49 protein-coding genes and 8 pseudogenes (1 of these 57 running past the window's edge) are annotated in these 55,757 nt (G+C 68.9%); 25 read left to right on the top strand and 32 right to left on the bottom strand.

From position 1 onward, the window contains the following. Positions 1 to 90: 90 nt before the first annotated feature. The 3 genes from mqnP to ACZ4SA_RS25900 are packed head-to-tail and all read right to left on the bottom strand — an operon-like array spanning position 91 to position 2,926. Complete coding sequence (mqnP, locus tag ACZ4SA_RS25890) at positions 91 to 1,014, bottom strand: menaquinone biosynthesis prenyltransferase MqnP (protein ID WP_468278869.1); 924 nt, start codon at positions 1,012 to 1,014, stop codon at positions 91 to 93. Next, positions 1,011 to 1,478: a hypothetical protein gene (locus ACZ4SA_RS25895; RefSeq protein WP_468278871.1), complete on the bottom strand. Its 468-nt coding sequence runs from the start codon at positions 1,476 to 1,478 to the stop codon at positions 1,011 to 1,013. Before ACZ4SA_RS25895 ends, mqnP begins: the two co-directional genes overlap by 4 nt. After that, on the bottom strand, positions 1,475 to 2,926 hold the full coding sequence (locus ACZ4SA_RS25900) for a menaquinone biosynthesis decarboxylase (protein ID WP_468278873.1): 1,452 nt from the start codon (positions 2,924 to 2,926) through the stop codon (positions 1,475 to 1,477). Before ACZ4SA_RS25900 ends, ACZ4SA_RS25895 begins: the two co-directional genes overlap by 4 nt. A gap of 85 nt (positions 2,927 to 3,011) precedes the next feature. Here ACZ4SA_RS25900 and ACZ4SA_RS25905 point away from each other — a divergent pair, with 85 nt between their 5' ends. Both ACZ4SA_RS25905 and ACZ4SA_RS25910 read left to right on the top strand, forming a co-directional pair. Then, positions 3,012 to 3,374: a PLD nuclease N-terminal domain-containing protein gene (locus ACZ4SA_RS25905; protein ID WP_468278875.1), complete on the top strand. Its 363-nt coding sequence runs from the start codon at positions 3,012 to 3,014 to the stop codon at positions 3,372 to 3,374. A 97-nt stretch (positions 3,375 to 3,471) separates the two neighbouring features. Next, positions 3,472 to 3,549 (top strand): annotated as a pseudogene (locus ACZ4SA_RS25910) (LysR family transcriptional regulator); the annotation flags it as partial. Positions 3,550 to 3,596: 47 nt separating this feature from the next. Here the strand turns inward: ACZ4SA_RS25910 and ACZ4SA_RS25915 are convergent. After that, positions 3,597 to 3,817, bottom strand: a pseudogene (locus ACZ4SA_RS25915) (EamA family transporter); the annotation flags it as partial. 109 nt (positions 3,818 to 3,926) lie between these two features. On the opposite strand from ACZ4SA_RS25915, the gene ACZ4SA_RS25920 reads away from it, so the two are divergent. Further along, a complete protein-coding gene (locus ACZ4SA_RS25920; protein ID WP_468278877.1) occupies positions 3,927 to 4,376 on the top strand; it encodes a nucleoside deaminase in 450 nt (149 codons plus the stop codon). A gap of 10 nt (positions 4,377 to 4,386) precedes the next feature. Here the strand turns inward: ACZ4SA_RS25920 and ACZ4SA_RS25925 are convergent, their stop codons facing one another. The 8 genes from ACZ4SA_RS25925 to hemL form a co-directional block, all read right to left on the bottom strand. Continuing rightward, positions 4,387 to 4,899, bottom strand: coding sequence for an SRPBCC domain-containing protein (locus tag ACZ4SA_RS25925; RefSeq protein WP_468278880.1), 513 nt, complete (start codon positions 4,897 to 4,899; stop codon positions 4,387 to 4,389). A gap of 37 nt (positions 4,900 to 4,936) precedes the next feature. Continuing rightward, the gene (gene ccsB, locus ACZ4SA_RS25930; protein ID WP_468278882.1) at positions 4,937 to 6,028 is read right to left on the bottom strand and encodes a c-type cytochrome biogenesis protein CcsB; all 1,092 of its coding nucleotides are present in this window, start codon (positions 6,026 to 6,028) and stop codon (positions 4,937 to 4,939) included. After that, entirely contained in the window at positions 6,025 to 7,695 is a 1,671-nt protein-coding gene (resB, locus tag ACZ4SA_RS25935) for a cytochrome c biogenesis protein ResB (protein ID WP_468278884.1), read from the bottom strand. The genes ccsB and resB overlap by 4 nt, the downstream gene beginning before the upstream one ends. Positions 7,696 to 7,699: 4 nt before the next feature. Then, positions 7,700 to 8,437, bottom strand: a complete 738-nt coding sequence (locus ACZ4SA_RS25940; RefSeq protein ID WP_468278887.1) for a cytochrome c biogenesis CcdA family protein — start codon at positions 8,435 to 8,437, stop codon at positions 7,700 to 7,702. A gap of 31 nt (positions 8,438 to 8,468) precedes the next feature. Continuing rightward, positions 8,469 to 9,068 carry a TlpA family protein disulfide reductase gene (locus ACZ4SA_RS25945; protein ID WP_468278889.1) on the bottom strand — a complete coding sequence of 200 codons (600 nt, stop codon included), beginning with the start codon at positions 9,066 to 9,068 and terminating at the stop codon, positions 8,469 to 8,471. Positions 9,069 to 9,136: 68 nt separating this feature from the next. Then, entirely contained in the window at positions 9,137 to 10,387 is a 1,251-nt protein-coding gene (locus ACZ4SA_RS25950; RefSeq protein WP_468278892.1) for a polysaccharide deacetylase family protein, read from the bottom strand. A gap of 160 nt (positions 10,388 to 10,547) precedes the next feature. Continuing rightward, on the bottom strand, positions 10,548 to 11,195 hold the full coding sequence (locus ACZ4SA_RS25955; protein ID WP_468279046.1) for a histidine phosphatase family protein: 648 nt from the start codon (positions 11,193 to 11,195) through the stop codon (positions 10,548 to 10,550). Positions 11,196 to 11,335: 140 nt separating this feature from the next. Then, a complete protein-coding gene (gene hemL / locus ACZ4SA_RS25960; protein ID WP_468278895.1) occupies positions 11,336 to 12,652 on the bottom strand; it encodes a glutamate-1-semialdehyde 2,1-aminomutase in 1,317 nt (438 codons plus the stop codon). A 116-nt stretch (positions 12,653 to 12,768) separates the two neighbouring features. Here hemL and ACZ4SA_RS25965 point away from each other — a divergent pair, with 116 nt between their 5' ends. Continuing rightward, positions 12,769 to 13,323 carry a hypothetical protein gene (locus tag ACZ4SA_RS25965; protein WP_356637346.1) on the top strand — a complete coding sequence of 185 codons (555 nt, stop codon included), beginning with the start codon at positions 12,769 to 12,771 and terminating at the stop codon, positions 13,321 to 13,323. Between the two features lie 409 nt (positions 13,324 to 13,732). Here ACZ4SA_RS25965 and ACZ4SA_RS25970 read toward each other — a convergent pair whose 3' ends face one another. Then, positions 13,733 to 14,608: a glycosyltransferase family 2 protein gene (locus tag ACZ4SA_RS25970; RefSeq protein ID WP_468278898.1), complete on the bottom strand. Its 876-nt coding sequence runs from the start codon at positions 14,606 to 14,608 to the stop codon at positions 13,733 to 13,735. 148 nt (positions 14,609 to 14,756) lie between these two features. Further along, complete coding sequence (locus ACZ4SA_RS25975; RefSeq protein WP_468278900.1) at positions 14,757 to 15,338, bottom strand: TIGR03086 family metal-binding protein; 582 nt, start codon at positions 15,336 to 15,338, stop codon at positions 14,757 to 14,759. Between the two features lie 75 nt (positions 15,339 to 15,413). On the opposite strand from ACZ4SA_RS25975, the gene ACZ4SA_RS25980 reads away from it, so the two are divergent. The 3 genes from ACZ4SA_RS25980 to ACZ4SA_RS25990 all read left to right on the top strand — a co-directional run bounded on the left by ACZ4SA_RS25980 (position 15,414) and on the right by ACZ4SA_RS25990 (position 17,703). Then, positions 15,414 to 16,253 carry a DUF6597 domain-containing transcriptional factor gene (locus ACZ4SA_RS25980; RefSeq protein ID WP_468278903.1) on the top strand — a complete coding sequence of 280 codons (840 nt, stop codon included), beginning with the start codon at positions 15,414 to 15,416 and terminating at the stop codon, positions 16,251 to 16,253. 70 nt (positions 16,254 to 16,323) lie between these two features. Next, on the top strand, positions 16,324 to 16,866 hold the full coding sequence (locus ACZ4SA_RS25985) for a GNAT family N-acetyltransferase (RefSeq protein ID WP_468278905.1): 543 nt from the start codon (positions 16,324 to 16,326) through the stop codon (positions 16,864 to 16,866). Between the two features lie 111 nt (positions 16,867 to 16,977). Beyond that, complete coding sequence (locus ACZ4SA_RS25990) at positions 16,978 to 17,703, top strand: Mut7-C RNAse domain-containing protein (protein WP_468278908.1); 726 nt, start codon at positions 16,978 to 16,980, stop codon at positions 17,701 to 17,703. A 124-nt stretch (positions 17,704 to 17,827) separates the two neighbouring features. Here ACZ4SA_RS25990 and ACZ4SA_RS25995 read toward each other — a convergent pair whose 3' ends face one another. Continuing rightward, complete coding sequence (locus tag ACZ4SA_RS25995) at positions 17,828 to 18,403, bottom strand: TetR/AcrR family transcriptional regulator (protein ID WP_468278911.1); 576 nt, start codon at positions 18,401 to 18,403, stop codon at positions 17,828 to 17,830. Between the two features lie 126 nt (positions 18,404 to 18,529). Here ACZ4SA_RS25995 and ACZ4SA_RS26000 point away from each other — a divergent pair, with 126 nt between their 5' ends. After that, a complete protein-coding gene (locus ACZ4SA_RS26000; protein WP_468278914.1) occupies positions 18,530 to 20,044 on the top strand; it encodes an FAD-dependent monooxygenase in 1,515 nt (504 codons plus the stop codon). Positions 20,045 to 20,076: 32 nt separating this feature from the next. Here the strand turns inward: ACZ4SA_RS26000 and ACZ4SA_RS26005 are convergent, their stop codons facing one another. Continuing rightward, complete coding sequence (locus ACZ4SA_RS26005) at positions 20,077 to 20,562, bottom strand: hypothetical protein (protein WP_468278916.1); 486 nt, start codon at positions 20,560 to 20,562, stop codon at positions 20,077 to 20,079. A 120-nt stretch (positions 20,563 to 20,682) separates the two neighbouring features. Here ACZ4SA_RS26005 and ACZ4SA_RS26010 point away from each other — a divergent pair, with 120 nt between their 5' ends. The 6 genes from ACZ4SA_RS26010 (at position 20,683) to ACZ4SA_RS26035 (ending at position 26,442) form a co-directional block, all read left to right on the top strand. Then, positions 20,683 to 21,447 carry an SDR family NAD(P)-dependent oxidoreductase gene (locus ACZ4SA_RS26010; RefSeq protein ID WP_468278919.1) on the top strand — a complete coding sequence of 255 codons (765 nt, stop codon included), beginning with the start codon at positions 20,683 to 20,685 and terminating at the stop codon, positions 21,445 to 21,447. Next, a complete protein-coding gene (locus ACZ4SA_RS26015) occupies positions 21,447 to 21,662 on the top strand; it encodes a hypothetical protein (RefSeq protein WP_468278922.1) in 216 nt (71 codons plus the stop codon). Before ACZ4SA_RS26010 ends, ACZ4SA_RS26015 begins: the two co-directional genes overlap by 1 nt. Further along, positions 21,659 to 22,066 carry a DUF6153 family protein gene (locus ACZ4SA_RS26020; RefSeq protein ID WP_468278925.1) on the top strand — a complete coding sequence of 136 codons (408 nt, stop codon included), beginning with the start codon at positions 21,659 to 21,661 and terminating at the stop codon, positions 22,064 to 22,066. The genes ACZ4SA_RS26015 and ACZ4SA_RS26020 overlap by 4 nt, the downstream gene beginning before the upstream one ends. A gap of 122 nt (positions 22,067 to 22,188) precedes the next feature. Next, positions 22,189 to 22,824, top strand: a complete 636-nt coding sequence (locus ACZ4SA_RS26025; RefSeq protein WP_468278928.1) for a DUF305 domain-containing protein — start codon at positions 22,189 to 22,191, stop codon at positions 22,822 to 22,824. Positions 22,825 to 23,034: 210 nt separating this feature from the next. After that, positions 23,035 to 24,663, top strand: a complete 1,629-nt coding sequence (locus ACZ4SA_RS26030) for an alpha/beta hydrolase (protein WP_468278932.1) — start codon at positions 23,035 to 23,037, stop codon at positions 24,661 to 24,663. Positions 24,664 to 25,092: 429 nt separating this feature from the next. Continuing rightward, positions 25,093 to 26,442 (top strand): hypothetical protein, encoded by a 1,350-nt coding sequence (locus tag ACZ4SA_RS26035; RefSeq protein WP_468278935.1) that lies wholly within the window; start codon positions 25,093 to 25,095, stop codon positions 26,440 to 26,442. 103 nt (positions 26,443 to 26,545) lie between these two features. Here ACZ4SA_RS26035 and ACZ4SA_RS26040 read toward each other — a convergent pair whose 3' ends face one another. After that, positions 26,546 to 26,800, bottom strand: coding sequence for a three-helix bundle dimerization domain-containing protein (locus tag ACZ4SA_RS26040; protein ID WP_468278937.1), 255 nt, complete (start codon positions 26,798 to 26,800; stop codon positions 26,546 to 26,548). A 778-nt stretch (positions 26,801 to 27,578) separates the two neighbouring features. Between ACZ4SA_RS26040 and ACZ4SA_RS26045 the strand changes: the two genes are divergently transcribed. Together ACZ4SA_RS26045 and ACZ4SA_RS26050 are read left to right on the top strand one after the other, a co-directional pair. Continuing rightward, on the top strand, positions 27,579 to 27,905 hold the full coding sequence (locus ACZ4SA_RS26045) for a carboxymuconolactone decarboxylase family protein (protein WP_468278940.1): 327 nt from the start codon (positions 27,579 to 27,581) through the stop codon (positions 27,903 to 27,905). A 130-nt stretch (positions 27,906 to 28,035) separates the two neighbouring features. After that, the gene (locus tag ACZ4SA_RS26050) at positions 28,036 to 29,466 is read left to right on the top strand and encodes a DUF2252 domain-containing protein (protein WP_468278942.1); all 1,431 of its coding nucleotides are present in this window, start codon (positions 28,036 to 28,038) and stop codon (positions 29,464 to 29,466) included. 168 nt (positions 29,467 to 29,634) lie between these two features. Here the strand turns inward: ACZ4SA_RS26050 and ACZ4SA_RS26055 are convergent, their stop codons facing one another. After that, positions 29,635 to 30,123, bottom strand: a complete 489-nt coding sequence (locus ACZ4SA_RS26055; protein ID WP_468278945.1) for a hypothetical protein — start codon at positions 30,121 to 30,123, stop codon at positions 29,635 to 29,637. A 380-nt stretch (positions 30,124 to 30,503) separates the two neighbouring features. Further along, positions 30,504 to 31,760 carry an RtcB family protein gene (locus ACZ4SA_RS26060; protein ID WP_468278948.1) on the bottom strand — a complete coding sequence of 419 codons (1,257 nt, stop codon included), beginning with the start codon at positions 31,758 to 31,760 and terminating at the stop codon, positions 30,504 to 30,506. A gap of 208 nt (positions 31,761 to 31,968) precedes the next feature. Between ACZ4SA_RS26060 and ACZ4SA_RS26065 the strand changes: the two genes are divergently transcribed. The 6 genes and pseudogenes from ACZ4SA_RS26065 to ACZ4SA_RS26090 all read left to right on the top strand — a co-directional run bounded on the left by ACZ4SA_RS26065 (position 31,969) and on the right by ACZ4SA_RS26090 (position 37,168). Then, on the top strand, positions 31,969 to 32,859 hold the full coding sequence (locus ACZ4SA_RS26065) for a DUF3558 domain-containing protein (protein ID WP_468278951.1): 891 nt from the start codon (positions 31,969 to 31,971) through the stop codon (positions 32,857 to 32,859). Positions 32,860 to 33,078: 219 nt separating this feature from the next. Continuing rightward, positions 33,079 to 33,795, top strand: a complete 717-nt coding sequence (locus ACZ4SA_RS26070) for a DUF3558 family protein (RefSeq protein WP_468278953.1) — start codon at positions 33,079 to 33,081, stop codon at positions 33,793 to 33,795. Positions 33,796 to 34,018: 223 nt separating this feature from the next. After that, positions 34,019 to 35,260, top strand: a complete 1,242-nt coding sequence (locus tag ACZ4SA_RS26075) for a DUF2637 domain-containing protein (RefSeq protein WP_468278956.1) — start codon at positions 34,019 to 34,021, stop codon at positions 35,258 to 35,260. Between the two features lie 606 nt (positions 35,261 to 35,866). Continuing rightward, positions 35,867 to 36,200, top strand: a pseudogene (locus ACZ4SA_RS26080) (deoxyxylulose-5-phosphate synthase). A 259-nt stretch (positions 36,201 to 36,459) separates the two neighbouring features. Continuing rightward, complete coding sequence (locus ACZ4SA_RS26085; protein ID WP_453330440.1) at positions 36,460 to 36,816, top strand: type II toxin-antitoxin system RelE/ParE family toxin; 357 nt, start codon at positions 36,460 to 36,462, stop codon at positions 36,814 to 36,816. A 16-nt stretch (positions 36,817 to 36,832) separates the two neighbouring features. Further along, positions 36,833 to 37,168 (top strand): helix-turn-helix domain-containing protein, encoded by a 336-nt coding sequence (locus ACZ4SA_RS26090; RefSeq protein WP_453330439.1) that lies wholly within the window; start codon positions 36,833 to 36,835, stop codon positions 37,166 to 37,168. Between the two features lie 131 nt (positions 37,169 to 37,299). Here the strand turns inward: ACZ4SA_RS26090 and ACZ4SA_RS26095 are convergent. The 5 genes and pseudogenes from ACZ4SA_RS26095 to ACZ4SA_RS26115 all read right to left on the bottom strand — a co-directional run. Further along, a pseudogene (locus ACZ4SA_RS26095) lies at positions 37,300 to 37,365 on the bottom strand (hypothetical protein); the annotation flags it as partial. A 245-nt stretch (positions 37,366 to 37,610) separates the two neighbouring features. Next, positions 37,611 to 37,991, bottom strand: coding sequence for a hypothetical protein (locus ACZ4SA_RS26100; RefSeq protein WP_468278960.1), 381 nt, complete (start codon positions 37,989 to 37,991; stop codon positions 37,611 to 37,613). A 1-nt stretch (position 37,992) separates the two neighbouring features. Beyond that, a complete protein-coding gene (locus ACZ4SA_RS26105) occupies positions 37,993 to 38,292 on the bottom strand; it encodes a hypothetical protein (protein ID WP_468278963.1) in 300 nt (99 codons plus the stop codon). Between the two features lie 294 nt (positions 38,293 to 38,586). Continuing rightward, complete coding sequence (locus tag ACZ4SA_RS26110; RefSeq protein WP_468278965.1) at positions 38,587 to 39,207, bottom strand: IS630 family transposase; 621 nt, start codon at positions 39,205 to 39,207, stop codon at positions 38,587 to 38,589. Then, entirely contained in the window at positions 39,147 to 39,410 is a 264-nt protein-coding gene (locus tag ACZ4SA_RS26115) for a helix-turn-helix domain-containing protein (protein WP_468278967.1), read from the bottom strand. The genes ACZ4SA_RS26110 and ACZ4SA_RS26115 overlap by 61 nt, the downstream gene beginning before the upstream one ends. Here ACZ4SA_RS26115 and ACZ4SA_RS26120 point away from each other — a divergent pair. Further along, positions 39,352 to 40,059 (top strand): annotated as a pseudogene (locus ACZ4SA_RS26120) (tyrosine-type recombinase/integrase); the annotation flags it as partial. The gene ACZ4SA_RS26115 and the pseudogene ACZ4SA_RS26120 sit on opposite strands and share 59 nt — an antisense overlap. An 84-nt stretch (positions 40,060 to 40,143) precedes the next feature. On the opposite strand, the gene ACZ4SA_RS26125 reads toward ACZ4SA_RS26120, so the two are convergent. From ACZ4SA_RS26125 to ACZ4SA_RS26150, 6 genes and pseudogenes are all read right to left on the bottom strand, one after another. Then, on the bottom strand, positions 40,144 to 40,629 hold the full coding sequence (locus tag ACZ4SA_RS26125) for a hypothetical protein (protein WP_468278970.1): 486 nt from the start codon (positions 40,627 to 40,629) through the stop codon (positions 40,144 to 40,146). Between the two features lie 388 nt (positions 40,630 to 41,017). Next, positions 41,018 to 41,602, bottom strand: a pseudogene (locus tag ACZ4SA_RS26130) (polymorphic toxin-type HINT domain-containing protein); the annotation flags it as partial. Next, positions 41,578 to 41,697, bottom strand: a pseudogene (locus tag ACZ4SA_RS26135) (IS630 family transposase); the annotation flags it as partial. The pseudogenes ACZ4SA_RS26130 and ACZ4SA_RS26135, both read right to left, overlap by 25 nt. A 114-nt stretch (positions 41,698 to 41,811) precedes the next feature. After that, on the bottom strand, positions 41,812 to 42,099 hold the full coding sequence (locus ACZ4SA_RS26140) for a DUF7848 domain-containing protein (RefSeq protein ID WP_468278972.1): 288 nt from the start codon (positions 42,097 to 42,099) through the stop codon (positions 41,812 to 41,814). After that, positions 42,092 to 42,430, bottom strand: coding sequence for a hypothetical protein (locus ACZ4SA_RS26145; protein WP_468278975.1), 339 nt, complete (start codon positions 42,428 to 42,430; stop codon positions 42,092 to 42,094). Before ACZ4SA_RS26145 ends, ACZ4SA_RS26140 begins: the two co-directional genes overlap by 8 nt. Positions 42,431 to 42,587: 157 nt before the next feature. After that, complete coding sequence (locus ACZ4SA_RS26150) at positions 42,588 to 43,829, bottom strand: helix-turn-helix domain-containing protein (protein ID WP_468278977.1); 1,242 nt, start codon at positions 43,827 to 43,829, stop codon at positions 42,588 to 42,590. Between the two features lie 453 nt (positions 43,830 to 44,282). Here ACZ4SA_RS26150 and ACZ4SA_RS26155 point away from each other — a divergent pair. Then, a pseudogene (locus ACZ4SA_RS26155) lies at positions 44,283 to 44,426 on the top strand (site-specific integrase); the annotation flags it as partial. A 106-nt stretch (positions 44,427 to 44,532) separates the two neighbouring features. On the opposite strand, the gene ACZ4SA_RS26160 reads toward ACZ4SA_RS26155, so the two are convergent. After that, positions 44,533 to 45,042, bottom strand: a complete 510-nt coding sequence (locus tag ACZ4SA_RS26160) for an SMI1/KNR4 family protein (RefSeq protein ID WP_468278979.1) — start codon at positions 45,040 to 45,042, stop codon at positions 44,533 to 44,535. Positions 45,043 to 45,086: 44 nt separating this feature from the next. Continuing rightward, positions 45,087 to 53,096: a polymorphic toxin-type HINT domain-containing protein gene (locus ACZ4SA_RS26165; RefSeq protein ID WP_468278982.1), complete on the bottom strand. Its 8,010-nt coding sequence runs from the start codon at positions 53,094 to 53,096 to the stop codon at positions 45,087 to 45,089. A gap of 475 nt (positions 53,097 to 53,571) precedes the next feature. Here ACZ4SA_RS26165 and ACZ4SA_RS26170 point away from each other — a divergent pair, with 475 nt between their 5' ends. Continuing rightward, positions 53,572 to 55,757: the 5' portion of an FG-GAP-like repeat-containing protein gene (locus ACZ4SA_RS26170; RefSeq protein ID WP_468278984.1), read on the top strand. Its footprint extends 1,171 nt past the window's final position; the window shows 2,186 of its 3,357 coding nt (coding positions 1–2,186); it begins with the start codon at positions 53,572 to 53,574; its stop codon lies off the right edge, out of view.

A 55,757-nucleotide genomic window follows, 5' to 3' on the forward strand; every position in this document is an offset into this window, starting at 1 on the left:
CCGCGTACTGGATGTACTTGGGTGATGCGACAACGCAGCGAGGTGCCGTGCCGGGCGTCGCGAGCCGGTGAACCCTTTCCGGTCACAGCACTAGACCCTCAGGCCCCGCACGACGAGATCGGCCAGCGCGCAGACGAACAGCGAGATCCCGATGAAGCCGTTCGTCGTGAAGAACGCCCTGTTCAGACGGGACAGATCGTGCGGGCGCACGATCGTGTGCTCGTAGAGGAACGCCGCCGCCACGATCACCAGCCCCGCCCAGAACAGCACCCCCGCGTCCGTCGCCAGCGCGTACCAGACCAGCAGGGCCGTCGTCACGACGTGCGAGGCCCGGGCCCCGTGGAGCGCCGCCGGGATGCCGAAGCGGGCCGGGACCGACATGACGCCGTGGGCCCGGTCCGCCTGGACGTCCTGGCAGGCGAAGATCAGGTCGAAGCCGCCGATCCACACGCCGACCGCAAGCCCCAGGATCACCGCGTCCCACGACCATGCCCCGGTGACCGCGATCCACGCGCCGACCGGGCCCATGGCCTGGGCGAGGCCGAGGATGGCGTGCGGGAAGTCGGTGAACCGCTTGCCGTACGGATAGACCACCATCGGCACCACCGCGACCGGCGCCAGCGCCAGACACAGCGGATTGAGCAGCGCCGCCGCTCCGAGGAAGACGACGAGTGCGACGAGCGCGCCCGTCCACGCCGAGCGCACGGACAGCGCGCCGGTGACCAGCTCCCGTCCGGCCGTGCGCGGATTACGGGCGTCGATCTCGCGGTCGATGATCCGGTTGCAGGCCATCGCGAAGGTCCGCAGCCCCACCATCGCGACGGTGACGAGCAGCAGCTCGCCCCAGTGGACGGTCCCGTCCAGCTGGAACATCGCGGTGAGCGCGGCGATGTAGGCGAAGGGCAGCGCGAAGACCGAGTGCTCGATCATCACCAGCCGCAGGAAGGCCTTCACCTTCCCCGTCGGCTGCGGGGCGGGTTCCGAACCGACGACCCCGTCGGCGGTCGTCATCATGAAAGGCTCCCGAGGAACGCGTCGAGGTCGGCCAGCAGCCCGGCGACGGGCAGCGGACCCGTCTCAACGGTGAGCGGTGTCGCCGCGTCGTCGGGCGGGGTGAGGTGCGCCGTGAAGGCGTACATCTCCTCACCGGCCGGGGAGGCGTCCAGACGCAGCACGGCGCCGCCGTCGACGGTGAACGGCCCGGACGCGGCGGCGAGCTCGGCGCGCAGCCGCTCCGCGAAGCCGGCGGGCTCCACGTCGCGCACGCCGGGCAGCTCGAAGCCGTCGCCCCTGCCGGCTCGCTCGAAGAGGACCGCCCAGGTGTCGCCGGCGCCCGCGAACTCCTCGGGCGCGATGCCCGCCTCTTCGGCGGCCAGCCGGACGCCCGGATCGGCCGGATCGAGTTCGGGGCGCACGAGGGCGACGTAGTCGGTGTCGGTGCCGATGAACAGGGCGGGGCCGCCCACGGCCGGGCTCACAGCCCGTACTCCTTCCAGCGGCGGTCCACCAAGGCCGCCGTGTCCGGGTCCGACTCGACCATGTCCGGCCAGCCACCGTCCCGGGTGTACCCCTCCTCGGGGAGTTTCCTGGTGGCGTCGATACCCGCCTTGCCGCCCCAGAACTGCTGGTAGGAGGCGTGGTCGAGGTGGTCGACCGGTCCTTCGACGACGGTGAGGTCCCTCGCGTAGTCGGTGTTGCCGAGTGCGCGCCAGGAGACCTCGTGCAGGTCGTGGACGTCGCAGTCGGAGTCGACGACCACGATCAGCTTGGTCAGCGACATCATGTGCGCGCCCCAGATGGCGTGCATCACCTTCTGCGCGTGCTTCGGGTACTTCTTGTCGATCGAGACGATCGCGCAGTTGTGGAAACCGCCCGACTCGGGCAGGTGGTAGTCCACGATGTCCGGGACAATGATCTTGAGCAATGGGAGGAAGAACCTCTCCGTCGCCCGCCCCAGCGGACCGTCCTCGGTCGGCGGCCGGCCCACCACGATCGACTGCAGAAGAGGCCGCTTGCGCATCGTGACGCAGTCGATGGTCAGCGCCGGGAACGGCTCCTGCGGCGTGTAGAAGCCGGTGTGGTCTCCGAAGGGACCCTCGGGCAGCATCTCCCCCGGCTCCAGCCAGCCCTCCAGGACGACCTCCGCGTTCGCGGGGACCTGCAGCGGCACGGTCCTGCAGTCGACCATCTCGATCCGCTTGCCGGCGACGAAGCCCGCGAACAGGTACTCGTCGATGTCGCCGGGCAGGGGCGCGGTCGAGGCGTACGTCACGGCCGGCGGGCAGCCGAAGGCGATCGCGACCGGCAGCCGCTCACCGCGCCTGGCGGCCACCTGGTAGTGGTTGCGGCTGTCCTTGTGGATCTGCCAGTGCATGCCGATGGTGCGCCTGTCGTGACGCTGCAGCCGGTAGAGGCCGAGGTTGCGCACGCCCGACTCGGGGTCCTTGGTGTGTGTGAGCCCCAGGTTGAAGAACGAGCCGCCGTCCTCGGGCCACGTGAACAGCGCGGGCAGGGCGTCCAGGTCGACGTCGTCGCCGGTGAGGACGACCTCCTGCACCGGTGCGTCCTTCACCTTCTTCGGCGGGACGTGAACCATCGAGCCGAGCTTGCCGAACGCCTCGCGCACACCGACGAAACCGTGCGGCAGCTCCGGCTTGAGCAGCCCGCCGATCTTGTCGCTGATCTCCGCGTAGGACTTGAGGCCCAGGGCCTTGAGCAGCCTGCGGTCGGTACCGAAGACGTTCATCGCGAGAGGCATCGCGGAACCGCGCACGTTCTCGAAGAGCAGCGCCGGACCACCGGCCTTGTTCACTCGGTCGACGATCTCCCCGACCTCGAGATACGGGTCGACTTCGGCCTTGATGCGCTTGAGGTCGCCCTCGCGCTCCAGCGCCCGGAGCAGCGAGCGAAGATCGTCGTAAGCCATGGGGTCCAGTATCCGGTACGCACTAGGCTGGGGCTGTCACGGGGCCCGACCAGCGCGGCCCCGAGCTCTTCCCAGGGGGTCGGCCATGCCACGGTTGCTGCTGTTCCTGGTGCCGCTGGCGCTCAGCGTGTACGCCTTCATCGACTGCATCTCCACGGACGAGAAGCACATCAGGTACATCCCCAAGCCGCTGTGGGCGATCCTCGTGCTGCTCTTCCCGTTGGTGGGCTCGATCTCCTGGCTGATCGCGGGCAAGGACCGGCAGGCCCAGAACACTTCGACCGCCCGCAGTGGCTGGGTCGCCCCCGACGACAACCCCGACTTCCTCAACTCGCTGCGTGACGAGAAGCGGGACAAGGAGCCAGACAAGAAGCGGGACAAGGAGCGGGACGCGGGTCCGGACAGCGGTCCCGTGGACGGCGACGACCCCGACGGGCCGAAGTCCTGACGTGGAGATCCGGCTACTGGTCGCCTTCGAGAAAGTCGCGTCGTTCCTCAGCTTCACGCAGGCGGCGGCCGAGTTGAAGTAGGCGCAGTCCAGCGTCACCAGCCAGATCCGTTCCCTGGAAAGCTCGCTGGGAACCGAGCTGTTCGACCGGCTCGGCAGCCGTATCCGGCTGACGGAGGCGGGCGAGCGGCTGCTGCCGTACGCCCGCAGGATCATCGAGCCGCGCCCGGTGAAGTTGTGGTCGGTGAAGAATCGCGCACCAGGCTGTAGGTGCCGAGCGCGAGCGCGCCGAACAGGCAGCGGAAGAAGACGACGTTGAACGGGGAGGCGCCCGACTCGACGACGAAGATGCCGAGGGTGCCGGAGAGCACCATGGCGAGGGTGAGTTCGACGGTGCCACGCTTGGTGGAGTCCGCAGTGGCCTGCGTGGTCTGAGATGTCATGTCTGTGAAGCTACGAGCGGGAGGCGGGAGCGGTCCACGAGCCAGTGGGGCGTCCTGCCGATGGGCCCATCGGCGGATCCGATGGGCGCCGCGGGCGGAGAGGAAGCGCATGACGCACGGCGAGTACGAGGCGTGGCTGGCGACGGCCGTGGCGGAGGCGCGTGCCGGGCTCGCGGAGGGCGGGATCCCCGTGGGGGCGGCCCTGTACGGCGCGGACGGCACGCTGCTGGGCCGGGGCCGCAACCGCCGCGTCCAGGACGGCGATCCGTCGGTGCACGCGGAGACGGCTGCCTTCCGGGCGGCCGGACGGCAGCGCTCCTACCGGGGCACGACGATGGTGACGACGCTCTCGCCGTGCTGGTACTGCAGCGGTCTGGTGCGGCAGTTCGGCATCTCGCGGGTGGTGGTCGGGGAGGCGGAGACGTTCCACGGCGGCCACGACTGGCTGGCCGAGCACGGCGTCGAGATCGTGCTGCTGTACGACGCCGGGTGCAGGGCGATGATGCGTGACTTCGTCGCGGCCAGGCCCGGCCTGTGGCACGAGGACATCGGCGCCTGAGCTGTCGGGGCTACGCGGCGTACGAGTCCCGCAGCTGCTGCCAGCGGGTCGGTGTCCAGGTCTCCCAGTCGGTCACGGGCCGTCCCTCCAGGGCGTCCACGAGCAGCTCGAAGTGGTTGTGCCAGCCGGCCAGGCAGTCGAGGAGCACCTCGTCGTCGCACCGGAGTTCGTTAGTGAAGCGGAGCACGGTGCCGTTGTCGCCGTGCGGCTCGAGGTGGAAGCGGATCCGGCCGTGGACGGAGACCGTGTACTCGGCGACGCGCTCCGCGTCCCATGCGGTGACATGGCCTTCGGCGACCGTGTGACGGCCTTCCGCGTCCGCGTTGAGCCAGCGCAGCGTGACCGCGCCGCCGACTCTCGGTTCGAGAACGTCGGCGGCGCAGAGCCAGGTCGGCAGGCCCTCGGGCGTGGCGACGGCGGCCCACAACCGGATCACCGGATGCGGCAGGTACAGCTCGTACCGCAGCAGGTGGGTGCCGTCGTCCCGGGATTCGGTGGTGCCCTTGGGGATCACGTCACTCATGCATCCAGCGTCACCCTTCGGTGGCGCGGGCGCTACCTCACTCGACGCCCGCGTACGAGTGCAGGCTGTTCACGAACATGTTCACGCCGTAGTAGTTGAACAGCCAGCAGGCGAAGGCGATCAGCGCGAGGTAGGCCGCCTTGCGGCCCTTCCAGCCCGCGGTCGCGCGGGCGTGCAGGTAGGCCGCGTAGGCGACCCAGGTGATGAAGGACCAGACCTCCTTGGCGTCCCAGCCCCAGTAGCGGCCCCACGCGTCGCCGGCCCAGATCGCGCCCGCGATGATCGTGAACGTCCACAGCGGGAACACGGCCGCGTTGACGCGGTACGCGAACTTGTCGAGCGAGGCGGATGCGGGCAGCCGTTCCAGGACCGAGGTGGCGAACCGGCCGGGCTTGCCGCCTGCTCCCAGCTTGCTCTCGTAGGAGTCGCGGAAGAGGTAGAGCACGGTGCCGACGGCGCCGAGGTAGAAGACCGCGCCGCAGAAGATGGCGGTGGAGACGTGGATCCACAGCCAGTACGAGTCCAGGGCGGGGACCAGCTGATCGCTCTCGGTGTAGAGCCAGGTCACCGCGATACCGAGGTCGAGCAGCACGGTGGTGACCAGCGGCAGACCGGCCCACCGGACGTTCTTCTTCGCGAGGAGGAGTGCCAGGTACACACCCACGACGACGGTCGAGAAGGTCGTGGAGAACTCGTACATGTTGCCCCACGGCGCGCGCTGCACCGACAGGGCTCGGGCGGTGACTCCGGCCGCCTCCAGCAGGAAGGCGAGCGCGGTCAGCGAGACCGCGATCCGGCCGTACAGGTCACCCTGCTCGGTGCCGCCGTGCGCGCCGGGGCCGTCGGGGACGTCACGGGCGCCGTTCACGGCGCGGGTGACGACCTTCGGCCTCTCCAGGACGGCGGTGCCGCCGCCGGCCTTCTTGACCTGGACCTTCGGGCCCTCGGCCGCGGCGTCCTGTGCGGGGGCGGTCAGCGCGGCGGCCGTACGGGCCACCTTGCTGCGGCTGCCGAGCGTCCACTCGGCGATGTGCGCGAAGAAGGCCAGCGTGTAGACGGCCATCGACGAATAGATCAGGTAGTTGCTGATCTCCGCCAGGTTCGTGTTGGTTGCGGCGGCGAGAGTCACTTCTCAGCCCCTTCGGCAGGTGCTACGGGTTCAGACGCGGTCGGCGCCTGTGTGTGGAGGGTCAGGGCGAGCTCCGCCAGCTCCTCGGGGAGCTTCGCCGACTCAGCTCGGCCGAGACCGGCCATCTCTATGACGGTCACGCCGTCCTCACCGCGGACCGCCCGCACCCAGATGCGCCGGCGCTGGATGAACAGCGAGCCGACCAGACCGGTGATGGCCGCGATCGCGCCGGCCAGCGCCCAGCCGTTGCCGGGCTGCTGCGAGATCTGGAAGCTCGCCCACTCCCTGACGTCCTTCTCGAAGGTGATGGAGCCGGCACCGTCGGGCAGCTTCATGGTTTCGCCGGGCCGCAGACGCTGCTTCAGGATCTCGCCGTCGGGGCCCTTGAACTGCTTCATCTTGCTCGTGTCGAGCTGGTACACGTTCTGCGGCAGGCCGGCGTCGACCCCGAGGCTGCCGTGGTAGCCCGTGAGCGCGAGCACCGGGTACTCGAGCCCCGGGAACTGGGAGAACATGTCGCCCTGGCCCGCGCCCGCGAACGTCGGCACGAAGAAGGCCTGGAAGCCGAGCTGGCTCTTCTTGCCGGTCTTGTCCCGGTAGCCGTCCATCACCTTGATCGCACCGGTCGAGGTGACGTTGGAGTCGATCGGCAGCAGCGGCACCGGCTCGCTGCTGACGACGTTGCCCTTGCCGTCGCGGACGGTGACGACGGGGGCGTAACCGTGCGACAGCAGATAGACCTTCGTGCCGTCGATCTCGAGCGGCTTGTTGACCTCGATGACCGACGTGTGTTCGGGTCCGTCGCCCTTCGACCAGGTCACGGCCGCCTCGTAGGTGCGGGGGGTGCCGCGCTGCGGGCCGCTCTTCGCGTACGTGCCGGTGAAGCTGTTCAGGTTGAAGCTGAACGGCGCGAGCTCGTCGACACTGAACAGCGACCCGGACTTGAAGTCGTCGTACTGGGTGAGCGTGTTGGAGAAGCCGTCGCCCTCGACGATCAGCTTGCCGCCCTCGGACTTGAACAGCGTGCCCGCGGCGAACGCCACCAGCATCACGATCAGCGACACATGGAAGACCAGGTTGCCCGCCTCACGCAGGTAGCCCTTCTCCGCGGCGACCGCGTCGCCTGCCGCGTGGGCGCGGAAGCGGCGCTTCTTCAGCATCGCGAGCGCCGCCTCACGCACCTGCTCCGGCTCGCTCTCGGTGCGCCAGGTGGTGTAGGCGGGGAGGCGGGTGAGCCGCTTGGGCGCGCCCGGCGGCCGGCTGCGCAGCTGGCCGACGAACTGCCAGCTACGGGGCACGATGCAGCCGATGAGCGAGATGAACAGCAGGATGTAGATCGCGGAGAACCACACCGAGCTGTAGACGTCGAAGAACTGCAGCTTCTCGTAGACCGGCGTCAGGACGTCGTGCTTCTCCTTGAACGCCTGCACCTTGAGCTCGTCCACGTTGTTCTGCGGGATCAGCGAGCCCGGGATGGCGCCCAGCGACAGCAGGAACAGGAGGATCAGCGCGACCCGCATCGAGGTGAGCTGCCGCCAGAACCAGCGCAGCCATCCGAGGACCGACAGCGTCGGGCCCCCGATCGCCTGGTCCGCCGGGTTCTCCGTGGGGGCGGTGGACAGCTGCGCTCCGGCCTCGCCGAGGTCGCGCTCTTCGGTCTTGCTCATGAACTCAGATCCCCACCGTGAAGCCGTCGGACCATCCCTGCATCTCCTGCACCAGGGTGTCCCATGCACCTGTGAGCAGCAGCAGACCGGTCGCGATCATCATGATTCCGCCGATCCGCATCACCCAGGTGTAGTGCCGTTTGATCCAGCCGAAGGCTCCGAGTGCCTTGCGGAAGGCGACCGCGGCGGCGATGAACGGCAGGCCGAGCCCCAGGCAGTACGCGACCATCAGTATGGCCCCGCGGCCCGCGCTCGCCTGGTCGAGGGCGAGGATGTTGACCGAGGTGAGGGTCGGGCCGAAGCAGGGCGTCCAGCCCACGCCGAACAGCGCGCCCAGGAGCGGGGCACCGACCAGGCCCGCCGTCGGCCGCTTGTGGAAGCGGAACTCGCGCTGCGTGAGCCAGGGCATCAGACCCATGAAGAAGATTCCGAGCAGGACCATCAGCACGCCGAGGATCTTGGAGAGGATCTCCCGGTGGCCCAGCAGGGTGTTGCCGAAGTAGCCGAAGAGTGCGCCGCCGGAGACGAAGACGACGGTGAAGCCGAGGACGAAGAGGGAGGCTCCGATGACCATCCGGCCGCGCCGGGCCTCTGCCAGGTCGGTGCCGCTGATGCCGGTCACATAGGAGAGGTAGCCGGGGACGAGCGGCAGGACACACGGCGAGAAGAAGGAGACGAGTCCGCCGAGCACGGCGATGGGCAGCGCGAGCAGCAGCGCGCCCCCGAGTACCGTGTCGTTCATTTCGGACGCTGCGGCCAGAACCTCCACGAGATCACTTCTCCGCGATCAGCGGGTCGATCATCTTGCGGAGTCCCTTGTCGTCGAGCGCCTTGAGCGAGCGTGCGGCAATCTTCCCGTCCCGGTCGAGGACGATCGTGGTCGGAATGGCCTGCGGGTTCAAAGTGCCCTTGGGGAAACCGTTCACGATCAGTTTCCCGATCGGGTCGTACAGACTCGGGTACTCGACGCCGTAGTCCTTCTCGAAGTTGATCGCCTTCTGCTTCTTGGGGTCGCGGGTATTGATCCCCACGAACGCGACGCCCTGCGGCTCGGTCTCCTTGGCGACCTTCGCGAAATAGCGCGCTTCCGCACGGCACGGCCCGCACCATGATCCCCAGACGTTCAGTACGACGACCTTGCCCTTGAGGTCGGCGACGTCGAGCCGCTCGCCGTCGAGGGTTTCGCCCGCGAGCTTGGCGGGTGACTGGCGCTCGCCCTGGGGGACGGTGGAGATGCCACCGGTGTTGGTGACGAAGTTGGTGTCGCCGCCGCCACCGGACTTTCCACCGTCGCCGCAGGCGGACAGGGTGAGCGCACCTGCGGCGACCAGGGCGGTCAGCAGGGCGGCGCGGGGGGCACGGCTCAGACTCATGTGAAAAGTTTCGCACGACGCCTGCGCGGATCTTCCGCACCCCCGTGCATGCCCGATTGGGGCCGTTGTCAAGCCGCCTTAAGGAATGCGTTCCAACCACTGGCCGGCGCTTGGCCGACTTCGAGGCTACGCAGCTTGGCGAGCACCTGAGGGTCCTGCACATCGAGCCAGTCGCAGAACTGACGGAAGGACACCAGCCGTACGTCCTTCTTGCCGGCCATACCCTTGAGCGCTTCCTCCACGGCGTCCATGTAGATGCCGCCGTTCCACTGCTCGAAGTGGTTGCCTATGAAGAAGGGCGCACGATTGGACTCGTAAGCCCTGTTGAATCCCGCGAGATAGGCGTCCGTTGCCTGCTTCTTCCAGCCCGGATAGCGCGAAGGCATGCCGTTGGTCGAATTCTTCGACTGGTTGGCGAGCATGTTGTAGTCCATGGAGAGCACTTCGAAGGAGTGGCCGGGGAACGGCACCGCCTGCAGCGGCAGATCCCAGATGCCCTGCTTCTTGTCGGGCCACATCTGGCGCCCGCCGGGCGAGCTCGCGTCGTAGCGCCAGCCCAGCCGCTTGGCCGCCGGCAGCAGTTTCTCCTGACCGAGCAGACAAGGAGTGCGGGCTCCGACGAGTTCCCTGCGGTAGTCGAAGGGCAGCGGATCGATGTCGCGCCAGCCGCTGTTCGTGCGCCATTCGGTGACGAACTTCACAGCCTGGTCGATCTCGTTCTCCCAGTCCGCGGTGCTCCAGTTGCCGACGGATCCCGTACCGCCGCAGAAATGGCCGTTGAAGTGAGTGCCTATCTCATGGCCGTCGAGCCATGCCTGGCGTATGTACTTCAAGGTTTCCTTGATGTGGCCATCGGTCAGGTAACCGATGTCGGACGCGCCGATTTTGTTGCCGGGCGGCCGGTACAGCGACTTCTTCTGCTCCGGCAGCACATAAATCCCGGAGAGGAAGAAAGTCATCCCCGCGCCGTGATTCCTGGCGAGCTCGAGGAAGCGGGGGAAGAGGCCGTTGCCGACTTCACCCGCCCCGTCCCAGGAGAAGACGACGAATTGCGGAGGCGTCTGACCGGGTTCGAGCGGGACGGGCCGCGCCGGCTGATGCGGCTGCTTCCCCGTATCGACGGTGGAGCCGTCGCCGATCGGGCGGCCGGGGGGCTTGGAAGGGGAGGGCCTACCGCCGCCCTGACCCGGTTCGCCGCCCCCCACAGGGTCGTTATGTCCGTTTCTGCTTGAGCTGTTGGAGCCGCAGCCCGCCACCCCGATCACCGCTGCGGCTCCAAGTCCCGCCCCGAGCAGACCCCTTCGGCTGATGTCCCGCATATCGTCCCCATTCCGCGCTCTCTTGGTCCGGAGAGCCGTTGTTCAACCGGCTCAACAAACCGGCACAGGGTGAGATGCGCTGCGGAACACGAGGGTTCCGGGGACTTCTGCTTATTTTTCCTGAACGCCAGTGACCATCCACCGGACGATCACCGATCGGCTATGCGCCGAATGCCTTGCTCTTGCCTTTCACCGGCTTGGCGCCCGCCAGAAGATGCGGCGGAACAAGATCCCGGGCCGGTTCCGAGTAACCCACGGAGACAATCCTGTCGCCCTGAAATGTGAACGTGGTCAGCGAGGCGAGAGTGCACTGCCGGCGACGCGGGTCGTGCCACAGCCGGCGCTTCTCCACAAAGCTGCGCACGGTCCAGATCGGCAGCTGATGGCTGACGCAGACCGCCTCGTGCCCGCGGGCCGCGTCCCGAGCCGCTTCCAGTGCCGCCGTCATCCGTACGACCTGCTCCACGTACGGCTCGCCCCACGACGGGCGGAACGGGTTGGTCAGATGCTTCCAGTTGGCCGGCTTGCGCAGCGCGCCGTCGCCGACGCCGAACGCCTTGCCCTCGAAGACGTTGCCCGCCTCGATCAGCCGCTCGTCCGTGTCGAGGGTCAGGCCGTGCACCTTGGCGATGGGCACGGCCGTCTCCTGCGCACGCTCCAGCGGGGACGCGACGACGTGCGTGATGTCGCGGCCCGAGAGATGCTCGGCGACCCGGTCGGCCATCTGCCGCCCGAGCTCGGAGAGGTGGTAGCCGCTGCGGCGGCCGTACAGGACACCGTCCGGGTTGTGCACCTCACCGTGGCGCATCAGATGCACAACGGTGATCTCGTCGTCGTCGCGCTCGACGTCGGCGTTCTGCTCGGCGGCACGCTTCACGACTTCCTCCAGGGCACTGCGCTCGGCGCTCAGGGCCTCGGCCTCCGCGGCGATGCCGTGACTCCTGGCGCTCATGCGGTGGCCTCGGCAGCGGCACGCGCGGCGGCGGGCAGCGCGGCGGCGATCCGTTCCACGGCGCGCTCGTCGTGCGCAGTGGAGACGAACCACGACTCGAACGCCGACGGCGGCAGGTAGACGCCCCGGGACAGCATCGAGTGGAAGAACGCGTTGAAGCGGAACGCCTCCTGCTTCTTCGCGTCCTCGTAGTCCCGGACCTCGGTCGCCGTGAAGAAGACCGAGAACATGTTGCTCGCCGTCTGCAGGCGGTGCGCGACGCCCTCCTTGGAGAGCGCCTCGGTCACCAGCGCCTGGATCTCGCTCGAGACCGCGTTCACCTTCTCGTACGCGGCGTCGTCGAGCAGCCGCAACTGCGCGAGGCCCGCAGCGGTGGCAACGGGGTTTCCGGACAGCGTGCCCGCCTGGTAGACGGGACCGGCCGGTGCGAGGTGCGCCATGACGTCCTTGCGGCCGCCGAACGCCGCAGCCGGGAAGCCGCCGCCCATCACCTTGCCGAACGTCATCAGGTCGGGCGCGACACCGTCGACGCCGTACCAGCCCGCCTTCGAGGTACGGAAACCGGTCATCACCTCGTCGGAGATGTACAGCGCGCCGTTCTGGGCGCAGGCGGCCTTCAGCCCCTCATTGAAACCGGGCCGCGGAGGGACGACACCCATGTTTCCGGGCGACGCCTCGGTGATCACACAGGCAATCTGGCCGGCGTTGGCGTGGAACGCGGCGTGCACCGCCTCGAGGTCGTTGTAGGGCAGCACGATCGTGTCCCCGGCCTGGGCGCCCGTGACACCGGGCGTGTCGGGAAGACCGAACGTGGCGACACCCGACCCGGCCGCGGCCAGCAGGGCGTCCACGTGGCCGTGGTAGCAGCCGGCGAACTTGATGACCTTCGGCCGGCCGGTGAAGCCGCGGGCCAGCCGGATCGCGGACATCGTCGCTTCCGTACCGCTGGAAACCAGCCGAACCTGCTCGACGGGCTCGACACGGGCCACGATCTCCTCGGCGAGCGCGACCTCCCCCTCACCGGGCGTGCCGAACGAGGTGCCGCGCGCGACAGCCGCCTGCACCGCCTCGATCACGGCCGGGTGGGAGTGCCCGAGGATCATCGGTCCCCACGAGCACACGAGGTCGACATACTCGCGCCCGTCGGCATCGGTGAGGTACGGACCGGTGCCGGACACCATGAACCGGGGCGCACCGCCCACGGCGCGGAAAGCACGGACGGGAGAGTTCACGCCGCCGGGCGTCACGAGGGACGCGCGGTCGAAAAGCGTCTGCGAAACTGGGGCGTCATAGGGAAAGCTCACGGAATCCATGGTCTCAGAGGCTCCGACGTAACTGCGGACAGGTGTTTCACCGGACGTTCGTGGGGGAGGTCACTGTCACGATGATCGGGTTGCGCGGCGGGGGCTGCGAGTGGTCGGGTGGAGATATGCATCGCGGTGGCGGACTGGGCGAGGGGACCGACGACCTGGGTCCTGAGCCTGCTCGGCGTGGAAAGCACCGGCGGGGCGAAGCGGATGAGCCCGCGGGAGGCAGGAGCGGCCGAGTGGGGGTGACCTACAAGTATTTCGGCGCGCCCGACGGAGCCACTGCCGCGCGGGTGCCGATCTCCATGCGCCCCGAGGAGCTCGGGGGCGACGAGCTCGGCATGGGCGGGATGTTCACCAAGATCAAGCCGGAGACCATAGCCGCGATGGTGCTCACCGGCATCCAGGGCATGCCGCTGAACAAGGTTCCGCCGCTGGAGCTCGTGGTGCTGCATCCCGACTACGCGGTGGTGAAGCTGCCGATGACCGTGGTCGACCCGCTGCGGGGCATCGGCGAGGAGTCGGTGGGCGCGGCGGCCTTCATATGGTCGACGGTCCCGGACCGCGGGGGGCCGCGGGACGCGTTCAACGTGTACCAACTGCTCCACGAATGGCAGGATTTCAGCCACCGTCTGCACGAGGCGGGGCATCAGCCGTACTGCCTGGTCTGGCCCTGAGCCGGGGTTTTGTGGTGTTCGGGCGGGGCTTTCGGGGTCCGCCCCCTCGTCATGTGCCGGGAGGGCCGTCAGACGGCCAGGGCTCATTGAGGGCACAAGGGTTTCCCCGGGCTGTGCCCTGGGCGGCGGGCAGGTCGCCGTGGGCCTCCGAGAAGGCATCGTCGATCGCCTTGCGGGTGCGGGTCTCGCCGGACGACAGCAGGTGCCGGTCTCGCCGGACGACAGCAGGTGCCGGTCTCGCCGGACGACAGCAGGTGCCGGTCTCGCCGGACGACAGCGGGTGCGTGTACGTCCTCAGCGTGAAGCGGGTCCGAGTGTCGCCGAGCTAGGCGGAGAGCGGCCTTGATGCAGCAGCCTGCGGACCCCCGGGGCTGCCCAGGGCCCGCAGGACACCCCCGTGCGGGAGCGCTCAGACCACCGGCGGGCGGCCCAGACGCGCCATGAGCCAGACCGTGCTCCACCGCATTGGCCGCCGCTGACCGCACGGCGTACGGACACCCTCCGCGAACCCGCCGAACCACGCCCGCAGTCCCGGCGCCGACCGGGTGCGGGCCAGGGTGAGGGCCGTCCAGCAGCCCAGGTAGAGCGGCACGAGGACCGCCGGCAGATTCCGCTTCGCAAGCCATACGCGGTTGCGGGCGGTCATCCGGTAGTACACGCCGTGCCGGGTGGGAGGCGTGCGGGGATGCTGGAGCACGAGCTCGGGGACGTAGAGGATCCTCCAGCCGTCGTCGAGGGCGCGCCAGGCGAGGTCGGTCTCCTCGTGCGTGAAGAAGAAGTCCTCCGGCCACCCGCCCACCCGCTCCAGCATCCGCATCGACAGGGCGTGCCCGCCGCCGAGGAACGTGGTCACCTGACCTCCGCGCATCGGGTCGGTCCTGCCGATACGGGGCACATGCCGGCGCTGCGTGAAGCCGGTCTCGTCGGCGATCCGGAAACTGACGATGCCCAGCGCGGGATCGGCGTCGTACATGCCGGCGATGCGGCTGAACACGTCGGACTCGATGAGCAGACCGTCGTCGTCCAGGTCGACGAGGACGTCGACGTCCCCGAACTCCCGCAGCCGCTCCATGGCGACGTTGCGTCCGCCGGACACGCCCAGGTTCTCGGCAAGCTCGATCCCCGTGACACCGGGCGGCAGTTCGGGCAGGGGCGCGCCATTGGAGACGACGACCACGCGCGTGGCGGGATGGTCCTGCGCGGCCACGGAGTCGAGCAGCGCCCGCAGCTCGGTGGGGCGTGTGCCCATCGTCAGTACCGCCACACCCACACGCGCTCGGGTCACGTCCGCATCTCCATCCGCCACTCGCCGTCAGTGAACGGTGAGCTTAACCAGATGTGTCGTGCAGATGTACGGAGACGGGCCCGGGGGTCCCGCTGTGGCGGTGCCGCCCCGGCAGGGCTGCTCCGGCCGGGCCGCTGCGGCGTGACCGCTACGGCCGCCGCCACCCGGGGTCGCGGCCGGTCAGGGCCAGCAGTCGGTCGAGGTCCGACGCGCCGGTTCCACCGTCCGGCAGCTCGAACTCCTCACCGAAGGCACCCATTTTGCGCCCCATGGGAGCAATTGCGCGGAACGACTCCAGCACTTCACCGACGACGACCGGATCGGGCGAGTACTCCTGACCGGTGGCGCGGGCCAGGTCCCACGCGTGGACGGTGAGATCACCCAGGACCATCCCTCCGACGGTTGCGGCCGGCAGCCCCATGGCGCCCGAGGTACCCTCCTCCGCGCCGGGGGCAGCCCACGCCCTGACGAGCGCGGCCGTCTCGTCCGCGAAGGCGGCCCGCCAGTCGCCGCGGCCGACGTAGTCCGGTGCGACGCTGAAGTCGGCGTCCTGCTTCGCCGCCAATGCCTGGAAGTTGACCACCACCTGGAAGAGATGGTCGGCCAGGGCGCGTACGTCGTACTCGGCGCACGGTGTCGGGTCGGCGAGCCGCTCGTCCGTGATGCCCCGCACTACCGGGACGGACTTTTCCGCAGCTGCCTCGAGCAGGTCACTGATGGTTTTTGTCATGAGCTCACCGTAAGCACCCCGGCCCGCGGCCCGTATTGAAGAAACGCGACACGGAGCCGACCTAGGATCGGAGGTATGACCGGTCCGCGACGTGACACGAGGGGGATCGTGGAGGCCCGCGAGCTCTTCGCTCGCGTCCGCTTCCGCCGCCGCGAGCCCGCCCCCGTCCTGCGCCCGTATCTCGAGCACTACTGGCTCATCGACTGGGACCTGACCGAGCCGTACGCGTCCCATGTGGTGCCGCATCCGTCGGTGAACGTCGTCTTCCAGCAGTACGGTGACGAGCCCGCCTGGGCCGAGGTCGCAGGCATCGGTCCGGAGCTGTTCACACAGAAACTGGCGGGCCGCGGACGCGTCTGCGGGGTGCAGTTCCGGCCGGGCGGCTTCCGGCCGTTCGCACCGCACCGACCCGTGTCGGGGTGGACGGGGCGGCGGCTGCCGATCGGCGACGTACTGCTGCCCGACGCGGACGGCAGCGCCGTGGACACCGCCGTGCGGAGCGTCGTCGGGCCGGCCGACGAGGACGCCAGGGTGGCGGCCCTCGACTCCTTCCTGCTGGCCCTGGGGCCGCGGCCGGACCCGCAGGCCGTGCGCGCCATGCACCTCGTCGACCGGGTCCGCACCGACCGCTCACTCACGCGCGTCGCCGAACTCGCCGAGTCCGAGGGCCTGTCGGCCCGCTCACTGCAGCGTCTCTTCGCCTCATACGTGGGCGTGGGTCCCAAGTGGGTCATCCTGCGCTACCGCATCCACGAGGCTCTGGAACGCGCGGAGGAGAGCGGCGGTCCGGCCGACGGAGTCGACTGGGCCCGCCTCGCCGTTGAACTGGGGTACAGCGACCAGGCTCATCTCGTACGGGACTTCACGGCGACGGTGGGCGTGCCTCCGGAGGCGTACTCCAGGACCGGCCGGTAGGAGCCGCTGCCGGTCGAACGGCACCCTCGTCCGGTGTCCGCTGCCGGACCCGCGCCCTACAGTGCGGAACATGGACGTCAAACCATCAGCGGTACGGATCGAGCCTTGGTCGGAGAGCGGCCTCGACCTTCTGCGCGCGGCGAACGCACCGGAGCTGATGGACCACCTCGGAGGGCCGGAGACGGAAGACCAGTTGCTCACCCGCCACCAGCGGTACGTCGACCTGAGCGCCGACCGCACCGGTCGGGGCCGGATGTTCCGCATCGTCCTCGACACCGGAGAACCGGGCGGCGGCGAGTCCGCGGGGACGGTCGGTTTCTGGGAGCAGACCTGGGAGGACGAGTGGGTGTACGAGACGGGGTGGAGCGTCCTGCCCGGGTTCCAGGGCCGCGGGATCGCGACGGCGGGAACGCTGGCGGTGGCCGAGGCGGCGAGAGCCGAGCGCAAGCACCGTTTCCTGCATGCCTTCCCTTCCGTCTCCAACGGCCCGTCGAACGCGGTGTGCAGGAAAGCCGGCTTCTCGCTCGTCGGCGAGTGCGACTTCGAGTACCCGCCGGGCAATCTGCTGCGCTCCAACGACTGGTGCCTCGACCTGGGCCCGGTGCCGGGCTGAGCGCCGGTGGCGGCTGAGCGGGGCACTGTCCGTCGGCGGGCGGCGGGACAGGCGGCCCGGCCGCGCGGAAAGTCCTGGCAGAGCCGCCGCGTCCGATGACATGCTGACGCTGTGAACGGACCGGAGATCACCATCCACGTCGCCCCCGAGCTGCGGCTTTTCGTCCCCTCGGACTACCGCCAGGGGCATACGGTCCTGGCCACCGACGGCTCGTCGACACTCGGCCATGTCGTGGAGTCGCTGGGCGTGCCGCTCACCGAGGCGGGCCGACTGCTCGTCGACGGCCGCCAGGTCCCGGTCTCGCACGTCCCGGCCGACGGAGAGCACGTCGAGGTGTGCGGCGTCGACCGCCCGCAGCAGGTCCCCGGCGCCCCGCTCCGCTTCCTCCTGGACGTCCACCTCGGCACGCTCGCCCGGCGGCTGCGCCTGCTGGGCGTCGACGCGGCGTACGAGAACGAGGACATCGGCGACCCGGCGCTCGCCACCCTCTCCGCGAAGGAGCAGCGGGTCATGCTCTCGCGCGACCGCGGGCTGCTGCGGCGCCGCGAGCTCTGGGCGGGCGCGTACATCTACAGCGACCGCCCCGACGACCAGCTGCGCGACGTGCTGGAACGGTTCGCCCCCACGCTCGCGCCCTGGACCCGCTGCACCGCCTGCAACGGCCCGCTGAAAGAGGCGGACAAGGACTCCGTCCAGGAACAGCTGCAGCAGGGCACGCAGCGCTCGTACGACGTCTTCGCGCAGTGCACGGCCTGCGGCCGCGTCTACTGGCGCGGCGCCCACCACGCCCGCCTCGAGGCCATCGTCAGCGACGCCCTCCGCACCACCGGAGCGTAGGGCCTACCCGTCGCCTGCCCGGCGGGGCGGAGGCTGCCCGGCTCACGGTCACGGAGCGGACGACCCCGGCGGCCTCGCGCCCGGACCAACGGTCCCGGCTGCAGCCACTCCCGACTGCGGCCGCTCAGGGCCTCTCTCCGGTCAAATAACGCTGCACCGTCGGCGCGAGCCAGCCGACGACCTCTTCGGGAGTCATGTCCACAGCAGGCGGGAAGCGCAGCACATACCGAGCCATCGCCATGCCGAGTATCTGCGAGGCGATGAGCGCCGCACGGCGAGGCGCTTCCGCGGGCTCTGGGCACATGGCCAGGGCGATCGGCCCCAGCTGATCCCGGAAGATCCCACGGGCGCGCTCGGCGGCCACGTCATTGGTGACGGCCGCGCGCAGCAGGGCGGTCAGGACCTCGTCCTGCTCCCAGCGGTCGAGGAAGTGGGCGACGAGAGCTGCGCCGGCGTGCTTGACGGGCAGCGCACCCAGCTCCGGCAGGCGCAGATCGAACTCGGAGGCAGCGGCGAAGAGGCCTTCCTTGTTCCCGTAGTAGCGCATGACCATCGAGGGGTCGATCCCCGCGTCGCGGGCAATCGCGCGGATCGTGGCGCGCTCGTACCCGTCGGCGGCGAAGCGCTCGCGGGCGGCTTCGAGGATCGCGGCCCGGGTGGCATCGGAGCGGCGGGGTCCGGTCGTTGCTTCCGTCGTCATGCCAACAACTGTAGGCCAACAAGTGTTGACACACCAGAGCCGAGGGATCTACATTTGCCAACAAGCGTTGACCAACAAGCGTTGACCGAGCTCGGCCTTTCGAGCGCCCGGATCCAGGAGGCCGCCATGCAAGGCAAGTCCAGCACCGGAAGCCCGGACCACCACCGCACCCCGAAACGTCCTGCCGAGGCCCCGGCGGCAGCCAGGGGCAGGGCCACGGACCAGGACACCTTCGACGCAGACGTCGTCGTCGTAGGAGCCGGCCCCACCGGCATGCTGCTCGCGGGCGACCTCGCCTCCGCGGGTGTCGGCGTCACGGTCCTGGAGCGCCGCCCCCGCGAGATCAGCAACATCACGCGCGCCTTCGGCGTCCACGCCCGCACCCTGGAACTCCTCGACGCCCGCGGTCTGGCCGATGAACTGCTCGAGAAGGGCACCCCCATCACGGGCCTGCGGCTGTTCCGGCACCTTTCCCTCGATCTCTCCCGGCTTCCCTCCCGCTTCCCCTTCCTCCTCATCACCCCGCAGTACGAGGTCGAGAAGCTGCTGGAGCGCCGCGCCCTCGCCGCCGGCGTCGATTTCCGGTACGGGGCGCAGCTCACGGGCCTCACCCGGTCCGACGCCTCCGTGACCGCGGAGTTCCAGGACGCGTACGGCGCGCGATCCACCCTTCGCGCCCGCTATGCCGTCGGGGCCGACGGAGTGCGCAGCGCCGTGCGCGAGGCGATGGGCCTGCCCTTCCCCGGCATCTCGGTGATCAAGTCCATCGTCCTCGCCGACGTGAGGCTCGCCGACGAGCCCGCGGACCTCCTCACGGTGAGCGGCGTGGGTGACGCCTTCGCCTTCATCGCCCCCTTCGGCGACGGCTGGTACAGGGTCATGGGGTGGAACCGCAACCGCCAGGTCCCCGACAGTGAGCCCGTCGACCTCGACGAGGTGCGCGAGATCGCCCGTCGCGCCTTCGGGACCGATTTCGGCATGCACGACGCGCGCTGGATCTCCCGTTTCCACAGCGACGAACGCCAGGCACCCTCGTACCGCAAGGGCTGCGTGTTCCTCGCGGGCGACGCCGCGCATGTGCACTCCCCGGCCGGCGGCCAGGGCCTGAACACCGGCCTCCAGGATGCTGCGAACCTCTCCTGGAAGCTCGTCTCGGCCGTCCAGGGCGACGCCCCCGACCCCGAAGCACTGCTCGACACCTACGAGTCGGAGCGCCATCCGGTCGGCGCGGCGGTGTTGCGCAGCAGCGGCGCGATCGTGCGCCTGGCCATGGCGCACACCCCGCTCCAGCGCGCTGCGCGGTCGCTCGCCTCCCGCGTCCTGAGCGGGTTCCGGCCGGCCTCCGCCAAGGCGATGGGCATGATCTCTGGCATCGGCATCTCATACGGCGGACCGCGCGGCTCGCACCGAGTCACCGGCCGGCGCGCACCCGACCTGCGGCTGGCGGAGGGCCGGCTCTACGAACTGCTGCGCAAGGGCGAGTTCGTGCTCGTGAGCCCTTCCGGCGGAGCGCCCGACGCACCGCCCGCCCCCGGCCGCGTGATACACGCCCACTGGACGACGGACCGGCGCACCGCGCTCCTGATCCGCCCCGACGGCTACATCGCCTGGGCATCGGGCCACGGGGTGACACCACGGTGACCGGCCCCACCCGTCCGGCCATGGCCACCACGTCAGAAGACGTACGGGTCCCCGGTGGCCGGCGCCAGCACCCGGTGCTCGTTGTTGTACGGGTTCCGGTCGCTCGCGCCGCCGTTCCAGGCGGTGCCGATCCGCACGACGACCTCGTGCGGGCCGCCCACCGTCCACAGCTCCAGGTGAAGGCTCCTGCCCGGCCCGGCCGCACGCAGCGGCCCCGCCGCACAGAGCAGTTCGCGCTCCCCCGCCCGCAGACAGCCAGGCGGCAGGTGCGTCACGCCGGCCAACGGCACCGACAGGGACAGCCGTACGGTCGCGTCCGGCAGGTCCGAGGGGCCATGGTTCCGGGAGGTCACGGCGAGCTCGATCCGGTCCCCGCTCAGCAGGACATGACCGTGATGGGCCACATCGGACTCGGGTGCGATCGTTCCCCCCTCAGCGCCCGCACTTGCCGCCCCCGAGCCGACCACCAGCCACACCGCCGCGGCCACGGCCGGCAGCGCCCTACGCATCGCACTCATAGCCAGACGATACCCATCGCCCCGATTTGAGCGCGTTTGCCCGTCGTCTCCGGCGCGCCCCGCCGAACTATTCTGATCACACGCCGATCAACATCGATCACACGCGCGAGGAGCCAGTACATGACCACCGCCGGTATCCCAGTCGCCGTCGTCACCGGAGCCAGCAGCGGCATCGGCGCAGCCACCGGACGCCAACTGGCCGCCGCCGGCTACCACGTCGTCCTCACCGCCCGCCGCAAGGACCGCATCGAAGCACTCGCGGCCGAGCTCACCTCCGCCGGCCACCAGGCCACGGCTCACGTCCTCGACGTCACCGACCGCCCGGCCGTCGACTCCTTCGCCGCGGGCCTCGACCGCTGCGACGTCCTCGTGAACAACGCCGGCGGCGCCCTCGGCGCCGATCCGGTCGCCACCGGCGACCCCGCCGACTGGCGCCGCATGTTCGAGGTCAACGTCATCGGCACGCTCAACCTCACGCAGGCGCTGCTCCCCGCCCTCACCGCCGGCGGAGACGGCACCATCGTGGTCCTCTCCTCCACCGCAGGCCTCACCACCTACGAAGGCGGCGGCGGTTACGTGGCCGCCAAGCACGGCGAACACGTCCTCGCGGAAACCCTCCGCCTGGAGATCGTCGGCACCCCGGTCCGCGTCATCGAGGTCGCCCCCGGCATGGTCAGGACCGAGGAGTTCGCCACCACCCGCTTCCGCGGCGACACCGACAAGGCCGCCAAGGTCTACGCAGGCGTAGCGGACCCGCTCACCGCCGACGACGTGGCCGACACCATCACCTGGGCCGTCACCCGCCCGCCCCACGTCAACATCGACCTCCTCGTCGTCCGGCCCCGCGCCCAGGCCTCCAACTCGAAGGTCCACAGGGAGCTGTGATGACCGACGCCCTCACGATCACCCGGCTCGCACCGGCCGACCTGCCCACCGCCGCGCCCGGCCTCGCCGCGCTGCTCCTTGACGCCGTGGACGATTGCCGCAGCAGCCGTAGCAGCGACGACGCCGGACCCTTACGGCACTCCACGCCGCATCGGCGGCTCCCCTCGACTGCCACGCCCGTAAGCAAACGTCCCGCCCGTACGATGAGCCCGTGACCTTCGCCGCGCCGCCGACGAGCCGCCGCCCTGCCGGGCGCGGCTTCGTGCTGCTGGTGCTGGCTGTGCTGGCCGGCGTGCTGGGCATGCACGCCCTGGGTCCCAGCCCGGCCCCGGCAGTGCAGGCCGGTATCGATCACGCCATGGTCATGGCCCACGCGCAGGACGCCTCCGTCGCAGTCGGGGATTGCTCGCACACTGCCGGCGGCGGATCGGCCCATCTCGATCATGCCGATGGGACCTGCGCGGCGACCGGAGTCAAATCCCCCTACACCCCGCCCGCGCTGAGCCCGGCGTTCGCCGATGCCCCCGCTGCTGTCGAACCGGTCGGTGGCGCGCGGGAGTCGGCTGTGAGTACCCGGGGGCCGCCGGTCCTGTCCGAGCTGCAACTCCTACGGATATAGGGCGCGGCGCACAGCACCTCCTTGTCCCGGTCTTCCCGGGCAGCGGTGCCGATGCTTCGCCCAATCCTCTTCCCGTATTCACGCAGGCCTTGAGAGGGCTGCGTGCAAAGGAGTTGCACCACATGAACAGCAAGCGCTCGATGATCCGCCGTGCCGCCGCCGTTATCGCTGCCGGGGCGGCTGCCCTGGTGCTGGCCGCCTGCGGCGGCAGCAGCGACGACAGCTCTGCCGGACACGACGGACGACACACCTCGAAGACCGCGTCGGCCTCCGCATCGGCTGCTCGGGGGCAGCACAACGTGGCCGACGTCACGTTCGCCAAGGGGATGATCCCCCACCACCGGCAGGCTGTGGAGATGGCGGACCTGGCGCCGACCCGGGCGGAGTCGGCGGAGGTGAAGAAGCTCGCCGAGGAGATCAAGAAGGCTCAGGACCCGGAGATCAAGACGCTGTCGGGGTGGCTGGCCTCCTGGGGCGAGGAGATGCCGGCGGAGGGCTCCATGGACCACTCCACGCACGGCGATGCCGGCGGCATGATGACCGCCGAGGAGATGGCGAAGCTGGAGAAGTCCTCGGGCAAGGCGTTCGACGCCGCCTTCATGGAGATGATGATCAAGCACCACGAGGGTGCGGTCCAGATGGCGAAGACGGAGCAGCGGGACGGTTCCCACCGGCCCGCCATGGTGATGGCCGACGCGATCGTCACCTCCCAGAGCGCTGAGATCACCCGGATGAACAAGCTCCTCGGCAAGAACTGACACCTCACGGGGCCCGTACGGGCGGGCGCCGCAGCCGGCGCCCGCCCCCTCCGGCATACCCGACTTCCCGTTCGCCGGGACACCACGTGGTCACGCCTTCGGCTGCGGTTGACTCGCGCGCGACGCCGGGCCGCGGTGTCGTTGACACGGACGCGTGCCGAAGCCCAACGCACGGGTGGCATCGGGCGCTCAGCCGTGAAGGGACAAGGCATGCACATATCCGGGCCCCTGGCGGGCCGCCGACGCCATGTCGCTGTCATCGCCGCAGTGGTGACCTGCTCGACGGCGCTGACGACGGCGCCGACCGGGCAGGGCCTCGCCGGCGCCGACGGTACACCCGCGCCTTCGGTGGCCGCCCCGCAGCTGGACTGGAAGCCCTGCGTGCAAGGCAGTGAGTTCGACTGCGCGACCGCGAAGGTGCCGCTGGACTACGGCAACCCAGGCGGGCGCACCATCGAACTGGCCGTCGTCAAACGGAAGGCAACCGGCACCGGACGACGTATCGGCACACTGTTCTTCAACCCCGGCGGCCCCGGCGGGCCCGGGACGGTGCAGATGCCGCAGAACTACGGAGCCTTCCCGCGCGAGGTGCGGGAGAGGTTCGACATCATCAGCTGGGACCCCCGTGGGATCGGCAGCAGCACCGCGGTGAACTGCTTCGCGAGTCCCCAGGAAGCCGCCAAGTGGGGTGCGACCAAAGCTGCCGGCTTCCCGGTGGGCGAGAAGGAGCGGACGGCCTTCGTCGCCGCGTACAAGGATCTGGTCCGGCGCTGTGAGCAGCGTGACCCCGAGCTCCTGCGCCATGTGTCGACCGCCGACACAGCCCGCGACCTCGACCGGCTCCGCCAGGCGGTGGGCGAGCCGCAGCTCACCTACCAGGGGATCTCCTACGGAACGATCCTGGGCGCCACCTACGCGAACATGTTCCCGGACAAGGTCCGCGCCATGGTCCTCGACAGCAACATCGACCCGCAGGCCTGGACGAATCACGCGTCCGACAACAACCCCCGGCTCTCGACCTTCCTGCGCATGGGTTCGGACCGCACCGCGGCAGCAACACTGAAGCAGTTCCTCAGCCTGTGCGGGTCCGCCCCCACTACCCGCTGCGCGTTCTCCGCCGGCAACCCGAAAGCGACGCAGGACAAGTTCGACCAGCTGATGCAGCGGCTCCGGAAGCATCCCGTGGGTACGTGGACCTATGCCGGCACCGTCGCCGACGTGGTGAACAGCCTCTACGTCGTCCACCCCGGGTGGGCGGACCTCGCCGGCCGGCTGCAGGCACTGTGGCAGGGCCGCGTCGCGGAGCCGTCCCCGTTCCCGCCCGCACCGGCGGTCCCGAATCCGAATCCGTACCTGGGCGAGGAACAGGGCGCTGCGGTGTTCTGCGGCGACAGCCCCCATCCGCGTGCCCCCGGTGTCTACCACGCCCTGGAGGAGGCAAGCGCCGCCCGTGCGGGCGACGCCGGGCGCTTCTGGACCTGGGCCGCCGAGGGGTGCGCCACCTGGCCGGTCGCCGCCGACCGTTACCTCGGCCCGTGGAACAAGTCGACGGCGCACCCCGTACTGGTCGTCGGCACCGTCTACGACCCCTCCACGCCTTACTCGAACGCGCAGGCCATGGCCAGGGAACTGGCCAACGCCCGCCTGCTCAACCACAACGGGTACGGGCACACCGCACTGGTCAACCCCAGCAGTTGCGTCCAGGCCCACGAGAGCCGGTACCTCGTCGAAGGCACCCTGCCGCCGGCCGGAACCACCTGCCGACCGGACACGCTCCCCTTCTCCGCACCCAAGCCGAGCGGCGGCGTCGCCACCGGCGGCGGCGGGACGGCCGACTGACACGCCGAACTCGCCGCAACAGGCCCCGGACCGTGATCGGCAGTCGGTCAGGAACTTTGACGCCGGTTGACCAGCAGCCGAGGAAGAAGCTGACTGCCGCCGAGGTGGAGCGCCTGATCGAGCGGCTCCGGGGCGTGCCGACGGGGCCCCGAGCCTCGAAGAGGCATTGGCCCTTCGCGAAGAAGTACTCCCAGCGACGCCCGCGCGGCTGATCCACATCGGTCAACCACACGTTCACACAAGGGTTGCCGCCGATGTCCGTCCACACCGGGGCGGGCGGGGTGACCGTGCGCCGCCATGGACGAGACGAAGTTCCCCACCCTGTGTTGCCCATCGGCCCTTCACCCTTGCGGCCGCCGAGCGCTCGCGCGTGACGGAACTCCGGGATCTGCTGGCACCGAACCAACCAGACATACCGGAGGTCGCGCCATGCCGGACAACAGGTCTGCGGGTCCGGGTGGGCAGGAGCCCGACGCTTCGGGCGCCGGGGGCGGACAGCCCGAGTTGGAACGACTGCGGACACGCATTGACGCGCTGGAGGCCGCCAAGACGGCCCGGGTGCCCCATCACCGGTGGCGGTCCTTCTTCTCCGCCCTGCTCATCGTCATCGGCTGCATTCTCGCTCCGCTTGCCGCCGTTGCCTCCTGGACGGCGGACGAGGTGGGCGACACAGACCGCTACGTGGACACGGTCGCGCCGCTTGCTTCGGACCCCGACATCCAGAATGCCGCGGCGAACAGGGTCACCAATGCGGTGATGGAGCACATCGACCTGCCGACCCTGCTCGAAGGCGTGGCGCCCGCGGACCGGCCGCTGGCCCAGAAGGCGCTCGGCAAACTCGGCAATTCGCTGGAGAGCGCTGTCCGCAGTTTCGTCCACGACAAGTCGGAGGAGGTCATCGCCTCCGACACCTTCGAGAACATCTGGATCCAGGCCAACCGACGGATCCACGCGTCCGTCGAGAAGGCCCTCACGGGCTCCGGCGGCGGCGCGGTGAAAATCAACAACGACTCGGTCTCCGTCGACCTCGGACCGGTCGTCGACCAGGTCAAACAACGCCTCGTCGACGAAGGCATGACGGCGGCTTCGAAGATCCCCGAAGTGCACACCGACTTCACGGTGCTGCGCGCCGACAACATCGGCAAGGTCAAGACGTACTTCCGGCTCCTGCAGATCGCCGGGTTCTGGCTGCCTGTGCTCTCGGTGGTGCTCATCGCGGCCGGAGTCCTGCTGGCCAGACACCGCAGGCACGTTCTGGTGGCCGCAGCGCTCGCCTTCGCCTTCGCCGTACTTGTGCTCGGCCTGAGCCTGACCGTCTTCCGCGTGGCCTACCTGAACGCGCTGCCCGACAACGTCTCGCAGGCCGCGGCCGAGTCCGTCTACGACACGCTCACGCGCTACCTGCGCAGCACGGTCCGCATGGCGGCAACGCTCGGCGTGGTGATCGCCCTGGCCGCTTGGCTGAGCGGCCCCGGCCGTTCGGCGACCTTCGTACGGCAGTCGTGGCACTCCGGCATCGGGGCGGTCCGCGCCACCGCCGACCGCATGGGCATGCGCACGGGCCCGGTCGGACCATTCCTCCGCCGCCACCGCACGTGGATCACCTGGATCCTGGTCGGCCTGGCGGTCCTGACGTACATCCTGTGGAGCTACCCGACGGCGCTGGTCGTCCTCGGCATCACACTGGTCTGGCTCTTCGCCATGGCGCTGGTGGAGTTCCTTGCGGGCGGCCGCGAGGGCGAACACGCCTCGGCGGCCGATGCCGTGTCCGGGCCGTGAGCCCCCAGCGCCCGGGCACGAAGTGCGCAGCCTTCACCTCGCCCCGGTTTCACCCGCAGGGGCCCGGTGAACTCCGCGATGCGTTCGGCTCGCTCGTCCGCCATCAGCCCTTCTCCCCGGTGACGGTGAGCGCCGCACCGGTGGCGCGAAGCACCTTCCGGGCCCGGCGTTCGACGAGGATCGGGACGTAGGTTCTGACCCTCGCCTCGCGGAAACTGGCGTACGCGGTCAGGACCGTTGCCTCGACGGTGGCCACGTCGGCCCAGGGGCAGGCGGCTGCCAGCCGCGCCGCTACGCGGCCGATGGCCGTGAGTTCGTCCGGGGACACGGGTGGCTCGACGTTCGGCGTCGGCGACATTGCTGGATGCGCGTGGTCCACCAGGCCGGGACAGCTACGCCACTCCTCGGCGGAAGGACATGCGCCGGTCCGAGGTTCCTGCCGGTCGGCCGTCATGGCCGCGCCACCCCGGCATCCGGGAGCGGCAACACGGCCCCGGCTCCGTTCAGGAATGTCACAGACTGCATGGCCACGACCTCCAGACCCCAGAACCTGGGAGTGTCCATCGCCTGACAGCGAGTCCGTCACGCTCATGCTCCGGCCGCCGGTCAGACCGCCCCTGGAGACCGCCGTCACGACGAGACACCTTCGTGATCGGCAATCGAATCTCGCCCCGGGCTGCCACCGTGCTGCCCTGCCTCAAGCGTGCGCCGCAGCCGAACTCACCGCACTCCGGACGAATGAGGCAGCTCGAGACGCGTCGGGCCGTCTCGGCTCCCGCCCTGGGCAATCCCGGCGCGTTGCTGTCCGGCGACGGGCAGAAAGTCGGCGCCCCCCGACGTGCGGGACGCCCAGGGCGCGCCGGAAGGCGCCGGGGAAAGCGCACAGCGGCCCGCGACGTCTGCGCTGAGCCGGGCGGAATCCGCCGGCCGGGGCCTGCTGCCGCCCACCCAGGTGGCGGCGACCTCGTCAGATCGGATGATCACCGGTCCGCCTGCCCGCCCCATGCCAACGCGAGCCGTGCGCCATGCGTGAGGCCTGGATGCGTTCTACGGTTGAAGCAAATCCCGACGCTCCGCGGAATCCGTTCCTTCCCTTCCCCACTCGCGCTCGGAAACCCATCAGGAGGTCATGCGACATGTCCACTGCATCGGAAACCCCTGTCCTGGACACCCTCGCCGCCATGACGGTCGACTCGATCGAGCGGTGCGGGCTGTCACCGGACATGCTCATGCTCACGCGTATCGCGGCCCTCGCTGCCTCGGATGCCCCGCCGATCTCCTACGCGGCCCATATCGACCCCGCCCTCAAGGCCGGCATGACCGCCGACCAACTGCAGGACGTCCTCGTCGCCATCGCGCCCATCGTGGGCACCGCCCGCGTCATGACGGCAGCAGGCAACATCGCCGCGGCGCTCGGCATCGCCATCGCCGTCGCCGACGCCGAGATCGAGGCCCAGGGCTGAGAGCAGAAGCCCAAGCCCACCCGGCATCGATGATCGGCGCGGCCGACATCGGAGAAGGCCACGGGACGTCCGGCCGCAGTGCCCTGCGCCGGACGTCCCGACGGCGCAGGGCCAAGCAGGAGGGCCTTCGATGCCTCAGAACGCGACCACGGCGATGCGCGCGGCAGCCCACGCCACGCCCGAGGAACGCGCCGCCCTCGGCAAGGAGGCCCGGCGCCGCACCCCGCGATCGGGCCATACCGAGTACACCCCGTCCCCTCACAGACCGGACCCGCTGGCGATCCTGGAAGCGCAGTCCGCGACACGGGTGCCCGAACTCGTTCCGATCCGCTACGGCCGGATGACGGAGTCCCCGTTCCGCTTCTACCGGGGCGCCGCCGCAATCATGGCGTCCGACCTGGCCGACACCCCGCACTCGGGGCTCACGGCCCAGCTGTGCGGAGACGCACACCTGCTGAACTTCCGTCTGCTTGCCTCGCCGGAGAGGCAGTTGATATTCGACATCAACGACTTCGACGAGACGCTGCCGGGCCCGTGGGAGTGGGACGTCAAGCGGCTGTCGGTGAGTCTCGTGATCGCGGGCCGGGCGAACGGCTTCGACGACGCCGAGCGCGCCCGCATCGTGAGCTCCACGGTCCGTTCGTACCGCGAGGCGATGATCCGCTTCGCTCAGACAGGCAACCTCGACGTCTGGTACGCGAAGATCGACGCAGCCCGCCTCGAGGCCCTGGCCGCAGGCCGGCTCCACAAGCGCGGTCGGAAGAACCTGGCCCGCGCCATGGCGAAGGCCCGCACCCGCGACAGCCTGCAGGCCTTCGCCAAGGTCGCCGGGACGGTCGACGGCCGGACCAGAATCGCTGCGGATCCTCCGCTGCTCGTCCCGATCAGCGATCTGATGCCGGACGTCGAGCGCAGCGCGCTCGAGCACCGGTTCCGCGGCCTGATCGAGCGGTACGGCCGCACTCTCGCTTCCGACCGGCGCACACTCCTGGAGGACTACCAGCTTGCGGACGTCGCCCGCAAGGTGGTCGGCGTCGGCAGTGTCGGCACCCGATGCTGGATCTTCCTGCTTCTGGGCCGGGGCGACCAGGACCCGCTTTTCCTCCAGGCCAAGGAGGCCGACACCTCCGTGCTCGCCGAACACGTCGGCGCGAGCCAATACCGCAACCAGGGCGAGCGGGTGGTCTCGGGGCAGCGGTTGATGCAGGCCACGAGCGACATCTTCCTCGGCTGGGAGCGGGTGGACGGGATCGACGGAAAGCAACGCGACTTCTACGTCCGCCAGTTGCGCGACTGGAAGGGCATCGCCATGCCGGAGAGGATGCAGCCGAAGGACATGCAGGCATTCGGCGAACTGTGCGGAGAAACGCTGGCTCGTGCGCACGCGCGGTCCGGCGACCGGATCGCGATCGCCGCCTACCTGGGCAACGGCGACCCGTTCGACCGAGCACTCGCGACGTTCGCGGAGGCATACGCCGACCAGAACGAGCGTGACCACCAAGCCCTGGTCGACGCAGTGCGCGCGGGCCGGCTCCCCGCGGAGGAACTGCCCGCGACCTGATCGTGCTGCTCGAAGCACCCGGAGTGCTCGACGCCGGGCAGGTGGTCGCCGATCCGACCAGGTGGTCGCCGGTCCGAGCCGGCTGGATCGAGTGGAGAGGCGGCAATCCGCCAATGGGATGCGGCCTGGCTGCGGCGCTGGTCTCGACCGCGGCTGCGGTGTGTGGCATCAATACCGCAATGCGTTGCGGACCTCGGCGTTCACCGTGCCGGTCAGGTCCCGGTTACTCCGTGCGGTGGCGCGGGCCGTGCCGCCGGCGGCAACCTCGGGGATCTCGAGGACGACCACGTCGAGCAGGTTGCCCGACTGGTCCTTGAAGTTGACCACGAGGGTGTAGCGCCTGGGCTTCGAGTCGGGGTTGGTGACGTTCACCGGGACCTCTGCCCGGCCGTTGGAGCCGGTCGCGACGCTGCCGAGGGCGACGTCCCCCTTGGCGTCCAATCCGCCCTTCACCTTTGCCAAAGCGGCCGACGCCTTCGCCTCGGCTGAAGCGACCGCAGAAGCCGCCGCCGAGGAAGCGAGCGCGGACGCCTCCGACTTCACCGCCGAAGCCGCGGGGGAGGTCGAGGGCTCGTCCGACGTGCAGCCGGTCAGTCCGGCCCAGCCGAGCAGGACGGCCGCCCAAGCAGCGGCGCATCGGTGGGCCTGGCGTTCCATGGCTGCTCCCGGCTCGACGGCGATTCCGTCCAGCGTCGGCCGTGCCGACCCGCCGCACCAGCCAAGCGCAGCACCCGGGTGACGTCGACAGACGGTCGACAGGACACGGAGGCGATGCCGGACGGGCGAGATGCCGTGGCGCCTCGCCCATCACGAAGGGGCTGACGAGAGTCGATCACCACAAGACGTGGCGGCCGGGCGAGGTGGAATCCACCGACTGACACGGACTCTGGAACCGGCGTCCCGCCAGCTTTGGGAGCGCGGCACCCTCCGGCCGGCCACGCAGGCCCCGCCCTCACGCGCCGACCCGACCGAGCTCGCACCGGAGAGCCCCGTACTGCGATGAGTCCGGACTCGTCGAACAGGTGGAGTCCTGGATCTCAGCCCTTGACGCAGATGACCTGCTTGAGCTTCGCAACGACCTGCACCAGGTCCCGCTGCTGGTCGATGACCTGACCGATCGGCTTGTACGCGCCCGGGATCTCGTCCACGACGCCGGAGTCCTTACGGCACTCCACGCCCCGCGTCTGGTCCTCCAGGTCCTTCGTGGAGAATTTCCGCTTCGCAGCGTTCCGGCTCATCCGCCGACCAGCCCCGTGCGACGCCGAGTTGAACGACTTCTCGTTCCCCAGACCACGGACGATGTACGACTCCGTGCCCATGGAACCGGGGATGATCCCCCACTCCCCCGCGCCGGCGCTGATGGCCCCCTTGCGGGTAACCAGCAGATCCATCCCGTCGTACCGCTCTTCGCTGACATAGTTGTGATGGCAGCTGATCACACCAGGGCGGTACTCAACGGTCTTCATCCGGCCTTCGGCATCTTCCTGCCGGCAGGAGATGACCGGATCGAAGGTCACCTTCGCCTTGCGGAACTCCCTGCGGACCACTTCCTGGAAGAGGCCCATCATCACCGCGCGGTTGTACTTCGCGTACTCCTGGGCCCAGAACAGGTCGTTCCGGTATGCGGCCATCTGCGGGGTGTCCGCCACGAAGACGGCGAGGTCCCGGTCGACCAGGCCCTGGTTGTGCGGCAGGCCCTGCGCCACGCCGATGTGGTGGTCCGCCAGCTCCTTGCCGATGTTCCGCGACCCCGAGTGCAGCATGAGCCACACCGAATCGGACGTGTCGATGCAGAGCTCGACGAAGTGGTTGCCGGAGCCCAGCGTCCCCATCTGCTTGGTCGCCCGATCCCGGCGGAACCTGACCGCGTCCGCGATGCCGTCGAACCGGTCCCAGAAGTCGTCCCAGCCGCCGGTCGGGAGGCCGAAGACCCTTCCGGGGTCCACCATCTCGTCGTGCATCCCGCGTCCCACCGGGATCGCCTGCTCGATCTTGGAACGGAGCCGCGACAGGTCACCCGGCAGGTCGTTCGCGGTCAGCGACGTCTTCACCGCCGACATACCGCAACCGATGTCCACACCGACCGCGGCCGGGCAGACCGCCCCGTGCATCGCGATCACCGAGCCGACCGTCGCGCCCTTGCCGTAGTGGACGTCCGGCATCACGGCGAGGCCCTTGATCCACGGCAGCGTGGCGACGTTCCGCAGCTGCTGCATCGCGACGTCCTCGACCGACGTCGGGTCGGTCCACATACGGATCGGAACCTTCGCGCCCGGCACCTCTACATACGACATAGTTCCTCAGTTCCCCCGAAAAGACATGAAACGCAAAAGCCGTGCCGAATGGCAGCGAAAGGCCCAACCGACCGGCGGTCACGGCAGCGTGTGCGATAGACATTGTGTCCACCGGCCTCCGACGGGCGGCAACCAGTTTTCGCCGTGACAGCGACACGGAGCACCGACAGCGAGCACTGACGGAAGACAGACAGAAGGGAGCCTGGGCGTGCGACGAAAGGCCTACGTGCCCGGCATGGCGGCGCTCCTCGCGGCGCTCGTCACCGGCTGCACCGCCGGCGACGGCACCGAAGGCTCCGGCATCGAATCCAAGGCGGGTGCGGCCCAGGCCTCCGCGGCGCCCCCCGGCAAGTACCGCACGCTCCTCGAGCCCTGCGGCGCCGTCGAGACCTCCACCCTCAAGGACCTGCTGCCGGGCGTCGTGACGCTGCCCGAGGAGCAGCAGCAGAAGGTGCTGCGCGGCACCGCGGCCGTCACCTATGACACGGACAGGCGGGTCGCCTGCAGCTGGAAGGGCGACTCACCTGACGCCTCGCACCAGCTGCGGGTCGACTTCGAGCGTGTCGTCTCCTACGACCCGGCCGTCAGCGACGACGACCGTGCGCAGGAGGTCTTCCTGAAAAAGCAGGGCTCCGCCTCCGCACCGATCGCCACCGCGCCCCCCGAGACCGGGCAGGAAGCGGAGGAGGACGCGGACGCCTCGCCGTCGACCGGGCAGAGCTCGTCCGACGCGGGCCAAGGCCGGCACGGCGGCGAGGCCGGCGGCGAGAGCGACGGCGCCCCGACTCCCGGCGCCTCGACGGACACCCCGGCCGGTGCCGACGGCTCGGCCACGCCCGGGAGCCACTCCGGGGAGGGCCTCGAGCCGCGGGCGCTGAAGGAACTCGGTGACGCCGCGTTCCTCGACGACGTGCTCGGCCGGGCTGGTTCCACGGCTCAGCGGCGCACGGTGAGCGTGGTGTTCCGCACATCGAACGTGATCGTCACCGTCGTCTACGGCGAGCAGCCGGCCCTGTCGACGGAGGTCCCCGACAGCAAGGAACTGCAGGAAAAGGCGCAGAGCCTGGCCCGGAAGCTGGCGGAGCACTTCGACGAGTGAGCAGGCTCGCGGCCCGCTGCCGGCCGTTCAAACGTTCCGCGGTCCGGCCCATCGAAGCGCCGTGTCCGCGTACGGTGGCCTCGCCGGACGGTCCGGCGGGCCCGGACGGCCGCCTGTCGGCACGACCGACCGTCGGCACGACCGCAAGAGCGCATGAGCGTAAGAGCGCAAGCCGCAACAGCGAAAGACCGAACGACCGAACGACCGACTGAAGGAACCATGCCCCGTTCAGCCCCGCGACTCACCCGAATACTCGCCTGCGCCGCCGTCCCGGTGATGCTCGTCGTCGCCGGCTGCTCGTCGGACTCCGACAGCACGTCCAAGGACTCCGGTTCGTCCGCCTCCGCCACCCCCGAGGCGAAGAAGTCCCCGACCGTCGCCCCTGCCAAGTTCGCCAAGCTGCCGGACCCGTGCGACTCGATCGCGAAGAAGACGATCGAGGACCTGGTACCGGGCGCCAAGTCCAAGAACGGCACGGCCGGCAAGTCGTCGGACATCGCGCGGCGCGGCAGCTGCTCCTGGAACGGCCTGGACGACAACGGCGTGAAGGGCTCGCAGTACCGCTGGCTCGATGTCTCGTTCCTCCGCTACGAGTCCGACGCCACCCTCGGTGTGAGCGCCGAGCAGCGCGCCAAGGATTCGTTCGAGAAGGAGATCGGGAAGGCCAAGGGCACGGAGGGTGCCAAGAGCGTGAAGACCGCGCCTGTGTCCGGTATCGGTGACGAGGCGACGACGGTCAACTACACGCTCCGCAAGACCGACGAGGACTTCGTGTACGTCACGGTCGTGGCGCGCACCGAGAACGGTGTGATCACCCTCACCTACAACGGCACTGGTTACGCGGGGGCGAAGAACCCGTCGTCCTCCGACCTGACGAAGGACGCCCAGAAGGCGTCGAAGGAAGCCGTGGCCGCTGTCGCCACCGCCAACAAGTAGGCCCGTGCGCCCGGGCGCATGTGGGCCCGGGCGCATGTGGGCCCGGTGGGCCGCGTCCCGGGAGCAGGCGACCCCGGCCCGCGGCCGCCTGCCGGGTACAAGTGCATAACGCCGGGAGGCCGGAGGGACGGACTCCGGTGGCATGTGCCAGGCTGTGCCCGCCGGTTCAGGCTTTGGTTCGGGTTCCGGTTCAGGAATTGGGGAGGGGTCGCGGGTGGCCGCGATGCAGCTGACACGCACACACAGAGTGCTCATCGGGGTCGTGGTCGCGGGCGCTCTGGTCATCGCCGCGATCGGCTTCGCGGGCTCGTACGCCGCCGTGCGCGAGCTCGCGGAGCAGAAGGGCTTCGGCGACTTCTCCCTGGTCTTCCCGATCGGCATCGACGCGGGCATCTGTGTGCTGCTCGCGCTCGACCTGCTGCTGACATGGATGCGAATACCGTTCCCGCTGCTGCGTCAGACGGCCTGGCTGCTGACATTCGCGACGATCGCGTTCAACGGCGCCGCGGCGTGGCCGGACCCGCTCGGCGTCGGCATGCACGCGGTGATCCCGATCCTGTTCGTGGTCTCCGTCGAGGCGGCCCGGCACGCGGTGGGCCGGATCGCCGACATCACGGCCGACAAGCACATGGAAGGCGTGCGCCTCACCCGCTGGCTGCTCTCGCCCGTGCCGACGTTCAAGCTGTGGCGGCGGATGAAGCTGTGGGAGCTGCGCAGCTACGAGCAGGTGATCAAGCTGGAGCAGGACCGGCTGATCTACCAGGCCCGGCTGCAGGCCCGTTTCGGACGGTCCTGGCGCCGCAAGGCCCCGGTGGAGGCGCTGATGCCGCTGCGGCTCGCGAAGTTCGGTGTGCCCCTGGCGGAGACGGCCCCGGCCGGTCTGGCCGCCGCGGGCATCGAGCCGGTGCTGCTGCCACCGGCCCCGGCGCAGGAACTGGAGTCCCGTGCCACCCCGGCCGGGGAGCCGGTGGCGGTTGCCGAGGAAGTGCCGAGCCAGTGGTTCGCCACGCCACGGAAGAGGCACTACCAGGGCGAATACGACCCCAATTACGAACCCCCCGCGTACGGACCTCTGCATGAGCACCAGCCCTGGTACGACGAACAGCCGCAGCAGATCCCGGTGCTGCGGCCACACGAGGCGGAGCCCGAGCCGCCGGCGCCGGCTGTGCTCCAGGCTCCGGAGCCGCGCTCCCAGACGCCGGAGCACCAGTTCCAGGTGCCGAACGGAGCAGGCGGTACGCGGCCACTGGGTGAGGGCGTGAAGGAAGCGGCACCGTCGGACGATGAGCTGTACCAGGTGTTCCGGCACTCGATAGAGGGCGAGGGCATGCCGACGCCCGGCGCCTTCGCCGGGAACGTCGAGGCCGCCTACGGACTGCGCCTCCAGTCCCGCGAACTGAACCAGTACATGGACCAGTTCGCGGCCCGCCTCAACGGTGAGCTGATGGAAGACCACATCGCGTAGGACCGCCACGCGTGGCTCAGCACTCGATACCGGGCTCAGGCCCGTTTCGTGTCCGCCTCGGCGCACGGCGGCGAGCACCGGGCCCGCCACGGCGAGGACGGCGCTGTTCGGACGCCAGGTGGGCCGAAGGACGCGGATACGGGCGGAGGGCCCCACTCCCGTGGGTGAAGCCCCTCCCGGGATCCCTGGAGACCGCAGCCGTCAGGCGTGACCCCGCACGCGGTCCTGCGCTACGAGACCTGGACGCTCCAGCCGACCGCGAGCCGGACCCGGAGTAGGTCCTGTACGCGATGCAGTGCGCCCTGGACGGAGAGACCTCACCGCCTCCCTTGACCTGCTCGATCGGCTTGGTGGTGCCGTCGGCCACCAGGACCCTCCGCCACGACAGGCCTGGACTGACTTCACCGCCGCTCGACAACCGCCCGTGACGCCGTTCCGCAGGCACATTGCGGGACAGCTCTTAGGGCTCGCAGAAGAACAACTTGCGGGCGAGCGACGCGCTGACCTGCGGAGTCAAGCCGCAAAACCCGCAAGTTGATTCTCTGCAAGCCCTTAGACCCGGGGCTCTTGAGAGTTTCCGGTGTGGCCGCCCTCTTCCCTCGCCCCATGGCCGGATCCCACGCCAAGACGTCGTACGTCTGCCTGCCTGCCGGGCCTCGTACAAACAGCCCTACGGCGACGACCGCGGGCGCCACTGCCCCCGCTGCGCCCAGCCACTCACCCACGTGGGCTCCGCCTTCGCCCGCCCCCGCGTCGCGACACCGCCGCCTGGCGCGTGCTCTCCGTCCTCCTGAACGCGGGTGTCCGGTTCCACAAGGGCTGCCGCGACGGCCCCGGATACCGCCCCCGCACCCTCCGCGAGACCAAGGAACGGATGGCGTACGCCCGCGCGACCGGAGAGCCGTTCGCCCGGTCCCTCGTCCGCCCCGAGCTGCCGTAACGCCCGGCGTACCACTCCGGAGCTCAAGTCCCGAACTTCGAGCCTTCTCTCTACGGAATAGACATCGGGGCCTGGCGAAGAATCGCACCTGGACTGCGCCTGCGACAGGCGCCTCGTCGCGGAGTTCCCCACTCCACCGGCACCACTCCGACCCGCCCGTCGCGGGCGCAGTACGCGGACAACCGGTGCGCCCACACGAACGAGCTAACCCGACCCAAGCGCCGTATTATGTCGTAGACGACATAATACGGTCCCCAGTATGGAGACCCTGCACGTCATCGAGCTGGAACCCGAGGTACGTCAATGGCTGGATCTTCTCCCCGCCAAGCAGTACCGCAAGGTCGAGGAGTATGCGGATCTACTGGCTGCTCTGGGCACGCTCACGCCCATGCCCTTCGCCCGCCCGCTGAGGGATGGCGTGTACGAGCTTCGTCCGACACTGGACGGCGAGGACACGAGGATCACCTACTGGTTCGCACCAGGACGGCGCATCATCCTGCTCACGGTCTTCCGCAAGACCCGCATGCGCGAGACTGCCCAGGTCGCTCGCGCCGTGACCGCACGTGCCGTGTGCGAAAGCGATCACGGGCCCGCCCACAAGACATACAGCCGCTGACCAGGAAGGGCCGCTCATGAACCACACGCGCTGGAAGCTCGCCCGCGAGCGGGAACTGAACGATGGACTCACCGAATCCCCGGAGATCGCTGCCGAGCGCGCGGAGACCCGGCTGGCCATGGCCTTCGCGAAGGCTGTCTACGACCGTCGCGTGGAGCTGGGACTGTCCCAGACCGAGGTCGCCGACCGCGCCGGCCTCACCCAGGCGAAGATCTCCCGGATCGAGGGCGCCGACTCCGTACCGACGCTTCCCCTCCTGCGCAGACTCGCCGCCGCGATGGAAGCCTCGCTGACCATCGCTCTGGACGAGGACCGAGAGGAGGTCACCTTCGCGGGCCGCCCTGCGGCCTGACACCCCTGAGCGGTGGGCGCCCTTCCCGTGACTCCGTGAGGCCGGCGACCGCAGTACAGTCGGCGCCGGGCCGCGCCCCGCCCCGTAGGGCCGCCACCGTCAACCGATCCCCACACGCGTTTCCCTATCACCACCACCCACCCGTACACCGGCGGCCGGTAGTACGTGTGGAGGTCCGAGACGGTCAGGTCGTACACCGTCTCGTCCGCACTGGTCCACTTCCTGACCGCCGTGACCCGAGGATATCTTCGGAGCGGTCTTGGCCTGTGCCTTCTTTAGAACCGGGTTACCGGTCTTCTTTTTTCGCGGCCCCGGAAAAGGCTGCGGCTGGAGGCTCGGGGTCCGTGAGGTGCGGGTATCCCGTCAAAAGCCCAGCGGCCCCACCGGAAACAGATCCGGTGGGGCCGCTGGGACTCTGTGAGGCTTCCCCTATCGGCGGTGTTTACTCGGGACCGGTGGTGGAGTCGCCTTCGGGGGAGGAGCCAAACCCCATACATCCGACCACTTTGAGCGGTTGCGGATCAAGGTAGAGACGAAAGAGGTATCCGCCTCGTTCGCGATCGTCCACGTTGGCCACAAGAACGCCCTGCTCGCCCTTTTCGGCAAGACCCGCAAGGCATTCCGTGATCCCAACAACCGGCTTACCGCGCCGCTGCAGACTTCCCACCCTCCCGCGAAGGATGCCCCGAAGCATCGACGCTGGGAGAGGTTTGAGCCAGAGCTCGAAAGGTGCTCCGGAAAGCAATGCATTCTTGGCCTGAATGCTGGCATCGGAGTCGGACTCGAATGCAGCGAGCAGTTCACTCGCGGATACCTCGTTCACCTCACCGCCGCCTGACTGGTGTCCAGGTTTGCCCGAAGTCGAAGCTGATGTCGTCGGCCAGGATTTCACCAACGATGAGATGCTCGTCTTCGAAGAAACTTTCATATGGACCGTCGTGGATCTGAATATTTCTCGACGGCCCTATGGCGGGATCGATGCTTGCCACCCTGATGCGCAGCATCACACCTCTCCCAATCCACTCGTCTCCCCGATTCTGGGCAAAGAACTCGGCAGTTTCGAAGTCGTCCGACCACGACGTGAAGATGGTATCCGTGCCATCTCCACCCGAGTGGTCGTTCATGTCCGCGCGGGTTCCGCGGGGCACCGCACGGCCTTGCGCAGCGGTGTCATAGCTATGGTGCCCCTCGACGGCACCGCGGTAGTAATACCCATCAACGTTCGCTCCACAGTTGTGGACCAAGACCGGGGCGCTACCCGCCGCAACATAGTACGTGTGCTCGCCGAGCGGGCGTCACCTGCGTTTTCGCTGGTCAGCGAATTCAGGCCGGTCCGTGTGTGTGCGTGGAAGTGCCCTGTTGTGCGCCCGTGTTGCCGTCGGCGTTGCCGCTGAGGTTGAAAGGGTGGGGTGACAGGGTTACGGGGGCTCCAGCCCGAGTCCGGTTTCGGCGATGAAGCCGTCGAGGATCTCGGGTCGGCGCTGGATGCCGCGTAGGCGGTTCTTCACGAGCGGGGTGAGGTCGTCGATCGTGCGGGGTGCGAGGTTGGCCAGGGACTTCTTCAGGTGGGCCCATACGCCTTCGACGGGGTTGAGGTCGGGTGCGTAGAGCGGGAGCTTGACGATGGTGAGCCAGTCGCTGTTGCGGTCGCAGAAGTCCCGCAGGGCCTTGGCGTGATGGGTGCTGGCGTTGTCCCACGCCACGATCAGCGGGGCACCGCCGAGCTGCCGCCGGGCGGAGGTCAGCAGGTTTGCGACCTCGCGGGCCCGGAAGTCCTTCTTCTCACCGGTACGGCCCCGGTATGTCTGGGTCCGGTAGATCAGCCCGGTCTCGCGGCCCGGCTTGATGCAGATCATCCCGGCCATCAGGACCCGGCCCGAGCCTTTCCCGGTCACCTTGATCAGCGGCGTCCGCCCGCGCGGCGACCAGGTCCGCCCCTTGCCGGGCTTCAGGTCCTGGCCGGCCTCGTCCTCGAAGGCTATCCACGCGCCCAGGAGCTGGGCCGTCCTCTTACCCGTGACCACTGCTCCGTCCGCCACCGCTCCACGGCCTGCTCGTCGCGCTCGACGGCCCGGTGCGCGGGGACCTGCGGCGACCAGCCCAGCCGGTGCAGCAGGTAGGACACCCCGCGCGGGGTGTACGGGTACCCGAACAGGCGATGGATCAGCTCCGCGACCCTCGCCAGCGTCGCCCGAAATGTCAAGACCCCCACCCCCCGCCCTCGGCGCTTCAAGCCGTTCACCGCGAGCGAGGCCCGGCAGTTCCTCCACGCAGCCAGCAGCGACCGGCTCCACGCCCTGTACGAACTCGCCCTGCGCACCGGGCTCCGCAAGGGCGAACTCCTCGGGCTGCACTGGGACGACCTCGACCTCAACACGGGAACCGCCGCCATCCACCGTTCCCTCCAGCGCACCCGCACCGGCGGCCTGACCGTCCTGCACACCAAGACCCGCGCCTCCGAACGTCGCATCGTTCTCCCCACCGAATGCGTCAACTCGCTGAAGACTCACCGGGAACGGCAGGAGGAAGCACGCCGGGCCGCGGGGACAGGCTGGTCGGACGTCGGCCTCGTGTTCACCACCCTCACTGGCGGCCCTCTCGAACCCGCCAACCTCACCCGCAGCTTCAGCCGACTCCTCAACGGCGCAGGACTTCGCCGCATCCGGTTCCATGACCTCCGCCACTCGACCGCCACCCTGCTTCTGGAACAAGGCATCGACCTCGTCGTGATCAAGGAGTTGCTGGGCCACGCCCACATCGGCGTCACCGCCGGCGTCTACGCCCACGTCCGACTCCGCCTCCAACGCCAGGCCATCGACGCCCTCGGCAACGCCCTCGGTCAGGGCGACGGTGCCCCCGACGACCCACCCACCGCAGCCGTCGTCCGCTGACGTTGCCGTCAGCGTTGCCGTCAAGACGCCCGAAAGCCCCACCGGCACCACTGCCCGTGGGGCTTTCGAATTCACACTGCCAGGCTACGTCCGCGGCATCAGAAGAACGTTCTGGACACTGCCCTCAGAGAGCCACTCCTCAGATTCGTGAAACTCTACAAGTTCGCGAATCGAGACCCGAACGTCTGGATCGATTGACCGAATAGCTTCATTGAAGGCATTCACTGCCACAGGGCCAGCCTGGGCCAGGATTAGAAAAACATTCCCACTCCCATCCTGGGGGATGGAAAGAAGTTCCTTGGCCGCATCGGCCACTCCCTGACCGAGCTCCGCCCGAGGGAAGCGATCCAAAGCTGCATGCGCCGCCTGGTAGGCCCCGTAATCCTCCTCAGCCTTCAAGGAAGAAACGATCGCAGCGACACCAGCTGGGCCTTCGTCGCCAGTCACCGAATCAGCCAGCTCGACATATCGATTCCACCGACGCTCAGCCTCATCGGGAGGAGTGACCTCGTCATCGTCTTGCACGAGGTCACCACACTCGACGATCTCAACTTTCCAGTCCGACGACACCCGAATCTCACTTCTTTCTGTGCAATATCTAGGGATTCTGTCGATCTGTGGCCCATTTTCGAAGGGCCTTATTCTGACTGAGGCTCATCCACATCTCCGTGATCGCCTCATCATATTTGTTGCCGAAACGGGCGCGAATGTCATCTACGTCCATTTGTATGGCACCTCGGAAATCGCCAGCGTCTATCAGTTCTTTCTGCCTCATGCGCCAAGCTTTCGAGGCGAGTGATGACCCAGTGCTGTAAACCGCGCGATGGTCGGCGTAATCCATCCGAATCGACGGTCCGCTGTACTTACTGAGAGGGCTGGATGCATTGGCAGGGATATGATTGATCTCATTTCCCGCTCCAGCAGGTTGCAGATCCCCATACTTTCCGCCGTTCGCGGTACCGCAGTTGTGTACGAGTACTGGGGTGGCCCCCGCCAGCACATAGTACGTGTGAGCGTCCGAGACGGTCAGGTTGTGGACCGTTGTGCCCGGGCTGGTCCAGCGCTTGATCGCCGCGACCTGGACGTACGTGCCGGCGCTCGTGCGCAGCCACTGGCCCGGCTTGAGGTCGGTGGCGTCGATCCACTTGCCGAGTTCGGGGACCCAGAAGGGGTGGCCGTCGGTCGCGGTGACCTCCGCCGTCTTCGTGCCGGCCTTTCCATCGACGTCGATGACGACCTTCACCAGCTGCTTGAGGCCCTCGCCCATGATCTCGGCGGTGACCGTCTCGACCCGGGTCTCGCCGGTCTTCGGGTCCGTGGCCAGGACCTTGTCGCCGGCCTTGACGTCCTCGATCGGCTTGGTGGTGCCGTCGGCCATCAGGACCTTGGTGCCCGGGGTGAAACTGTTGCTCGTCGGACAGGAGCCGCTGCCCTCGCCCGTCTTGCCGCTGCCGCCGCTTCCGCTGCTGCCGCCGGAGGACCGGGAGGAGCCGCCCGACGAACCGCCCGGCTTGGACGACGACTTGCCGCCTCCGGCGGCCGCACCCCCTGCCCGAACATCTCCGCGGCCTCGAAACGCACCGCCTCACGCCTCGCCCGCCCCACAGCGGCCAGACCACCGCCATCCGCATACCTCATGACGAGGATCTAGCACCATCAACGCTTGCTGTCACCCCATCCTTTCAACCTCAGCGGCAACGGCTCGGGGCACACGATTGCGCTGCCGCTGCCTGGTGTCGGTGCAGCGGGACTCTACTGCCACGCGCCGGGTTCGGCACGGACGAGGGCGCGGACGGTCTGCTCGTAGAGCTCGTGGCCGCTCTGGGCGCAGTGTCCGGCGATCCAACGGGTCAGTTCGTCCGGGGTGTGCAGTGTGCCCGAGGTGGCGCCGCAGTTGCGCTCTTCGCCGGTGACGCAGACCGCCTCGATCGCTGGCAGCGCCAGGGGGTCGGGGATGGTGGTCACGTGGTACTCGCGGAAGCGGTAGCGCCCCCGAGAGGCATTGCGTGCTGGTGCGACGGCGTTCGGAGAGTCAGGCATCCTCGGTCGCCTCTTCCTGATCCGGGATGCGCTGTCCGCGCGAGTCTGCGACCCTGAGCGCGTCCGCCAGGGCTTCTGTCAACCGGCGGGCCAGCCAGCGGTATTCGCTCGCCGACAGGGCTTTCGCGCCGGGCGCCGTGGCGTCGCGGGCATACTCCAACAGTTCCCGGCCCATGCTGAGTTGTACCGTCTCGATGCTGTCGGCGAGGGTGGAGAGGTAGCCCCGGCCGTCGCTGCTCAGGTAGCAGGGCTTCCCCTCCGGGCTGGTCCACGGCAGTAAGCGGGGACCTCCCCCACCCGACGCGGCGTCGTACAGCTCTCTGCGCCGCATGCGGTCGGCATCGCTCCTGGGCTGGCTCACTGGGTACCCCCGGCCTGGGTCACTGACGGTGGACTCACCGACCGTAGGTACTGACTGACCGTCACCCCAGGCGGGCGCCATGGCAGTTCTCGACTCATGGTTCACGAACTGCCACGCTGCGTGGCAGCTACCCGATGACGCCCAGGTAGTCGGCCATTTCGCGCATCTCCGTCGTGAGGGTGCGCTTGCGCAGGATCTCCTGCATGGTCTCGGCAGCCCCGTTCTGGTGCCGCAGCCACTGCGGGGCGGCTTCCCGGGCGCGGGTCAACTCGTCCATGGCGGCGGACAGGTCGCCGGTCCGGGTGTGGGCGCGCGCCACATCGAGGGTGAAGCGGTTCCCGTCGTTGGTGCTGGGCCTGCCCAAGCGCTTCCACGCCTTGGGCGACAACTCCTCCTGCTCGCCTGCCTTGCGCACCACCGCGCGGGCGTCGCCGATGACCAGGGAGTCTTCGAGGGCCTTGACCGCAACGGTGACCGGCCCGAAGACGGACCAGTGCCGGGAGACGTTGCGATGCGCCGTCCCAATGGCGGTTGCGGCGACCCGGGCGGCTTGACGGTACTCCTTCGCCTCGTCGGGACGGTTGTTCCTCGCGGCTGCGGCGGCGGCTTCCATCGCCAGGCCGCCCCACACCGCGTAGTGGTCCGGCTCGGCCCCGGTGATCTTCGGCTCCACCGCGTCCATGCTCTGGGCGGCGACCTGTTCCGCCTCGTCCAAGCGGCCCTGCCTCACCAGCAGCCAGCACATGCAGCCGACACCGGAGCCCGCCGCAAGCAGGTCTCCGGCCTGACGGGCGTCCATGATGGCACCGCGCACAGCGGCATACGCGATGTCGTACTGCCGTACCTGGGTGAGGTAGGTGCCGGCCAGACGCAGCGCCTCGGCACGGGCCAGCAGAGCCTGCCGGTACTCGTCCCCGCTGTCGTAGTAGGCAACGGCCTTCGCGGCATCACGCAGCAAGCCCGGCAGTTGAGCCGCGACGCTCTTGTAGCTGTCGGAGAAGTACAACACCCGTGCGTCTTGCAGCGTCCGCCGGAAGGTGCGCAGGTTCGGCTCCTCGGCCACGGCTTCGGGGTCCCGGTCCACGAGCCCGACGGTCGGGGTGAGGGCGGCGCGGAGCTGGATCAGGTTGACGCGGTTCGGCTCTTCGGTCTGCCCGACGGGCTCCGGGGCATCGGACGCCATCAACGCGGCGGTGGTCACCCCCAACGCTCGGGCGAGCGTGTGCAAGGTCTCCATGCGGAGAGTGCCGCCCTGCTCGGCCTTGCGTACCGTGCCCGGCGATACACCTGCGGCATGGGCCAGTTCCTCCTGGCTCATCCCCGCGCGACGCCGGTACTTGCGGACGTTGTCAGCCAGCTCCGTAGGCATCAACTCACCACCTCCCACCCCACGGTACGCCCGGACGGCACATCAACCGGGGACGATCCGCCGGACACCCACCCACAGGGTGCCCGACCACGTGGCGGGTCGGAACTCCGGCAGGATCGGAGCCTGAGCGGGAGGGGTCCCTCGTCGGTCGGGCAGCTTCGCCCGACCAGGGTTCTCCGGGGGCTTCCAAGGATCACTCCGTGACGCGTGCGCTCGGCCTTGGCGGCCCCCGGGGGTTCCTGGTACGCCTCCGGTGACCGGGCGACGAGGGACCCCCTCCCGCGATCGCGATCCCACACCACGACGAAGCCGCACCCGCAGACGGCCCCCTGCCCCACAAAGTTTCCGATGTTGTCTAGGCCCACCGTCAAGCAACAGCTGGGACCAGAACGTCAAACATCACCTGGGACTAGACAGCTCGGGTTGCCTCGTGTCCTGCCGCTACGGGCCGACGGTCACGCCCACATCGGCGTCACAGCCACCGTCGACGCACACGTCCGCTGCCTCCAACGACAAGCCGTCGACACCCTCAACGACGCCCTCAGTTCGGCCGACGACTCCCCCGATGACCCGTCGGCAGCGGCAGTCGTCCGCTGACGTTGCCGTCAACTACTGCCGTCACAAACCTCAACAGTCCCGCCAAGGGCTACGCCTTGGCGGGACTGTTGAGGTCTAACGGATCGGAGACGTGCGTTCTCCGACCCTACTGACCAGTGACCTCCGAGTGGATCACCTCATAGAGTTCGGGATCCATAGTTAGCATCCCGCGATTGTCGACTCCGAACGCGCCACGCCTGTAGCACTCGCTGAATACGGAGATCATTTGCTCAACATCGTTGAACTCGATTTCCGTCGGTGCTTCAGATAGAACTCCGGCAACCTTCGGCCGATCCCCCGACGCCCACACCGCCGCATAGAAATCGCCACTAGCACCACCAATTAGCGGAATCCAGTCCACACCGAGAACAGGGTCACGAGGGTACGCCTCTCTGAGGTCAACAGCCTCAGAGAGAGACAGGGGGGCGTACCCAGGAATAAGGTTCGCGTCATCCTGGGTCTGTCCATCTAGGTACTCAACACCGTTGCACCAGCCAAACCACACGACCACGTCGTCGGGGACTGAGCCGCCAAGTGCCGACTCAACCTGTGCCACTGAAATGCCTGGTGAAAGCGCTGGAACGATCGGGCGCCCCAGTTCGGCAAGCTGCGCCACCAGGAGCTCCAAAGATCTCAACAACATCCGAACGGTCCTCTCACTTACCGCACCCGCACATTATACTGGTCGCCATTACCGATCCCATTATCTCTGAGGAATGGCCATAGCGAGTCTCGCCCATGCGCGGAGTTCTGCCCTCCAGGAATGAGGCTCAATATGGCCCCAGCTCCACCCTCCTGCGTCGACGCAAAAGGATATTCCTCCCAGGAGCCGTTACCGGCAATTGACCGGGGCCTCGGTCTACCAGCCTGCGCGGCATTCCTGTTCGCCCTAATATTGGCCCGACCTGTCAGTCTCGTGACTATCGCACTCTTGCCAGCCGCTATCGCCTTCTGGAAATTAGCAGCAACTCCAGGATACATAGCCGAATCGATCTCATGCACAGGAAGAGCAGTCGCTTCACCTGCGGAATCAACTGCGAAAACCCGGGGACAGCTTGTGTTGTGCACGAGAACCGGCGTAGCCCCCGCCAGCACATAGTACGTGTGAGCGTCCGAGACGGTCAGGTTGTGGACCGTTGTGCCCGGGCTGGTCCAGCGCTTGATCGCCGCGACCTGGACGTACGTGCCGGCGCTCGTGCGCAGCCACTGGCCCGGCTTGAGGTCGGTGGCGTCGATCCACTTGCCGAGTTCGGGGACCCAGAAGGGGTGGCCGTCGGTCGCGGTGACCTCGGCCGTGCTCTGGCCGGACGTGCCGTCGGTGTCGATCGTGACCTTGACGAGGTGCTTGAGGCCCTCGCCCTTGATCTCGGCCGTGACCGTCTCGACGCGCGTCGCGCCCGTCTTCTCGTCGGTCGCGACGACCTTGTCGCCTCCCTTGACCTGCTCGATCGGCTTGGTGGTGCCGTCGGCCATCAGGACCTTCGTGCCCGGCACGAAGCTGTTGCTGACGGGGCAGGAGCCGCCGCTGGTGCCTCCGTTGGAACGGGAGGAGGCGCCGGTGGAGCCTCCCTTACCTGAACTGCCCCCGCCGGACGACTTCCCCTTGCCTGCGCCCGACGACTTGGCGGCCGAGGAGCGTGGTGCGGCGGATGCCTGGGATGACTTCTGTTTTCCGTTGCCGGTCTTGCGGGCGCTGTGGGAGGCGCGATTGCTGGTTGTCTGCTTCTTCTGCGCAGCCTGTTTCTTCTTCTGTGCAGCCTTCTTGCGCGCTTCCTCGCGCTTCTTCTTCGCCTGCTTCGCCTTGTCGATGGCCGCGTTGGCCTTGGCGATGACCTTCTTCGCCCGCTCCTTGGCCGCACGCCATGCGCTGACCGCGGACATGACCCTCTTGACCGCCGAGTAGATCTTCTTGGACATGGAGAGGGCCTTGTACCAAGGGATCAGGTCCAGGACGACTTCGGCGCAGGACCAGATCGAGCCGCCGATGCAGCCCATGATCGGGTCAAGGAAGTCCTGCAGGAGGGCGCCGGCCGCGGAGATGACGATGGACGACATGGACCGGTTGAGGTCGCCCTTGGCCGCGGCCACCATCGCCGACGAGAGTCCGGCACCCGCCAGTGCCAGCTCGATCTCCTTCTGGGAGAGGGAGACGGACAGGCCCGTCGGGTCGCTGAAGGTGATCGGGTTGTTGTGCGCGTAGGCGTAGCCGCCGCGCTGCAGCGGGTCGGCCAGGTCCAGTACGGGGTCGGCGGACAGGAAACGGCCTGCCACCGGGTCGTACAGGCGCGCGCCGAGCATGGTGAAGCCGGTGTCGTCGTCGCGGGTCGCGCCCAGGAAGCCCTGGTGGGTGGTGGGACGGGACGCGGTTGGACCGGCCAGGCGCTCCCCGCCGAAGGGGTCCGTCTTGCGGATCTGGGTCTGCATTCCGGCCGCGAGGGCGATCTCTGCGTAGGGGCTGCCCTGGTGGTCGTAGGTGACCGCGGCCAGAGTGGTGGTGGAGCCCCCGCCCACGGCGGTGCGCTGGACGCTGCCGCCGGGCGTCGCGTAGGACCGCTGGGCGTCGACCTGGCCGCCGCCGGCCTTGACTGTCAGTTGGGCCTCGCCGAGATGGAGCGTGGCCTGCTTGCCCTTCAGGGTCAGAAGGCGTGCTCCGCCGGGTGCGTATATGTAGCGGGACTCGTCCTGCGCGGTGAACGACTGTGCCGCGGCGCCCGCGTCACAGGCGGCAAGGACCAGGTCGGTGCCGTTGGTGGTCGAGCCGTCCTTGACCGCGATGCACAGTCCGGAGGCGGCGTGCTTGAAATGCCCCGCGTTGTCTCGTACGAGCTTCTGTGCCGCGGTGCCCGCGCACGGGCGCACCCCGATGGCGGAACCGGCCGTGCTGCCGGCGGCGTTGGCGCACCAGTCGCCGAGGACGCGCAGGCTGCCGGTGTCCGGATCGGTGGTCGGATCGTCGGGAGTGAAGGTGAACTTTTGCGCCAGGGTGTTGTTGCAGCCCCAGATCTGCAGCGGTGTGTCGTCGGCGGCCTTGCTGCTCTGCAGGTCCAGGCACGCTCCGGACGGGGTGTGGTACTCGGTCTTGCCGCCGGTCCCCTGACCGGAGGCGGTCTCCGGGAGCCCGTCGTAGGTCCAGGTCAGCGTCTGCGGGTCACCGGAGTCACCGGACACCTCGGTGGTGTTGCCGGACTTGTCGTAGACCCGCTGCAGGGTCTGCTTGACCTGCGCGCCGGCCTCGGTGGTGTACTCGCGCACCAGAGAGGTCAACGCGTGCGGACCCGCTTCCCCGGCCCCGTACGTGTAGGTGGTCTTCGTGTCCTTGGCCGTGGCGCCCAGCAGGTCGTGCTCGACCATGGAGGTGCGTTCCGAGGACAGCCCGGCGTACGCGTAGTCGGTCCAGTAGCCCGAACCGTCCTCACCCGCGGCCACGTCCGCGGCGGCGGTGGCTCCGCCCGCCTTGCAAGCGGACTGATCCGACGACGTCCACGCCTCGTTGAGGCGGCCGACCGGGTCGTAGCGGAAGCACTGCCGCTCCCGGATGCCCGCGGCGCCCTGCTGGATGGAGGTGACGTTTCCGGCAGGGTCGTAGGAGTAGGACGTGTCCGAGACCTTGTTGCCGGTGACCGCACTGCTTCCGCCGGTCTGCTCACGCCAGGTCTGGGCGCTGGTGAGCTCGCCCGACGCCTCGTCGTACGAGGCGGTGGACCAGACCCGGTAGGGGTTGTCGCCCATGGTGGAGCGCAGCACCTGCCCGTACGGCGAGTAGAGCGTCTGCGAGCCGTACCAGTCGTGACCGGAGACGGTCTCGGCCAGACCCTCCTCGTTGTAGCGGGTGATGACCTCTTCGGCGGGCAGCGTGCCCACCGCGGGCAGCCGGGTGGAGTGCGGCAGTCCGGTGTCGGTGTAGGTCTGCGCGTACGTGTAGCGGTGGGCGAGGCCGTACTGGTCGGCCAGGTCCTTCGGCAGCGCGGTCGAGGACACCGTCGGCTGGTAGTCGCTGGTGTAGCCGCTGATCATCGTCTGCGCCGCGTCGCCGGTGTCGGTGTAGCGCAGTGCCGTGTACGGCATGCCGATGCCGCCGCCGGCCTGGTCGTAGGAGTACGCCCCGAGCAGCTTGCCCACCGAGGAGTTCTCGCGGGTCAGGGTCGGGCGGGACAGGATGTCGTACCCGGTCCAGACCGTCTTGCCGCGGGAATCCGTGGCGGTGACGGGCCGGTTGAGGTCGTCGTACGTCGACTTGGTGGTGCCGGTGTCCGGGTCGGTGGCCTCCACGACGCGGCCGATGGTGTCGTACTTCCACGACCAGGCCGTGCCGTCGTCCTGTTGCGCCTTGGTCAGCTGACCACGGGAGTCGTAGGTGAAGCGGATCGACTCGAAGACGGTACGGGTGGGGTCGGTGTACGTGTCGACGCGGCTGGTGCGGCCCAGGGCATCGGTCCAGGTCCGGTACGAGGCGGTGCCGTACGGGTTGATGACCGTGGAGTGGTCGAGGCCGTACTCGTAGACGGAGCGGCGGCTTTCCGCGTCCGTGCCGCCCAGGACGGGGGTCTCCGTCAGGACACGGCCCGAACCGTCGTACGTGTAGCGGGTGGCGTTCGGTACTTCGCCGGCCGTCTTGGGGAAGAACAGGACCGGCTCGGGCTCGCCGTCGGCGAGGTAGGCGTTGTTGGTCTTCCACACCTCGCCCGAGGCGTTGTACAGGGTGTCGGTGATCAGGCGGCCCTGGCCGGTCGCGGGCTCCTGGGTCTGCCGTACCCGGCCCAGGCCGTCGAAGAGGGTGACAGAGGTCTCCACCCGGTCCTCGTGGGCGCGGGTGCGGGAGATGACAGCGGTGGGCTCGCCCGCCTTCAGGCGGTATTCGACCTGCAGGTCGGGGACCTCGTGGGTGGACGGATCACGTCCCGGACCCCACGCCGTCACCACGCGGCCCAGCTCGTCGTAGACGGCCTTGCTGGTGTGGCCGTTGGCGTCGGTGGTGGTCAGGCCGGCGCCTCGGCCGGGTTCCACCGTCTGCACGGAGGTGTGGCCGAGTTCGTTGGTCTGGGTCACCTTGAACGGCATGCCGGTGGACGGCTCGTACGTGATCGTCGCGGATGCGGTCTGGCCCGGCTGGGTGGTCTTGACCGTGCGGCCCAGCGCGTCGTAGCCGGTGGTGCCGTTCGAGGTGAAGCCGGAGCCGTCGCCCTTGAGCGTCCACGTCTCGGTCGGCAGGCCACGTGTCGGCGCGGCGCCGTAGGCCACGCCGTCGTAGGTGACGCGGGACGCACCGGTCAGCGAGGTGAGCGTGCCGAAGGTGGCGGCCGCGCAGGTGGTCGGGGACGTGAGGATCTGCTTGGTCAGGCCGATCAGGTGCTTGTCCGTGTTGGAGACGTACTCGTTCCGGGTGCACGACTCGTCGCCGCTCTTGTCGGTGTCGCCCAGCATCTCCACCTGGGTGGGCAGACCGTCGGCGTTGTAGCTGGTGTGGGAGGCGACGCTCCGCATCGTGCTCGGGTCGTCGCCGGCGCCCGAGGACTTCGTCCAGGACTTGTCGCCGGTGTCCACGACGCGCCAGGCGATGAGGTCCTTCAGTCCGTCGCCGATCACGCGGCGCGCCAGTTCGGTCGCCGCGAGCGTGGTGATGACGCGGCTGGTCCAGTCCGTCTTCGGGTCCGCGGTGGCCGACGGATAGTCGATCTGTTCGGCGATACGGCCGGCGAACGCCTCGTGGTCGGGGCCGATGTCGCCGCCCGCGATGTCCTGGACCGTGACGCCGGTGCCGAGACCGCGGTAGAAGCGGGTCATCGACTTGGAGCGCTTCGCCGACGTCGCCGTGTCGTCGGCGCCGGTGATGGTGGTGACGGTGTCGAATCCCGCGAACTTCGCCCAGGTACGCGCCGACTTCTTGGAGAACTCCGACTCGGCGAGCTGCCAGGCCGGCGTGCCGTACTCGTACGCCGTCGCGGTCGCGCTCGCGCCGGAGACCGCGGGGAGCTCCTCGACCTGCGTGACGACGTACTTGTGGAACCAGTCGATCTCGTCGTCGACCGACGGGTCCGGATGCCAGGCCACCGGGTAGCACAGGCCCTTGTTCGACGTCTGGGCGGGCAGGCCCTCGCCGTTCGCGCAGGCACCGGTCGGCTTGGAGTACGTGACGACGGTCTCGCCGCCGTACTCGTTGACGACCCGGCCGATGCGCTGGCGCGCGAAGCCGGGGCGCGGGTCGTCGGCGCCGCGCAGCACGCGGTTGGGCATGTAATCCGGCGAGGCCTGGAACGCCACCGGGGGAAGCGCCTTGTACTTGCCGCCCGCGACGCCGCCGGGCCCGTAGCCGGTGCGCTGGATCGACTCCAGCCACAGGGCGGTGTTGGTGCCGGTCGTCATCGTCGGGAACGACTGCTTGAGCTGGTAGACGTCCACGGTGGCGCGGCCGGAACCGGCGGTGCGCTGCGCGGTGAGGGAGATCTTGTCGAGGCGCTTGCGGGTGAAGAACGAGGGCGCGGCGTTCCAGCAGTCGCCGGTCGTCTTGCACTGCAGCGATACGGGGGTGTCGTACCAGATGCGGTAGTCGCCCGGGTCCTTGGAGGTGAAGTTGGCTTCGGTGCAGGCCAGCGAGCCCTCGGCGAAGCAGCGCTCCTCGACGGCGAAGCTGACGCGCGCGGGCGCCTCGTCGAAGAGGGCGCCGGAGCGCAGCCCGTAGTCGATGTGGCGCAGATATCCGCCGCGCTCGTACGAGACGGGATTCTTGAACTGCCAGTCCTTCGCGTACCGGTTGGTCTCCGCCTGCCACCACAGGGTCATGGCGTTGCCGGAGGGGTCCACGACGTAGTCGAGGTTCCACTGCCAGGCCTGATTGCAGAAGGAGTTCTTGAAGTCGCCGGACTTGTAGCAGGGCTCGCCCGCGTGGTTGCCGAAGACCGGCACCGTGAAGACCGAGCCGGTCTCGGGCTTGCCCTCGCTCCAGCCGGGGAGGCGGTTACGGCCGAAGTAGTACTGGGTGCCGTCGCGGGTGGTGACCTTCCAGTGCTCGCCGTCCGCGTCACCGTTGCCGAGCGAGGTGTCCTGGAGCAGCTCCACCTTGGAGCCGTCACCGGAGGACGTGGTCCAGCCCTTGCCCGATTCCCATACGAGACTGACCGTCTGGCCGCCCAGGGTCATCGTGGCGTTGTTCGAGCCGTAGCAGAGGTCGTGCGTGGGGTGCGTGGCGTTGTTGGCGCCGGATTTGGTCTTGGCGTCCTGCTTGCAGTTCACATAGCGGCGGGTGATCGAGCCCGGCTGGTAGTCCCAGCCGTCGCCGATCCAGGAGGCCTGGTTGTTCGAGGCGCTGGTACGGCCGTCCACGGTCTGCGACGAGTAGCCGAGGCTGACCTTCGGCATCAAGCCGCCGGGCACCTCGGGCGGCTGGATGTCGTACGCATAGGTGAAGGCGCCCGAGGACGATCCGCTCGCCCAGTCGCCGGAGGACGACAGCGGTGTGGCGGTGAAGTCACCACTCTGGGACGCACCCATGTCGAGCGCGCCGAGGACTCCGGCCGACGCGCTCGACAGCGGCTCGGCCGCCTTGGCCGAGGCGGGCTTCACGCCATACGAGGCGGGCTTCACGCCATACGAGGCGGGCTTCATGCCGTACGAGGCGGATGTGCTCGAATCCGGGGTGTTCGTGTCCTCCGGACCCGAAGACTCCTCGGGCGTCTGCGGCTCCCGAGGTGTAGCCGACGAGGACGGCTCATCGGCCTTCCCCGGCTCCTCAGTCTTCCCCAGCCCATCGGACGCACCGGGCTCCGGGGACTTCTCCCCCTTGTCCGGATCGACCGACCGCTGCCCTGCCGCCTGCTCGGTGGCGGCGATGAGCATCGAGACCGGAACCACGCCAGTCAGCTGCCGCTTCTTCTCCTTGGCTCCCGCCTCACTTGTGCGGGCGCCCTTGGCCGACCGTGCGACCTCCACACTCGACGGCAGCTCCACGAGCGTCGCGGTGGGGTCGCCCTTGTCAGCGGAAACAGTCTGCGTGGAAAGACCCTCTTCGGCTGGACAGTCCAGGGTCGAGGTGTCCGGCAGGGAGCAGCCTTCGAGCAGGGTGAGCCGGAACCGGTCGGCGGCCTGAGTGCCGAACAGGTCGGCGAATTCGGTGTGATCGACCTCCACCGCCACCGAAGCGGCCGGGTCCACCCCGGTCGGCGGGGTCACGGACATCAGCATGCCCGGCACGTTCGCCTGCGTGGAGGCGTCCACCGAGGCGAGGTCGACCTGCCATGTGCCCGCCAGGGCAGCCGGATCCTGTCCCTCGGGCACACCAAGCCGCACCGGCGTGGTCCCGACCGGCACCGACTGCCCCTCGGCGACGCCGGTCAGGTCGGCCGTCTGATCGGCCGCTGCCTGCCATGGCGTCACATGGGCGGGTACGTAATCCTCGACGGGCACATCGACCGGACGTGAGAGCGAGGTCGGTTCCTCGGTGTCGAGTCCGACGATGGACGCCTTGTCCGGCTCGGGCAGATCCACGTTCGAGTTCGAGCTGCGGTCCATGTCGGGGCCGGGCAGCGCAACGGCCGTACCGCTCAGCGAGGTGATGGTCAGTACGGACGACAGCATCACCACCAGCGCCATCCGCCGTCGCCGACGGCTCGCACGCATCGAGGCCGATTCGGCCAGCCGTCCATGTCCGGACCAGGACAGCCCCACCCGACGACGCATCTCGCAACTCCCCCACCCCACGCCCTGCTCGGGCGCGCCGGCGAACACCTACAGATCCGGCACGCAGACAAGTCATGCACGTGCCGAGCACGGGAGTCTTCACGAAATCCACGCAGGACGCACAGCTCACACACAGTTATCGATCACAGATGGAGCACAGTTGCACGCAGCATTTTCAATGTCCTATCCGCCGTAAAGCTATGAGAGTTGGCATTAGCGGTGAATCCGCAGATCAGAGTCATACTGCGCACAGAAATATGCCCCTCAGGGCTTCAAGGGCACAGATCGGGCGTCGCACTGGGTGAGAAAAGCTCGCTGGTCACGAATCGATTGCAGCTGAAAGGCTCGACAAACACTGCTGCCTCCAGGCAACTTGTGCGGGCCCGCGCCCGAAGACGCCCAGGTCGGCGACGAGATCGTCATGACCCGCGGCGCTCCGGCACCTTGCTAGCCGCGTACTGGGGAGCCCCTCGCCGTGTCCGCCCAACCACCCGCCGTCCTCCGCCACTTCGCGGGGACACGCGCCCGGATCGCCACCCTCGTCGCGCTGCTCTGCGCTGCGCTGGTGGCGGGGCTCGTCGTCTGGACGCCTTGGCAACACGAGGCCTCTTCCTCGGCAGCTCCGAAGCCCTCCGGCCCCCTGACCGCCGACGAAGCCATGCGGAAGGCGCAGACACAGCAGCGGGAGGTCGTCGTGGAGGCGGAGACCACACAGACCTCCCGCACCGTCGCGCTGCCCGACGGAACCTGGCGCAGCGAAATACACGCCGCACCCGTCCGGGAGAAGCAGCCGGACGGCACCTGGGCTGCGGTCGACGCGAGCCTGCAGCGGAGCAAGGACGGCACCCGGCTGCGCCCGAAGAACACCGCTGGACGGGTGGAGTTCACGGCTGCGGCAACCGGCTCCGCGGGCCGGAGCACCAGTTCCAAGGCCGCGGACACGTCACGGTCGGCGCCCAGCTCCAACGGCGCGGTGCACGCGGCGCTGTGGCGACCGGCGCGTTCACACACCGCCGCACGCACGGTGGAACAGCAGCCGGTGCCGAGCGAGTCGTTCCTGGCCTCGGCCACGTACGCGGGACACAAGATCACATACACCTGGCCGGGCGAACTCCCCGACCCCGTGGTCGACCGCAACCGGGCGCTGTACCGCGAGGTGCTGCCCGGCGTGGACCTGCTCCTGGTGGCGCGCGAGGAAGGCGGCTTCGGGCAGGTGCTCATCGTCAAGAACGAACAGGCCGCCCGCCAAAAGGCCTTGCGGAGCGTGTCCTACGGACTGCGCTCCGACACGGCCGAATTCACGCTCGACACCACCACCGGCGGTGTGACCATCACGGACGCCGACGGCAAGCACATCGGCGCCGTCCCGACCCCGCTCGCCTGGGACTCGGCCGGCGTGGCGAACCCCGAGGACCCGGCCGCCGAGCCGTACCTCGACACCACCACTGCCAAGACCACCTTCGCCCTGACCGGTCTGACCGGACCCGAGCCGGGAACGGCGAGTGCCGTGCTGCCCGCTTCCTTGGACGGCGGCGGAACCGGGCGGGCCACTCTCAAGCTCGACGCGGCGGCGACGGGCCTGCTGACCGGCGAGAAGGTCGACGCCGGGAAGGTCCGCTTCCCCGTGTTCATCGACCCCACCCTTGAGCTGCAGGAGAAGGGCTGGACCATCGCGTACAAGCCCTACCCCAACGCCAACTACTACAACGGCACCAACTACTCCGGCGGGACGAGCGAGGCCCGGGTCGGCTACGAGTCCCAGGACGGCGGCCTGGCGAGATCGTTCTGGAAGATGGACATCTCCAGCAGCATCCACGGTTCGACCGTCCTGTCGGCGACCTGGAAGATCAAGAACACCCACTCGTGGTCCTGTACCGAACCCCGGCAGATCGAGCTGTGGCTGACCGGCGGGATCTCGACCTCCACCACCTGGAACAACCAGCCCTCCTGGTCCCGCGAGTTGGACGCGAAGTCCTACGCCCACGGCAACGAGAACTACGGCTGCAGCGACGCCTACGTCGGCTACAACGTCAAGTCCGGGGCGCAGGACGCCGCGACCAAGGAGTGGGGCTCGCTCACCCTGGGGCTCCGCGCGAGCACCGAGACCTCCACGTACACCTGGCGCAAGTACAGCGCCAGCAGCGCCGTCCTGACGATCAGCTTCAACCGGAAGCCCAGCGAGCCGGTCAACGGCTCCATCACGCCCGGCGAGTGCAACACCGTCGTCGGCGAGGAGGTCATCGGGCTGACCGATGTCGTACTCAAGGCCACGGCCACCGACTACGACTACAACCTCAAGGGCCTGCGCTTCCGCCTGTGGGAGAACGGCGTCAGCACGAAGATCCTCGACAAGGTCGTCACCGGCACCGGCGGCAACAAGACCCAGACCGCCTCCGTCACCGTTCCCTCGACGCAGCTCGCGGACGGCAAGACCTACTCCTGGGACGTCCGGGCCGAGGACACCGAAGGCGCCGTCTCCACCTTCTGGCCGCCGGGATCCGAACCGTGCCGCTTCACGGTGGACAACACCTCCCCCGCGGCGCCGACCATGACCTCCGAGGACTACCCGCAGGTCAACTCGGCCGGCACCAACTGGGCGGTCGACGCCCCGCACGGCACGTCCGGCACCGTCACCCTCGCCTCGGGCCCTTCCACCACCCA

This window comes from Streptomyces sp. NPDC027962 (assembly GCF_055566095.1).

Excerpts from the sequence above, each read along its gene's own strand:
- ACZ4SA_RS26090 (WP_453330439.1), top strand. The coding sequence starts at position 36,833 with ATGAACCACACGCGCTGGAAGCTCGCCCGCGAGCGGGAACTGAACGAT.
- ACZ4SA_RS26025 (WP_468278928.1), top strand. The coding sequence starts at position 22,189 with ATGAACAGCAAGCGCTCGATGATCCGCCGTGCCGCCGCCGTTATCGCT.
- ACZ4SA_RS25985 (WP_468278905.1), top strand. The coding sequence starts at position 16,324 with ATGGACGTCAAACCATCAGCGGTACGGATCGAGCCTTGGTCGGAGAGC.
- ACZ4SA_RS25955 (WP_468279046.1), bottom strand. The coding sequence starts at position 11,195 with ATGCGCCACGGTGAGGTGCACAACCCGGACGGTGTCCTGTACGGCCGC.
- ACZ4SA_RS26165 (WP_468278982.1), bottom strand. The coding sequence starts at position 53,096 with ATGCGTCGTCGGGTGGGGCTGTCCTGGTCCGGACATGGACGGCTGGCC.
- ACZ4SA_RS25995 (WP_468278911.1), bottom strand. The coding sequence starts at position 18,403 with ATGACGACGGAAGCAACGACCGGACCCCGCCGCTCCGATGCCACCCGG.
- ACZ4SA_RS26075 (WP_468278956.1), top strand. The coding sequence starts at position 34,019 with ATGCAGCTGACACGCACACACAGAGTGCTCATCGGGGTCGTGGTCGCG.
- ACZ4SA_RS26055 (WP_468278945.1), bottom strand. The coding sequence starts at position 30,123 with ATGGAACGCCAGGCCCACCGATGCGCCGCTGCTTGGGCGGCCGTCCTG.
- ACZ4SA_RS26015 (WP_468278922.1), top strand. The coding sequence starts at position 21,447 with ATGACCGACGCCCTCACGATCACCCGGCTCGCACCGGCCGACCTGCCC.
- ACZ4SA_RS25975 (WP_468278900.1), bottom strand. The coding sequence starts at position 15,338 with ATGACAAAAACCATCAGTGACCTGCTCGAGGCAGCTGCGGAAAAGTCC.
- ACZ4SA_RS25900 (WP_468278873.1), bottom strand. The coding sequence starts at position 2,926 with ATGGCTTACGACGATCTTCGCTCGCTGCTCCGGGCGCTGGAGCGCGAG.
- ACZ4SA_RS26030 (WP_468278932.1), top strand. The coding sequence starts at position 23,035 with ATGCACATATCCGGGCCCCTGGCGGGCCGCCGACGCCATGTCGCTGTC.
- ACZ4SA_RS26070 (WP_468278953.1), top strand. The coding sequence starts at position 33,079 with ATGCCCCGTTCAGCCCCGCGACTCACCCGAATACTCGCCTGCGCCGCC.
- ACZ4SA_RS26060 (WP_468278948.1), bottom strand. The coding sequence starts at position 31,760 with ATGTCGTATGTAGAGGTGCCGGGCGCGAAGGTTCCGATCCGTATGTGG.
- ACZ4SA_RS25920 (WP_468278877.1), top strand. The coding sequence starts at position 3,927 with ATGACGCACGGCGAGTACGAGGCGTGGCTGGCGACGGCCGTGGCGGAG.
- ACZ4SA_RS25950 (WP_468278892.1), bottom strand. The coding sequence starts at position 10,387 with ATGCGGGACATCAGCCGAAGGGGTCTGCTCGGGGCGGGACTTGGAGCC.
- ACZ4SA_RS25965 (WP_356637346.1), top strand. The coding sequence starts at position 12,769 with ATGCATCGCGGTGGCGGACTGGGCGAGGGGACCGACGACCTGGGTCCT.
- resB (WP_468278884.1), bottom strand. The coding sequence starts at position 7,695 with ATGAGCAAGACCGAAGAGCGCGACCTCGGCGAGGCCGGAGCGCAGCTG.
- ACZ4SA_RS25925 (WP_468278880.1), bottom strand. The coding sequence starts at position 4,899 with ATGAGTGACGTGATCCCCAAGGGCACCACCGAATCCCGGGACGACGGC.
- ACZ4SA_RS26140 (WP_468278972.1), bottom strand. The coding sequence starts at position 42,099 with ATGCCTGACTCTCCGAACGCCGTCGCACCAGCACGCAATGCCTCTCGG.
- ACZ4SA_RS26045 (WP_468278940.1), top strand. The coding sequence starts at position 27,579 with ATGTCCACTGCATCGGAAACCCCTGTCCTGGACACCCTCGCCGCCATG.
- ACZ4SA_RS26005 (WP_468278916.1), bottom strand. The coding sequence starts at position 20,562 with ATGAGTGCGATGCGTAGGGCGCTGCCGGCCGTGGCCGCGGCGGTGTGG.
- ACZ4SA_RS25940 (WP_468278887.1), bottom strand. The coding sequence starts at position 8,437 with ATGAACGACACGGTACTCGGGGGCGCGCTGCTGCTCGCGCTGCCCATC.
- ACZ4SA_RS26040 (WP_468278937.1), bottom strand. The coding sequence starts at position 26,800 with ATGTCGCCGACGCCGAACGTCGAGCCACCCGTGTCCCCGGACGAACTC.
- ACZ4SA_RS26050 (WP_468278942.1), top strand. The coding sequence starts at position 28,036 with ATGCCTCAGAACGCGACCACGGCGATGCGCGCGGCAGCCCACGCCACG.
- ACZ4SA_RS26105 (WP_468278963.1), bottom strand. The coding sequence starts at position 38,292 with ATGAACGACCACTCGGGTGGAGATGGCACGGATACCATCTTCACGTCG.
- mqnP (WP_468278869.1), bottom strand. The coding sequence starts at position 1,014 with ATGATGACGACCGCCGACGGGGTCGTCGGTTCGGAACCCGCCCCGCAG.
- ACZ4SA_RS25945 (WP_468278889.1), bottom strand. The coding sequence starts at position 9,068 with ATGAGTCTGAGCCGTGCCCCCCGCGCCGCCCTGCTGACCGCCCTGGTC.
- ACZ4SA_RS26035 (WP_468278935.1), top strand. The coding sequence starts at position 25,093 with ATGCCGGACAACAGGTCTGCGGGTCCGGGTGGGCAGGAGCCCGACGCT.
- ACZ4SA_RS26010 (WP_468278919.1), top strand. The coding sequence starts at position 20,683 with ATGACCACCGCCGGTATCCCAGTCGCCGTCGTCACCGGAGCCAGCAGC.
- ACZ4SA_RS26000 (WP_468278914.1), top strand. The coding sequence starts at position 18,530 with ATGCAAGGCAAGTCCAGCACCGGAAGCCCGGACCACCACCGCACCCCG.
- ACZ4SA_RS26085 (WP_453330440.1), top strand. The coding sequence starts at position 36,460 with ATGGAGACCCTGCACGTCATCGAGCTGGAACCCGAGGTACGTCAATGG.
- ACZ4SA_RS25980 (WP_468278903.1), top strand. The coding sequence starts at position 15,414 with ATGACCGGTCCGCGACGTGACACGAGGGGGATCGTGGAGGCCCGCGAG.
- ACZ4SA_RS26150 (WP_468278977.1), bottom strand. The coding sequence starts at position 43,829 with ATGCCTACGGAGCTGGCTGACAACGTCCGCAAGTACCGGCGTCGCGCG.
- ACZ4SA_RS26145 (WP_468278975.1), bottom strand. The coding sequence starts at position 42,430 with ATGCGGCGCAGAGAGCTGTACGACGCCGCGTCGGGTGGGGGAGGTCCC.
- hemL (WP_468278895.1), bottom strand. The coding sequence starts at position 12,652 with ATGGATTCCGTGAGCTTTCCCTATGACGCCCCAGTTTCGCAGACGCTT.
- ACZ4SA_RS25905 (WP_468278875.1), top strand. The coding sequence starts at position 3,012 with ATGCCACGGTTGCTGCTGTTCCTGGTGCCGCTGGCGCTCAGCGTGTAC.